The sequence below is a fragment of the Nocardiopsis sp. NPDC058631 genome, from assembly GCF_042716955.1.
Classification (GTDB): domain Bacteria; phylum Actinomycetota; class Actinomycetes; order Streptosporangiales; family Streptosporangiaceae; genus Nocardiopsis.
The window spans coordinates 1-57,671 of sequence record NZ_JBHXQY010000033.1 but is presented as its reverse complement, the minus strand read 5'-3'; the positions used below and the strand labels follow the sequence as shown (position 1 = coordinate 57,671).

Sequence of the window (57,671 nt, the reverse complement as noted above, 5' to 3'; positions counted from 1 at the left end):
CGTCGGTGGACAGAGCGGAGATGAAGGCCTCCTGGGGCACCTCGACCCGGCCGACCATCTTCATCCGCTTCTTGCCCTCCTTCTGCTTCTCCAGCAGCTTGCGCTTACGGCTGATGTCGCCGCCGTAGCACTTGGCGAGCACGTCCTTGCGGATGGCGCGGATGTTCTCACGCGCGATCACCCGCGCACCGATGGCCGCCTGGATGGGCACCTCGAACTGCTGCCGCGGGATCAGCTCGCGCAGCTTCTTGGTCATGTCCACGCCGTACGTGTAGGCCTTGTCCTTGTGCACGATCGCGGAGAACGCGTCGACGGCCTCGCCCTGGAGCAGGATGTCGACCTTGACCAGCTCGGCCTGCTGCTCACCGGTGGGCTCGTAGTCCAGGGACGCGTAGCCCTTGGTCCTCGACTTGAGGTGGTCGAAGAAGTCGAACACGATCTCGGCCATCGGCAGCGTGTAGCGCATCTCCACGCGGTCCTCGGACAGGTAGTCCATGCCCTGGAGGTCGCCGCGCCGCTCCTGGCACAGCTCCATGATCTGGCCGATGTGGTCGGAGGGGCTGAGCACCGTCGCCTTGACCATCGGCTCGTAGATCGCGGCGATCTTGCCGACCGGGAACTCGCTGGGGTTGGTCACGACGTGCTCAAGGCCGTCCTCCATCTCCACCCGGTAGACCACGTTGGGCGCCGTGGAGATGAGGTCGAGGTTGAACTCGCGCTCCAGGCGGGCCCGGGTGATCTCCAGGTGCAGCAGACCGAGGAACCCGCAGCGGAAGCCGAAGCCCAGCGCCGCGGAGGTCTCCGGCTCGAACGCCAGGGCGGCGTCGTTGAGCTGGAGCTTCTCCAGGGCGTCGCGCAGCACCGGGTAGTCGGTGCCCTCGATCGGGTACAGGCCCGAGAACACCATGGGTTTGGGTTCCTGGTAGCCGCCGAGCATCTCGGTCGCCGGTTTGTTCAGGGTGGTGATGGTGTCGCCGACCTTGGACTGGCGCACGTCCTTGACGCCGGTGATGATGTAACCGACCTCCCCCACACCCAGGCCGCCGGACTTGGTGGGCTCGGGCGAGCTGACGCCGATCTCCAGGATCTCGTGCGAGGCCCGGGTCGACATCATCTGGATGCGCTCGCGCGGGCTGAGCTTGCCGTCGATCACGCGGACGTAGGTGACGACGCCGCGGTAGGTGTCGTAGACCGAGTCGAAGATCATCGCGCGGGCGGGTGCGTCCGCGTCGCCGACGGGCGCGGGGATCTGGTTGACGATCTCGTTGAGGAGCTCCTCGACGCCCTGCCCCGTCTTCGCGCTGACCCTGAGCACGTCGGAGGGTTCGCAGCCGATGATGCCGGCGATCTCCTCCGCGTACTTCTCCGGCTGGGCGGCCGGGAGGTCGATCTTGTTGAGCACGGGGATGACGGTGAGGTCGTTCTCCATCGCCATGTACAGGTTGGCGAGGGTCTGCGCCTCGATGCCCTGTGCGGCGTCCACCAGCAGGACCGCGCCCTCGCAGGCGGCGAGCGAACGCGAGACCTCGTAGGTGAAGTCGACGTGCCCGGGGGTGTCGATGAGGTCCAGCGTGTACGTCTTGTCGTCGAGCGCCGTGAACGGGATCCGCACGGCCTGCGACTTGATGGTGATACCGCGCTCGCGCTCGATGTCCATGCGGTCGAGGTACTGGGCGCGCATCTGGCGGTCCTCGACGACTCCGGTGAGCTGGAGCATCCGGTCGGCCAGCGTCGACTTGCCATGGTCGATGTGCGCGATGATGCAGAAGTTGCGGATCAGCGCGGGATCGGTCCAGTTCGGCTGTGCCACCGTGCTCCGTTCACAGGTTAGGGTCCGGGTCGCGTGTGCGCCTGCGGCGTCACCGCCCCGCCGCGGCGTGGGCCCACGGCATCGTCAATCCTCCCACGGCGACGGGGTCGCCCTCCCCTGGACGACCGCCGTCCGTGCGGCAGTATGGGGTACGGGTGTGGGTCTCGTGTCCAGATTATGTGACCTGGCACCGGGAACGTGCCGTTCACGCACGGGCCACGGGCCCGGCCGGAGCGTGTGAGGAGCGATCGGGTGAAGTGGCTGTTGACACGGCTGTTCGCCGGGCTGGCCGCTGTCGCGGTGGTCCTGGTGGGCGCGGGGGCGCTGCTGGCCTACCAGTACTCGGGGAACCCTGCCCCGTGGGCGGCCTCCCAGGGCGCCGACGCCGCGTGGGTGGGCTCCTGGGAGGACACCGGGAACCTGGCGCGGGTGCTCGACACCGGCGGGGTGGACACGGTGTACGTGTACGCGGGCGACATCGACGCCGAGGGTTCGGTGGAGCGGGTCGAGGACACCGGGGCCCTGCTGTCGTGGCTGGGCGCGGAGTACCCGGACGTGCGGGCGCTGGCGTGGCTGCGCCACGAGGCGGACGGGTCGTCGCTGATCCGCGACCGGTTCGGCGCCGAGGCGCGTGAGGCCCTGGCCCCGGCCGTCGCCGAGGTGGCGGCCGACGGGTTCGCCGGGGCCCATCTGGACATCCGGCCGGTGACGGTCAACGACCCGTCGATGCCCGCTCTCATGGAGCTGGTGCGCGAGGAGCTGGGCGAGGACCCCGTGCTGTCGCTGCAGGCGCACCACGTGGAGCTGGTGCCCGGCGGCCGGGTCGCCTCGTTCGTCGCCGACGGCGGGGAGAAGTACTGGTCCAAGGGCTACCTGGACCGGATGTCCGAACACGCCGACGAGGTCGTGCTGCCGGGCGTGGGCGCGGAGATGCCCGCGGAGGCGATGTACGGAGGGTTCATGGTGCGGCAGGTGACCGAGTCGCTGGCCGCCCTGAGCACGCGCGAGGACGTGGCGGTGCGCTTCGGCCTGCCGACCTACAGCGGTGGGGAGTGGGGGCCGCGGGTCGGCAACGAGTCGGCCGCGACCGCGCTCGCCGGGGTCCGGCTCGGCCTGACACAGGCGGAGCCCGCGGAGGGGAGGACCCTCGGGGTGGCGTTCTACCTCGCGGACGAGACCGGCGAGGGGGACGTGGCAGCGTACACGGCCGGATGGCTGCTGTCGTAGGGCGCACGCTCCGGCGGAGGGGCTCGCCTGGGGCAGGTACGGGTCCCCGGCGGGGCAGGCGGATCCGGGGCGGCACGGACCGTCTGCGCGTGTACGGGACGGGACCTGCGTGCGCAAGTGGTGGCGGTGTGCTGCATAATGGAAGTCCGTGTCTCGGACTTCCACGTTCCAATACGAGCCCCGTGGACTCACACACCCGGCGTCGGCGCCCACCCTGGCCTCTCGCGGAACGGCTGCCCGCGAGTTGAGCCGCTTGTTCGACCGACGCGATCATCAGAGTAACTGGAGCACGTTTTCGCATGGCGAACATCAAGTCGCAGAAGAAGCGCATTCGGCAGAACGAGAAGGCCCGTGTCCGCAACCAGGCGGTGCGCTCCTCGCTGAAGACGGCCATCCGCAAGTTCCGTGAGGCTTCCGAGGCCGGGGACGTCGAGAAGGCCATCGTCGCGCAGCGCGGCGCCTCGCGCGCGCTGGACAAGGCCCAGAGCAAGGGCGTCATCCACAAGAACCAGGCCGCGAACCGCAAGAGCGCGATCGCCAAGCGCCTGCACGAGCTTCAGTCCGCCTAGGTCCTCTTCTCGCGCCCTTTCGGGCTCGCGTCCACCGGGCTGCCTCTCCCCGCGCCTTCGCGCTCGTGAGGCATCCCCGGACCGAACGCCGCGCACCGTCGTGCGAGAGATGGCCAGGACGGCCGCTCGCCGGCCCGAAAGCTTTCTGAGAAGCACTTCCAGGGCAGACCTGCTTGGACCGGCCCGGTGTCCGCACCGGGCCGGTTCTGTCGTTTCCGGGCCCCGCCCGCCGAGTTGTCCACAGGTGGAAACCGGCCGGTGACAGGGCGTTCGCGGCTTCCTAACGTTGTCGTATGACCGCTCAGCGCCACCCCCGGCGTCACAGTCCCGCGCCCGACCAGCAGACCCGGCTCCGGGCGCTCACCCTGGACTCCTCTCCCACAGCGCGAAGGCTGCGGGCGCGGATCCCACGACCTCCCCTCGATCCCCTGCCGACCGTGTCCTCGGCGCCCCCGCGCCCCGCGTTCTCCGGACGGGCCCCGGCTCCCGTGCCCGGGGCTCCCCCGCCTGGGGCGCCGCCCGCCGGCGGCCCGCCTCTGCCGAGTGCCCCCTACGCCGTGGGCGGGGCCGGTTCCGAGGTCCCGTACCGCCCGCGGGCTCCACTGCCGGAAGGCCCACCGGTGTACCGGCGAACCGCTCCTGGGGAGCCCTGGGACGCCTGGCCGGAGAGGGCCCCCGAGGACACACTGACCGTCGCCCCGGCGCCGCCGGCCCTGCCCGCCTGCGGGAGGGCGGCGCCGTCCGCGGACGGCGCTCGTGGCGGGCCCCGCTCCGCCCGGGCCGGGAATACGTCCCTGCCACGGGGAGGCCCCCCGCCGCGGTCGGCCGGGGCAGGCGCCGGTTCGGTTCGGACGTCCCCCTCCTCCGCCCCGGGCGGGAGCCGGGTACGGGCTGCGGACCCACCGCACCCCGGCCCTGGCGGGACCGGGGGGCCGGACCCGCTCCGCGGGGACCGAACCGGGAGGACCGGCCCGCTCCGGGAGGACGTTGCCGGGCCGTGGGCGGAGCCCGACGGCGAGCGGGGACGGCACCGGCGCGCGGAGCGTCCTCCCTCCGGGTACGCGGAGTTCGTCCCGGAGCCGCCGCACGCCTTCCTCGAACGCCTCTCACAGCGCTGGTCACCCCACGCGACCCTGTCCCGGCGTTCGGTACTCACCCTGATCGTGGTCGGTGTGCTGGCCGTCGCGGCGGTCCTGGTGCTGCACGGGCGGCCCACCACCGTGCCGGCGCCGGAGATGGTCGCCCAGGCCGCTTCCGCGCCCGGCGACCCCGCCGGGACCGACACCACCGGGACCGACCCCGCCGGGACCGACGCCACCGGTGCCGAGCTCTCGGGCGGTCCGGCGCCGGCCGACGGCGAGGCCGACCTGGTCGTGCACGTCGGCGGTGAGGTGGCGGAGCCGGGCCTGTACACGCTGCCGCCCGGGTCGCGTGTCGCCGACGCCGTGGAGGAGGCGGGCGGAGCCCTGCCGGAGGCCGATCTCGACCTGCTCAACCTGGCGCGTGCGCTGGCCGACGGCGAGCAGCTCCTGGTGGGCGTCCCCCTGCCCCCGGGAGCCTCCGGGACCGGCCCGCCGGGTGCCGCGGCGGCTGGGGGTGGGGCGGCACCGGTCGACGTCAACCGGGCCGATGCCGCGCTCCTGGAGACCCTGCCCGGGGTGGGGCCGGTGATCGCGGAGAACATCCTCGCCTACCGGGAGGCCCACGGGCCGTTCTCCAGCGTCGACGACCTGATCAACGTGGACAGGATCGGCGAGAAGGTGCTCGCCGACCTCGCCCCCCACGCGACGGTGGGGTGAGGACCGTGCCGGACCTGTCCTGTGTGCCCCGCGTCATCCCGGAGGTGCCTCGGCCATGGTGACGTGGCTCGGAACCGACGCCCTGGGGCTGGGACGGCCCCCCGACCTGCGACTGCTCGTGCCCGCGGTGGCGGCGTGGCTCGCCGCCCTGGGCGCTCTCGCGGCGCCCCCGTGGGCGGCGTGGGTGTGCGGCGGCATCGCCGGGTGCGCGGCGGTGGTGCTGTTCGCGGCGTCACGGCCTCCGTCCGAGGCCGCCGTACTCACCGCCGTGGCGGCTCTGGTCTGCGCGGCCACGGTGGCCGCGGTGACCGGTGTCCACGTGCACCGCGTGGCCGCGAGCGCGGCGGCGGAGGCCGCACGGCACGGACGCGAGGTGGAGTTCCAGGCGGTGGCGGCCGGCGACCCGGCATCGAGGGCCGGCACTCCCAGGCCGGGGCGGGCCGGGTGGGTGGTGCGCTCCCGCACCGCGTGGGTCCGGCTCGGGGCCGGGCCCCGGCCCTCACGGGCACCGGTGGTGGTCCTGGCCTCCGGAGAGGGCTGGGGCGACCTGCTGCCCGGGCAGGCCTTCCGTGCGCGAGGGGTCTTCCTCGGGGTGGAGGACGACCCCCTGACGGCGGCCCTGGTCCTGGTGCGCGGGCCCCCGGAGCACGTGGCCGCCCCGGGGCGGTTCCAGGCCTTCGCCGGACAGGTGAGGGAGGGGCTGCGGGACGCCTCTTCCGGGCTGCCGCAACCGGAGCGCGGGCTGCTTCCGGCACTGATCGTCGGTGACACCTCCCTGCTGCCTCCCGACACCGCCGAGGACTTCCGGGCCACCGGCATGACGCATCTCCTGACCGTGTCCGGCGCCAATCTGGCAATCCTCACCGGTTTCGTCCTGGCCGCGGCCGGGCTGCTCCGCGCTCCGCCCTGGTGCTCGGTGGCGGGCGGCGCGGTGGTGATCTGGGTGTTCGTCCTGGTGTGCCGCCCGGAGCCGAGCGTGGTGCGGGCGGCCTTCATGGGATCGCTGGGGCTGCTGGCGCTGGCGACCGGCCGCGCGCACGCGGGGCTCGGCGCTCTGAGCGCCACCGTGGTCGGGGTCCTGTTCGTCTCCCCGGGGTCGGCCGCCTCCTTCGGCTTCGCCCTCTCGGTCCTGGCCACCGCGGGCATCCTGCTGTTGGTGCCCGCGTGGGCGCGGGCGTGGTCGGAGCACATGCCGCCGCCGGTCGCGGAGGCGTTCGCCGTGGCCGTGGCCGCCCACGTCGCCGTCGCCCCCGTGCTGGTGGTGCTGTCGGGCGAGCTGTCGTGGGTGGCGGTCCCGGCGAACGTCCTGGCGGCGCCGGTGGTCGCCGCGGTCACCGTGGCGGGTTCGGCGGTGGCGGCCCTGGCCGCGGTGTGGCCCGGGGCGGCGGCGGTGGCGGTACACCTGCCCGCCCTGGGGGTGGCGTGGATCGCGGCGGTCGCCGAGGTCGGCGCCCGCGTCCCGTACGGGGCGCTGCCGTGGCGGTCCGACCTCGTGGGCGGGGTGTTCCTGGCGGTCGTCCTGGCGGCCCTCCTGCTGTCGCGCGGGCGGCTGCGCGCGCTGGTCGCGGCGGTCATGACGACCGTGCTGATCCTTGCCCTGGCCGCCAGGTGCGTTCCCGGCGGGTGGCCGCCGGCGGGGTGGGCGCTGGTCGCGTGCGACGTGGGACAGGGGACCGCGTTCGTGCTGTACGTGGCCCCCGGGTCGGCGGTGGTGGCCGACACCGGCGAGCACCCGGATGTGGTGGACGGCTGCCTGGACCGCCTCGGTGTGCGGGAGGTTCCGCTGCTGCTCCTCAGCCACGACCACGCCGACCACGTCGACGGGACTCCCGGTGTGCTGCGGCACAGGCGGGTGCACACGGCGATGGCGCCACCGGGGTTCGGGAGCACGCCCGTCGGGCGGCTGCTGACCGGGGCCGGCGTCGAACTGGCGGAGGCCGCGCCCGGGCGGGCGCTACGGGTCGGCCCGTGGCTGTTCCGGGTGCTGTGGCCCGACGCGGGGTTCTCGGGTTCGCTCAACGACACCTCGATGGTGGTGCGCGCGGACGGCACGGGACCGTCGTTGCTGTTGACCGGCGATGTCGAGGAGGTGGCCCAGCGCCGGCTGCTGGCGGGGCCGGACGCGAACCTGCTGGCGGTGACCGTGCTGGCCACGCCGCACCACGGTGCGGGAACGCAGGTCCCGGCGTTCCTGGAGGCCGCCGACCCGGTGGTGTCGGTGACGTCGGTGGGGGCCGACAACCCGTACGGGCACCCGGCTCCGTTCACGTGGGGCGTGCTGGAGCGGGTCGCGGAGGTGAACCTGCGTACGGACCGCGACGGCGACGTGGCGGTCCTGAACGGCCTCGGGACCGGTCCCGACATCGCGGTGGTCCGCGGCCCCGGCCCCTCGCGCTGAGCCGGGCGCGGGCGGCCCGGCGCCCCACCGCGGATGTGCCCCGCGGCGGGGTGCCCTCCGCCCGGCGCCGGGTCGCTCAGGCGTGGCGGCCGGTGACCGGTGACCGGGGCGTGCTCCACGGCGAAGGGGTCTGTTTGGCGGCGAAGTGGTCGCCCCCCTTGCGCTGGACGTCGTCCGTCCCCCAGTCCTCGTCCCTGCCGACCGTGCGCAGGTGGGGGATGTGCTTGCGGCAGTGGATGTAGGCCTCCTCGATGTGGACCATCGTCCACAGCATCGCCCGCTGCCCCGGCACCTCGGGCACGGGCAGACCGCGGACGTGGCCCCGCAGCTTGTCGTCCTCCAGGAGACGGGCCCGGCCGTTGACGTGCAGGCCGATCCGTTCGCGCTGGAAATCGAGGAACATCAGCCCGATGTGCGGATTCTCCATGATGTTCCCGGCACTGGCGAACACTCCGTTTCCGCGGTACTCGGGGTAGACCAGGGTCTGCTCGTCGACGACGTGGACGAACCCCGGCGGACCGGCCCGGAAACTGGAGTCGCACTCGCCGCTGCTGTCCGACGTGGCGATGAACAGCATCTCCTGCCGGGCGATGAACTCGCACATCCGGGGGTTGAGCCGGTCCAGCATCTGGTCCCGGTAGAAGCGGTCGGCCCGCTCTGTCGTGCCCGTCACCGTCTGGACGTAGCGCTCGCCCTCGGTGCCCGGTGTGCGGCTCTGGTCGGTCTCACTCATCACAATGGACTTTCGACGGGGTGCGGGGCGGGGATGGGGTGGGCCGGGGGCTCGAACGGGATCAGCGCGTGGGCTGGGAGGCGCCGTACGGGCCCTGGTTCTCGTACGGGTGCCGGTCACCGGACGGGCGCTGCTCTCCGGAGTGGCGCGGGGTCTCGTACGCATGCCTGGCGCCGGACGGGCGCTGCTCGCCCGATGGACGCGGGGTGTCGTACGAGTGCCTGGCGCCGGTCGGGCGTTGCTCTCCGGGCGCCCTGGTGCCGCCTGACGGGCGCTGCGCGCCGGACTCCCTGGCCATGGCGTCCGCAGCTCCGGCGAGCATGGTGGCGGTGATCCACTCGTAGACCAGCACCCACGCCGAGCTCATGGAGGACGACCAGGTCGGCGACACCTCGCTGACCGCGCGGACGAGGGCGCGGCCCACGAAGGGGTAGTGCTCGGGTTTGACGCCGAGCTCCCGGTAGTGCTGGGCTCCCAGTTCCCTGAGGAACTGGGCCACGTGGTCAGGTGCGTCGAGGTAGCGGACCACCTCCACGAGCGCTTCGGCCATGCGTTTCTGCTGGGGCCGGATGTCGTCCTGGAACATGGCCCGGACGTCGGGGGCCATGACGAAGAGGTTCGCGTAGAAGCACTCGGAGAGACGGGTCGATCCCGGGGGCAGGCTCGCGCACGACTCGCGGACCGCCTCGATGACCGAGGCACTGGGCAGAGGGACTTCGTTGATGCGGCGGGGTTGCAAGGGCGGTTCCAGGTGTTCGGGTGGTGGGGCGCGGCAGGACGGTGTCCCTCCCTCCGGACCGCGCTGTCGGCGCGGGGCGCGAAGGGGGCCAAGGCCTCGGGGATGCCTCGCTGCGGCCCGACCACGGTTCCGGGCGAACGCGGACCGATCGGTACTCACTTGTTCTGGTGGCGTGCCCCCGGGCACGGACGGATCAGGCGGGTCGTGGCCCGCCTTGTCACAGGAGCCGCACCGCGGCGGCACCGGAACGGATGGGTGGTCCCGGGACAGTGGACACGTGTACCGCCCCCGGCCGCACCACGGCGGTCCGTGGAGGGTGCCGGGGACCGACCGTTCGTACGGCCCCGGTACGGGGTGAGCGGACGCAACGGGTGTCCGACAGTATCGAGATTGTGCGATCCCTCAACGCTGCCTAACCATTTCCGGTCTCGGGTCTCCCCTGGGAGCCGGGGCGGTCCAGGAGACCATCTGTCGAGGGAGGCAAGGGGCGAATATTCGCATACCTAACCCTCTGTACTGGTATGTGTCGTGCACTGTAACAGACGTGCCCACACGCTACACAGTTACCAATGCGTACCTTACGTCCCCTCTTCTTCTGTGTCTCCTCCACACCGCGCAGGAACGCCCCGGCCCCGCGGGGGAAGCGGCGGCCGGGACGACGCCCCGGCCACCGCCCGGCGGGTCCGGAAAAGGGGGCGGGAACCGTCCCCGGGTCATGGCATCCTCGTTGTATGCCTGCACCCGCCCCGCTCACGATCATCGTCGGCGACGAGGAACTCCTCGTCGACCGGGCGGTCGCCGCCGTCGTGGCGGCGGCCCGCGAGAAAGACCCCGGCGTGGACGTCCACGACCTGGTGCCCTCCCAGGTGACCATGAACACGGTCGTGGAGGTCACCTCCCCCTCCCTGTTCGGCGACCGTCGGGTGGTGGTACTGCGCTCCTCCCAGGACCTCGTCAAGGACCTGGCGGCGACCGTGACCGACTATCTGAAGGACCCGGCCGACGACGTCGACCTCGTGCTCACGCACGCGGGCGGCAACAAGGGCAAGGCGTTGCTGCAGGCCGCGGCCAAGGCCGGCGCCCAGCGGGTGGACTGCAAGGGGCCGACGAAGGGCCCCGAGAGGGTGGCGTTCGTCAAGGGCGAGTTCGCCGCCGCAGGCCGTAAGATCACCCCGGACGCCGCCCAGGCCCTGGTGGACGCGGTGGGCACCGATCTGCGGGAGATCGCCGCTGCGTGCACCCAACTGGTGGCCGACACCGAGGGCAGGGTGGACGGGGCGGCCGTGGCCCGCTACCACTCCGGCAAGGCGGAGGCCTCGGGGTTCAGCGTGGCGGACCGTGCCGTCGAGGGGCGTTTGCCCGAGGCGTTGGAGCAGTTGCGCTGGTCGCTGGCGGTGGGCACCGCTCCGGTGCTGATCAACAGCGCCCTGGCCGGGGCGATACGCGGTATCGCCGTGGCCGCCCAGCCTCCGCGGGGGATGTCCGAGGCCGACCTGGCCAAGCGCGCCAAGGTGCCGCCCTGGAAGCTGCGCACCCTGCGCCAGCAGGCCCGCGGGTGGAGCGCCGCGGGAGTGACACGGGCGATGGCTGTGGTCGCCGAGACCGACGCGCTCATCAAGGGTGCCGGACGCGACCCGGAGTACGCGCTGGAGCGCGCCGTCATCGAGATCGCCCGTGCCCGGGGAGCACGCTGACCGGATCCGTCCGACGTGGCCGAGGACCGGCCCGGGCGGAGGCCGGACCGCGGCGACGGGGGTCCTCGCACGGAAGGGTCGGGGCGCTCGCCCGGAGGGCTGCGAACGTCAGTGGATGGTCTTTCCGCCCTGCCAGACGCGCAGGGTGTTCAACCCCATGGACCAGGCGAACGCGCCTTCGTGATCGGCGTCCCACTGGACCAGGTCGGCCAGGCTTCCCGGGGTGAGCATCCCCCGGTCGCTGAGCCCCAGGGAGTGGGCGCTGCCCACGGTGGCGGCGTGCAGCGCCTCGTGGACGGTCATCTCGAACATGGAGATGGCGAGGGAGATCACCAACGGCATCGACGTGGTCCCGGACAGGCCCGGGTTGTGGTCCGTGCCCAGGCCGATCGGCACTCCGTGGTCGAGCAGGGACCGTACCGGCGGGGTGCGGCGTTCGTGCAGGGACGTGGTCGGGCAGGCCACCACCGGGGTCCGGGTGGTGGCGAGCGCCAGGATGTCCCGGTCGTCGGTCTCGTGCAGCAGGTCCACCGACGAGCAGCCGAGCTCGGTGGCCATCCGCACCGCGCCGTGGCGGGGACGGGAACAGGCGTGCAGGGTGGTGCGCAGCCCCACGGACTGGCCCACGCCCAGCAGCATCCGGGCGTCCTCGGTGGTGAACTGCTGGTTGTCGCAGTACACGTCGACCCCGTCGGCACCGGCCAGTGCGGCGTCGCTGAGCCACGAGGCCGCGGTCGCCACGTAGTCCTTGGGTCGGCCGAAGAACTCGGGAGGCACCCCGTGCGCGGGGAAGAAGGTCACGTGCAGCCGCGGCATACCCGGTTCCTCCTCCAGGGAGCGCAGCAGGCGCACGTCGGCCAGTTCGCCGTCCCGGGTGAGGTGGTAGCCGGTCTTGGCCTCGACCGTGGTGCTGCCCGTCAGCACCCAGTGCCGGAGCCGTTCGCGGACCGCGTTGCACAGGGTCCACGGGTCGGTCCCGCGGGTGATGGTGACGGTGGTGGACACACCTCCGCCCGCCGCGAAGATGTCACCCTTGGAGGCGCCCTTGGCCCACATGTTGACCTCGGCGTAGCGGTCGCCCGCGTAGACCGGGTGGCAGTGGGCGTCGACCAGCCCGGGGGTGATGAGTCCGCCGCCGATGTTGATGACGTCGTCGACGTCGGTGAGGTCGTCCACCACGCCGGGGATGCGCTGGGGCAGTTCGGCGGCGGGCCCGACCCAGGCCACACGGTCCCCGTCCAGCAGGAGCGCGGCCTTGGTGAGCATCTCGTTCCCGGTCCACAGCCGACCGATGTTGCTGAGGAGTACTACCGTCATGGGGTTTTCCGCCCTCGCCGGTCAGTTCCGCCCACGCGGGTGCGCAACACGGTCGTGGAATGCACGGGCGAACATAACGACCTCGTATCTGGAACGATCCGACAGAGCCGGTGGGGGCGGCCGTGGGGCCGCCGCGGTGCCGTGGCAGTGGGAAGAAGTCGGCTGCCGGGGGGACAGCGGCCACTGGCGGCCAGTGCTCCAAAACCGTAGTCCATTCGCAGACTCCGTGTACACCTCTCCTGAAGGACGAATGCGAGCGTGGCGGAGCAGAACTCGCGAGTGGGCTTGCGCGACGAAGGCTCCCGGCCCGCCCTCCGGCCGGTTTCGCACGCCGGGACACGGCCCACGACAGACGAAACCGGGGCGCCCCCGGTCGGGGGTGCCCCGGTTTCGGCCGGTGAACCGGTGCGGCCCCCGGGGGCCGCACCGTACTCAGGCCCTGCTGGGCGCGTACTCGTTGAGCTTGGCCGCGAGCAGCTCGGGGACGAAGGCGTGGATCGCCGTGCCGTCTCCGGTGTGCTCCTCGCTGATGATGCGGCCTTCCTGGTGCACCTTGGCGATGAGGTCGCCCCGCGTGTACGGCACGAGCGCGTTGACCTCGTGCGCGAGTTCGGGCAGCGCCTCGGCGAGCGCCGCGACCAGTTCGGACACGCCCTCGCCGGTGCGGGCCGAGACCTCGACCATGTTCGGGTAGCGGGTACGCAGCACCTTGAGCACGTCCGGGTCGGCGGCGTCCACCTTGTTGACCACGATGAGCTCGGGCACCTCCCCGGCCTCGATGTCGGCGAACACCTCGTGAACCGCGCGGATCTGGCTCTCGGGGTCGGGGTGCGACCCGTCGATCACGTGCAGGATCAGGTCGGAGTCGGCGACCTCCTCCAGGGTGGAGCGGAACGCCTCCACCAGCTGGTGCGGCAGGTGCCGGACGAACCCGACGGTGTCGCTGAGGGTGAAGCCGCGGCCGTCGGGCGTGCGCGCCTGGCGGACGGTCGGGTCCAGGGTGGCGAACAGGGCGTTCTCCACCAGGACCCCGGCTCCCGTCAGCCGGTTGAGCAGGCTCGACTTGCCGGCGTTGGTGTAACCGGCGATGGCAACGGAGGGCACCTCCCGGGTGCGCCGGACGTCCCGCTTGACGTCGCGCGCGGTGCGCATGTGGGCGAGTTGACGGCGCAGCTTGGCCATCTTGTCGTTGATGCGCCGACGGTCGGTCTCGATCTTGGTCTCACCGGGACCACGCAGGCCCACGCCACCGCCGGCTCCGCCACCACCGGAGCCGCCGGCCTGCCGGGAGAGCGAGTCGCCCCAGCCGCGCAGTCGCGGCAGCAGGTAGCTGAGCTGCGCCAGTTCGACCTGGGCCTTGCCCTCGCTGCTGCTGGCGTGCTGGGCGAAGATGTCCAGGATCAGCGCGGTGCGGTCGACCACCTTGACCTTGACGACGTCCTCCAGCTGACGCAGCTGGCCGGGGGTGAGCTCACCGTCGCAGATGACGGTGTCGGCGCCGGTCGCCTCGACGATGTCGCGCAACTCGGCCGCCTTGCCCTTGCCGACGTAGGTCGCCGGGTCGGGCTTGGAGCGGCGCTGGGTGAGGCCTTCGAGGACGAGTGCCCCGGCGGTCTCGGACAGGGCCGCGAGTTCGGTGAGCGAGTTGTCGGCGTCGGTCTGGTTGCCGCTGGTCCACACGCCGATGAGCACGACGCGTTCCAGCCGCAGTGACCGGTACTCGACCTCGGTGATGTCGGTGAGTTCGGTGGAGAGCCCCTGCACGCGACGGAGCGCGTGGCGTTCGGCCAGTTCCATCTCCCCCTGGTCGGGGGCGTTCCTCGGGTCGTCGTGGCGGTCGCCGTCGGCCCTGCGGGTCGCGTCGGTTCCGTCGACCCCGTCCCCGATGGTGATCGCCTCGCGGAACGCGTCCTCGCCTGCGGCCTCGTGGCCGGGCTCGGAGCTTCCGCGGGTGTCAGCTGTATTCATATCCCTCCAGGTGGGTCAACGCGGCCGATCCCGTGATTCTTCCCGTGAGCGGCCTGCGGTGGGTGCCCTGCCGATGGTGGCACTTCGCCGCCACCGGGGCATCTCAATTATCGCAGGCCGGGTGAGACGCGACACTGCCCTTTTCGGGGCGTTGCGCAGTGGGGTGGTGACCCTCCGTCAATAATGGCTGAAGAAGTTCGAAACTTCCGAGCGGAAATTTTCGGAACCTTCACATGGCGGGAAACTTTCCGATCATGTGCCCAGGCAGCGGCGTTGACCGCACCGCGACGCTGACGGTAGCGTCGTTTTCCACATACCAAAAGCTTATTTCGTATTGCGGAAGGTTTCCATGGGCGCCACGCACGGGGTCGAGATCACCGGCCCCCTCCACGACCGGTTCGACGAGATCCTCACGGATGAGGCCCTCGCCCTCGTCGCCGAACTCCACCGCACCTTCGAGGAACGCCGCCAGGAGCTCCTCGTCGCGCGAAGGGCCCGCGAGGAGCAGGTCGCCGCGGGGACCGACCTCGACTTCCTCCCGGAGACCAAGCACATCCGCGAGGACGACAGCTGGCAGGTCGCCCCGCCGGCACCCGGCATCACCGACCGCCGGGTCGAGATCACCGGCCCCACCGACCGCAAGATGACCATCAACGCGCTCAACTCCGGCGCGAAGGTGTGGCTGGCCGACTTCGAGGACGCCAACACCCCGCTGTGGGAGAACATGATCGGCGGTCAGCTCAACCTGCGCGACGCCCTCGACCGCCAGATCGACTTCACCTCCCCGCAGGGAAAGACCTACGCCCTGAAGGAGGACGGCGAGCTCGCGACCATCGTGGTGCGCCCGCGCGGCTGGCACCTGGACGAGAAGCACATCCTCGTCGACGGACGGCGTGTGAGCGGCGGCATCGTCGACTTCGCGCTCTACTTCCTCCACAGCGCCGAGCGGCAGATCGCGAAGGGCAAGGGGCCGTACTTCTACCTGCCCAAGATGCAGAGCCACCTGGAGGCCCGCCTCTGGAACGACATCTTCGTCCTGGCCCAGGAGCGCCTGGGGATCCCGCGCGGCACCATCCGCGCCACCTGCCTGATCGAGACCATCCCGGCCGCGTTCGAGATGGAGGAGATCCTCTACGAGCTGCGCGAGCACTCCGCCGGACTCAACGCCGGCCGCTGGGACTACCTGTTCAGCATCATCAAGACGCACCGCACCCGGGGCCGCCGGTTCCTGCTACCCGAGCGCAACGCCGTGACCATGACCGCGCCGTTCATGCGCGCGTACACCGAACTGCTGGTCAAGACCTGCCACAAGCGCGGCGCCCACGCCATCGGCGGCATGGCCGCGTTCATCCCGTCCCGCAGGGACGCCGAGGTGAACAAGGTCGCCTTCGCCAAGGTCCGCGACGACAAGTCCCGCGAGTCCGGTGACGGGTTCGACGGTTCGTGGGTGGCCCACCCGGACCTGGTCCCGGTCGCCATGGAGATCTTCGACGGGGTCCTCGGCGAGCGTCCGCACCAGATCGACAAGAAGCGTCCCGAGGTCGAGGCGACCTCGGCGGACCTGCTCTCCGTCGACCGGACCCCGGGCGGCGTCACCCTCGCCGGCCTGAGCGGCAACATCAACGTCGCCCTCCAGTACCTGGCGGCCTGGATGGGCGGCAACGGGGCGGTGGCCATCCACAACCTGATGGAGGACGCGGCGACCGCCGAGATCTCCCGGTCCCAGATCTGGCAGTGGCTGCACAACGACGTCACCCTCGACGGCGGGGAGAAGGTCACCGCCGAGCTGGTCCGGCAGCTCATCGACCAGGAGCTCGCGAGCATCCGGGAATCCCACGGGGAGGCGTTCGACGAGGGCCTGTACCAGCAGGCCAAGGAGTTGTTCTCCGAGGTCGCCCTCGCCGACGACTACGTGGACTTCCTGACGCTGCCGGCCTACGAGCGCATGCCGTAGCCCGAGGTCGATTCCATAAAACGGAACAGTGTTTCCACTGCACCCCTTGCTCCGGCAGGGGGTGCGGTCGTACGTTCCCCTTGCGAGGCCGCAGCCGGGAAGGCGATCCCGGACCCACTTCTGTGGAACAGCCCGGGAGGCGCCATGCCCGAGACCGCACCCGCGACGCGGACCCCGGCGGCACTGGCCGCACTGGTCCCCCTCCTGCGGGAGATCTGCGGTGGGGACGGTGTCCTGACCGACACCTCCCGGCGCCGCACCTACGAGAGCGACGGTCTCACCCACCACCGGTCCGTTCCCGGTGTCGTCGTGCTGCCCACCACCGCCGAACAGGTCGCCGCCGTCGTCCGGCTCTGCGCCGACCACGGCGTCCCCTTCGTGCCCCGCGGGGCCGGCACCGGGCTCTCCGCGGGGGCGCTCCCCCACCCCGAGGGCGTCCTGGTCGTCACCTCGCGCATGCGCCGCATCATCGAGATCGACGTCGAGAACGAGTGCGCCGTCGTGGAGCCCGGGGTGGCCAACCTCGACGTCACCCGCGCCGCGGCCCCCCACGGGTACTACTACGCCCCCGACCCCTCCAGCCAGCAGGTGTGCTCGGTGGGCGGCAACGTCGCCGAGAACTCCGGCGGCGCCCACTGCCTCAAGTACGGGTTCACCGTCAACCACGTGCGGGGCCTCGACATCGTCACGCCCTCCGGCGAGCTCGTCAGCCTCGGCGGCCGCAGCCCCGACGCGCCCGGATACGACCTCATCGGCGCGTTCGTCGGCTCCGAGGGCACCCTCGGCATCGCCACCCGCATCACCGTCAACCTGACCCGCGCCCCGCAGAAGACCGTGACCCTGCTGTCCGCGTTCGCCTCGATGGACGCGGGCGGCCTGGCGGTCGGCTCCATCATCGCCGCCGGGGTGCTGCCCTCCGCCATCGAGATGATGGACGCGCTCGCCATCGAGGCCGCCGAACGTGCCGTGGCCTGCGGCTACCCCGAGGGCGCGGCCGCGGTACTGGTCGTGGAACTGGACGGCCCCGCCGAGGAGGTCGACGCCCAGCTCGTCGAGGTCACCCGGCTGTGCGGCGAGGCGGGCTCCTTCGAGACCCGGGCCGCCGACGACGCGGAGGAACGCGCCCGCATCTGGAAGGGCCGCAAGTCGGCGTTCGCCGCCGTGGGCAGGATCAGCCCCGCCTACATCGTCCAGGACGGCGTCGTCCCCCGCACCGCCCTGCCCGAGGTGCTGCGCCGCATCACCGAACTGTCGGAGTCCAGCGGCATCCGCGTCGCCAACGTCTTCCACGCCGGTGACGGCAACCTCCATCCCCTCGTCCTGTTCGACGACGCCGTGCCCGGCGCGGGGGACAGGGCGGAGGAGGTCTCCGGGGCCATCCTCGACCTGTGCATCGAACACGGCGGCTCCATCACCGGCGAACACGGTGTCGGCGTGGACAAGGCGTGCAAGATGCCGCGCATGTACGGGCCGGACGACCTCGCGACGTTCGACCTGTTCCGCCGGTCCTTCGACCCGGACGGCATCGCCAACCCGGACAAGCTGCTGCCCACGCCCCGCCTGTGCGGCGAACGGCCGGGGGTGCGCAGGGGCGTACACCCGCTCGTGGAGTCCGGGCGGGCCGAGCAGTTCTGAGGGGCGGCTCCGACGACGGGGGAGAGTACGTGACACGCGCCGAGATGCCGGACGTCGGGGGCTGTGCCCTGCGGAGGGGTTCCGCCGACGACGCGGTGGGGGCCGTCGTCCCCGGACACGTGGCACGGCCCGCCGACACCGACGCGCTCGGCCGGGTGATGGCGGAGTCCGAGAGGCACGGGCTGACCGTCCTCGCACGCGGCAACGGCACCGCCATGGACTGGGGCGGTGTCCCACGCGGCGCGGACCTGCTCGTGGACACCGCCGACCTGTCCTGGATCGACCACATCGCGGGCGACCTCGTCGTCGAGGCGGGCGCGGGCACCCCCGTCGCCGACCTCTTCGCCGTACTGGGAGCCGCCGGACAGCGCCTGTCCGTGGACCCCGTCCGCGAGGGCGGCACCGTCGGCGGCATGGTCGCCACGGGGGTGTGCGGCCCGCGGCGCCTGCTCACGGGCGCGCTGCGCGACCTGGTCATCGGCATGACCGTCGTACGGGCCGACGGGGTGGTGGCACGCAGCGGCGGCCGGGTGGTCAAGAACGTGGCCGGGTACGACCTGGCCAAGCTGCACACCGGCGGCCTCGGCACCCTCGGTGTGATCGCGTCGGTGGCCTTCCGCCTGCACCCTCTGCCGCCCGCCCTGCGACTGGTGTCCGCTTCCACGGCCTCCCGGGAGCACGCCGAGCGGATCGTGGCCGCCCTGCGCGCGACCACGGTCGTCCCCGCTGCGGTGGAACTCCACTGGCCCTCGGCCGACGGCTCCGGCGCGGACCGGCCCTCCCGTCCCCGCGGCCTCCGCGGCCCGCAGCTGCGCGTGGTGCTGGAGGGGACACCGGAGGGGTTGGACGTGCGGACCGCCACCGTGCTCGCGGTGCTCCGGGGGGCAGAACCGCGGAACGGCGCCGGCCCGAACGGGCCCCGGGTCGACCGGGACCTGCCGCCGGGGTGGGGGCTGCTCCCCGCCCGGGGCACGGTCGTCCGGGTGACCGTGCCACCGGCCGAGTCGGTGGCCGCCGCCGAGGCCCTGGTGGCCCCGGCCGCGACCGGGTACGGAACCGACACGCGGATCACCGGTTCGGTGCTGCGCGGGGCCCTCTTCGCCGCGTTCGCCCCGGGCACGCCCGCCGCGGCCGTGGCCGGGGCGGTGGCCGAGGTCCGTTCCCGTCCCGGCTGGTCGGCGACCCTGCTGCGCGCGGAACCGCACGTCCACGCAGCAGGCGTGGACCCGTGGGGCGAGATCCCCGGCCTGCCGCTGATGAGGGCCGTCAGGGACGCCTTCGACCCCGGCCGCCGCCTGGCCCCGGGGCGCTTCGCCGACGGCGACCGCACCGGTGGCCGCACCTTCCAGGACCCGGGGGAGAGCCCGTGACCGACCAGCCGACCGACGCCCCGCGCGGACGCGACCAGGTCTTCGGCGACCTGTTGGGCGAGTGCGTCCACTGCGGGTTCTGTCTGCCCACCTGCCCCACGCACGTGCTGTGGGGTCAGGAGATGGACTCCCCGCGCGGCCGCATCCACCTGATGTCCCAGATGCACACCGATGACGTCCTCACGCAGACGGCGGTCGGCCACTTCGACAACTGTCTGGGATGCTTGGCCTGCGTCTCGTCGTGCCCGTCCGGGGTGGCCTACGACGCTCTCATCGAGCACACACGGCACCGGGTCGAGGAGGAGCACGAACGGCCCCGGGGCGAGCGGGTGCTGCGGGGGGCGATCTTCTCCCTGTTCCCCTACCGGCGCAGGCTGCGCCTCATGCGGGGACCACTGCGTGCCTACCGGGCCACGGGGGTGTCCTCCCTCGTGCGCCGCTCGGGGCTGCTGGAGCGGATCTCCCCGGCCCTGGCCGCCATGGAGCGCATCTCACCGCCGCTGTCGCCTCCCCCTCCCCCGCTCCCCTCCCTCGTTCCCGCCGTCGGAAGGGCGCGGGCCCGGGTGGGCATGCTCGTCGGGTGCGTCCAGGGGGCGTTCTTCCCCGAGGTCAACACCGCGACCGCACGCGTGCTGGCGTTGGAGGGCTGTGACGTCGTGATCCCCCGTTCCCAGGGGTGCTGCGGGGCCCTCTCCGGGCACTCCGGGCGTCTGGAGGAGTCCGCCGGTTTCGCCCGGCGCCTCGTCGAGGTGTTCGAGCGGGCGCGCGTCGACCGGATCGTGGTCAACTCCGCCGGGTGCGGCTCCAGCATGAAGCACGTCGACCGCACCCTGGCCGAGGCGGGCGCGGACGACGTGGGGGTGCGGCGGGCGCGTGACCTGTCCGCGAAGGTCGTGGACCTCACCGAGTTCCTGGTGGACCTGGGCCCGCAGGCCGAACGCCATCCCCTCCCGCTGCACGTCGCCTACCACGACGCGTGCCACCTCTCCCACGGCCAGGGGATCACACGAGCGCCCCGCGCCCTCCTGTCGGGCGTGCCGGGCCTGCGCGTGTCCGACCTGCCCGACAAGGAGATCTGCTGCGGTTCCGCGGGCGTCTACAACCTGCTGGAGCCGGACGCCGCACGGGAGCTCGGCGACCGCAAGGGCGAGAACGTGGCCTCCACCGGGGCCGACGTGCTGGTGTCGGGCAACCCCGGATGCGCACTCCAGATCGCGTCCGCGATGGAGCGCGCCGGGAAACCGGTCGCTGTCACCCACACCGCCCAGGTCCTCGACGCGTCCCTGCGCGGGCTCACCGCCGACCAGCTGCTGGGGCGCTGACCGCGGCCGTCCACAGGTACGGGCCGGGGCTGCCCCCGCCGACCCTTCGTATGGTCTCCTGGAAGCAGGGGGGGGTCCCTCCCCCGCTCGCTCCGACGTGCCCAGGATCCGCCCCCGCCGCTGCCCGCCACCGCAGACCCCCACCGCTCCTCATGTGACTCACGCCATACGCATCCGCGCGGTTTCTTCCTCTCCCCCTCGAACAACGGCCGCCCTGCCGACACAAGGGGGTGACAGAGAGGAGTTGCCGATGGAGAGAGACCACGACGGCGACCCGTCCGCACACGCGGAGTTCAACGCGGTGTTCGAGAGGCACTATGACGCGGTGTACAACTACGCCCGTCGCAGGGTCGGCCCCGATCTGGCCGACGACGTCGCCTCCGAGGCGTTCGCCGTCGCCTGGCGGCGGCGGGACAGGGTGCCCGCGGACAGGGAACTCCCCTGGCTGTACGCCTGCGCCCGCCGCATCACCCTCGCCGCGCTGCGCGACATCCGCAAGCGGGGCGAGGTCCCCACTCCCCCGGACCAGCTCTGGCGGGACTCCCAGGACGACACCGAGCAGGTCATCCGGCGCCAGACCGCGCTCACCGCGCTGGCCGGGCTCTCCGACACCGACCGCGAGCTCGTGATGCTCGTGACCTGGGAGGGCTTGAGCAGCCGCGAGGCGGCCCGGGTGGTGGGCTGTGCCCCCGTGACCGCCCGGGGGCGCCTCCACCGAGCCCGCAGACGGCTCCAGGCGCTCCTGGACGACACCGCCCGGCCCGCCCCGGACACCCCTGACAGAGAGGACGCGTCGTGGACGACGTCACCGCGCTTCGCTCGATCCTGAAGGACACCGACCCCCGCGACGGGCGGACGACCGGTTTCTCCGGCCGCCAACGCGCACGCACGAAGGCCATCGCCATGCTCGACACCGCTCCCGCTCCGCGCCCCGTGTGGCGCCGGCTCCCCGTCCTCGCCGGCGCCGCAGGCCTCGTGGCCGCCACCACCGCCGCCGTCCTGGTGATCGGCACCGCGGGCGGCGGACCGGCGGGGATCCCCGCCGCGTACGCGGCACCGCCCGAACCCATCGACGTCGCCGCGGGCACACCCGAACCCGGCGCCGACCGGCTGCTCGCCCTCGCGGAGGCGGCCGAGAACGGGGACGACGCACCCGGCGACGGCGATGTCGCCCATGTCTCCTCGACCGGGCAGGAGCTGTTCGTCGTCACCAGCTTCGCCGGTGAGGAGCCCAGCGAGGACGACATGCGCAGCGCCGGCTTCATCCCCTACGACTGGCAGTACTGGCAGGGTCCCGGGGGCGGCGTCAGGGAGATCCGGGCGGCGGGAGAGGCGGAGGACACACAGGGCGACGTCGAGGAGCACCGGGAGTTCCTCGACAACCGGTCGGAGGACCACGAGGACACCCTGCACGAGAGCCTCGTGTTCCCGCGGGAGCTGCCCACCGGCACGGACTCCATGAGGCAGACCCTTCTCGACTGGGGACAGGACGACGTCCCGGCCGACAGCCCCGAAGCGGACGACGCCCTCGTCAACGCCCTGAACCACGTCTACGACCACCGTCCGCTCGACGGCGACGAGCTGGCCGCCACCCTGCGCGTCCTCGCCGGGTTCCCCGGCGTCCAGTACGCCGGCCCGACCCAGGACCCCATCGCCCGCGAGGGCGAACTCTTCCAGGTCAGGGTGGACCAGGGAACCCAGACCGACGAGTACCGGTACGTTCTCGACCCCGACACCGGTGCGGTGCTCTACCGTGACGTCACCCTGCTCGACGAGGAGCCCGCAGACTCCTCCCTCGACCAGCACGGGTTCGAACTCCCGGTGACCCTGTCCTACCGGACCTACCTCTGGTCCGGGTGGGTTGCGGAGATCGGTGACCGCCCCTGACCCGGGGCGCGACCGGGGCCGGCTCTCAGGCGACCAGGGAGGTCTCGCCCTCCGCCACGATGGCGGCGGGGCCGCTCAGCCTCGCTCCGTCGGAGTCCAGGAACACGGTGCACTCGCCACCGAGGACCCGTACACGCCAGGTGGCGCCCTCTCCGGCCGGGGTCGCCGCGGCCGCGGCTGCGACGATCCCGGTCCCGCAGGAGCGGGTCTCCCCGGAGCCGCGCTCGAAGACGCGCATCTCCAGGACACCGGGCTCGACCCTGGTGTACACCTCGACGTTGGCACCCGCGGGAAAGGCGTCGCGGTCCAGCAGGGGCGGCTCGGTCAGGTCCACGTCCGCGACGGATCCGGACACCTCGCAGGCCAGGTGCGGGTTGCCCACGGAGATCTGTGCCCCGTGCACCACCTGCCGGGCGAGCTTCGCCGACGACGTGCCCTGCCTCTCGACCCGGCCCATGTCGACGGTGATGCCGCCGTCGGCCTCGACCCGGGCCTCCTTGGCACCGTCCCTCGTCCCCACCTCGAAGACGTCTCCCTCGACCAGCCCGGCGTGCAGGAGGTAGCGGGCGAACACCCTCACCCCGTTGCCGCACATCTCCGCGACGGTCCCGTCGGAGTTGCGGTAGTCCATGAACCACTCCGCGCGTTCGGCGGTGCGTGCGGACGGCGCGAGCGCCTCGCCCAGGGCCCGTGTCCGCACCACGCGCAGGATCCCGTCACCGCCGATGCCCGCGCGGCGGTCACACAGCAGGCGGACGGCCTCCTCCGTGAGGTCGAGCTCCCCGTCGGGGTCGGGGAGGATCACGAAGTCGTTCTCTGTTCCGTGGCCCTTGGCGAATCGCATGCCGACCATCCTAGGCGCGGTCGCGGCGTGTCCCCGCCCCCGGATCCGGCGCCGGTGGCGGGCTCCACCGTACGGGTGCCGGTCCCGCGAACCGGACGAGGCAGGCCCCGGAATGACTACGCTGGAGGGATGATCAAGGTGATCGCGGTTGTGGGCCCGACCGCTGTGGGCAAGTCGGATCTCGCCGTCGAGGTGGCCCTGCGTCTCGAGGAACGCACGGGACGCCGGGGCGAGGTCATCAACGCCGACTCCATGCAGCTCTACCGCGGCATGGACATCGGCACCGCCAAGCTCGGTGAGGCCGAGAGACGCGATGTCCCCCACCACCTGCTGGACGTCTGGGAGGTCAGTGAACCCGCCGACGTGGCCAGTTACCAGGACATGGCCCGCGAACGCGTGGAGGACTGCGCCGACAGGGACGTCATCCCCGTCCTCGTGGGCGGTTCGGGGCTCTACGTCCGAGCGGTGCTGGACCACCTGGAGTTCCCCGGTACCGATCCCGACGTGCGGGCCCGCCTGGAGGCGGAGCTGGGCGACGTGGGACCGGGGGTGCTCCACGCACGGCTGGCGGAGGCCGACCCCGCGGCGGCGCGCACCATCCTGCCCGGGAACGGTCGGCGGATCGTGCGTGCGCTGGAGGTCATCGAGCTGACCGGGCAGCCGTTCACCGCGAACCTGCCGGACCACACGTCCTTCTACCCGTGCACGCAGATCGGCGTGGCCTCCCCCCGCCCCGAACTGGACGAGCGCATCGACGCCAGGGTGGAGCGCATGTGGGACCAGGGCCTCCTGGACGAGGTCCGCGCCCTGGACGAACAGGGTCTGCGCGAGGGCCGTACGGCGTCCCGCGCCCTCGGGTACGCCCAGGCCCTGGCCCAGCTCGACGGCGAGATGTCCGCGGAGGAGGCGAAGGCGGCCACCGCCCAGGCGACCCGGCGCTTCGCCCGCCGCCAGGAGTCGTGGTTCCGTCGCGACCCCCGGGTCCGCTGGCTGCCCTACGACGCTCCGGACCTGGTCGAGCGCACCCTGGCCCAGGTGGAGACGGCGCTGTCCGGCACCCCCGAGGAGCCGGGGGAGGCCCTGGTCGACGTGGCGACGCTGGTCCCGCACGCACAGCGCCACGGCGGATAGCCCCCAGGTACGACCCGCGGTCTCGAAGGACCGGACCCCGGCGGGGTCCGGTCCTCTTCGTCATGGACCCCTTGTCCCCGGGGCCTCCGTCGCCTACTTTGACCATGTGACCAGATTACAAAACGGGTCACAGAGTCAGGGAACGAGGTGGGGATATGGTCGTCGCGTCAACATGCGTGGTCAAGCCGTACCCCGCCCGTCCCGGACTCGCAGGAGCACACCGTGACCCCGTCGACCGACTCGCCTCCGAGCACCTTCACCGCACCCTCCCCCCTTGCCGCCGAGGCAGTCGGCACCGAACGGGAACTGCGTGCCGACCGCATCCTGGACGCGGCGGAGGAGCTGCTGGTGGCCTGGGGACGCCGCAAGATCACCATCGAGGACGTCGCCAGGAGGGCGAAGGTCGGCAAGGGCACCGTCTACCTCCACTTCGCCACCAAGGAGGCCCTGCTGCTCACGGTGGTCATGCGGGCACAGCTCGGCCTGATGCGACAGGTCCTCGACTTCGTCGGCCGCTCACCCGACAACGTGCGGCCCAGCGAGGTCGCCCGGTCCCTCTACCTGAGCCACCTCGACTCACCGCTGATGCGGGCCGTCTTCACGGGCGGCACCGAATCCCTCGGCCACCTCTCGCGCGACGCGTCCACCCTGGTCGGAGAGACCGTCCAGGAACGCCGGAGGGCCATGGCTGCCTACTGGGACGTGCTGCGCGACCTCGGGCTACTGCGCTCCGACCTGCCCGTCGACAACCAGTTGTACGCCTACAACGCGCTCGTCCTCGGTCACCTGGTCACCCCTCCGGTCCTGGAGGAGCAGGGGCTGCACGTGCCCGGCCACGGCGAGCGCGCCGACCTCATGGCGCAGAGCATCCGGCTGCTCCTGGAACAGGACGCCGCCCCCGAGAACACGCGCAAGGCCCAGACCAGGGCCCTGGAGGTCTTCTCCGACCTCGACAGGACCATGCGCTCGGAGATCGAACGGCTGAAACAGACACCGCGCACCACCTGACACCGCCCTAGGAGTGCCCATGCCGGCCACACCCCCGCCCGCCCGTGACGACCTCATCGACCTGCGCTCCCCCGAGTTCGCCGCCTCCCCCTTCCCGGTGATCGAGCGGGTCCGCGCGGCGGGCGGTTCGGCCCCCGCCCTGTTCGTCGACACCCTGGAGGCCGTCCTCTTCGTGCACGACGAGGACGTGCGCACCATCCTCGGCGACCGCCGGTTCGTCCTCGACCCCGCCAACATCAGGGGGGCGGCCGCCGCCACGCGCTCCGAGGCCCTCAACGGGCTGGGGATCCGCCCGGACCTGGTCACCTATCTGACCGAGTCCCTCCTCGACAAGGACGCCGAGGACCACACCCGGCTGCGCAAGCTCGTCTCGCGGACGTTCACCGTGCGCCGTGTCAACGCGATGCGGCCCCGGGTCCAGCAGATCACCGACGACCTGATCGCCCGGCTCCCCGACCTCACCGACGGGGACGGGGTCGTGGACCTCATGCCGCACCTCGCCTACCCGCTGCCCATCGCGGTCATCTGCGAACTGGTCGGGGTCCCGGCGGAGGAGCGCCCCGCGTGGCGGTCCTGGAGCGACCAGCTGTCCGCGTTCGACCCCGCCCGCCCCGAACTCATGAACAGCGCGCTCGGCGAGATGATCGAGCACATCAAGGGCATGCTCGCCGCACGGCGCGCGGAGCCGACCGACGACCTGCTCGGCGCCCTGGTACGGGCCCGCGACGAGGACGGCGCACACCTCAGTGAGACCGAGCTCATCACACTGGTGTTCACACTGGTCATCGGCGGTCACGAGACGACCGCGCACCTGCTCGGCAACGGCGTCCGCGCCCTGCTCGACCACCCGGCCCAGTGGGGGATGCTCCGCCAGGACCCGGGGCTGCTGACCCCGGCCGTGCACGAGATGCTCCGCCACGGCGGCACAGCGGTGATCGCCAAGGCCAGGTACGCCGTCGAGGACGTCGAACTGAGGGCCGGTCGCGTCGCCGCAGGACAGCGCGCCATCGCGGTCATCGGGGGTGCCAACCGCGACCCGGCCGTCCACCCGGACCCCGACCGGTTCGACATCACGCGCCACCACGGCAGGCCGGGAGAGGCCCACGTGGGCTTCGGCCACGGCATCCACTACTGCCTGGGTGCCGCGCTGGCCCGCCAGGAGGGGGAGGTGTGCGTCGGGTCGCTGGTCGCGGCCCACCCGGACCTGTCACTGGTCCCCGGGCGCGAGCCCCGACCGGCAGCGGCCCCCGGCGCCCTACGCCTGGACAGCCTCCCGGTCCGGCTCTGAAAGGAACCGCCGGGTCCTCTGGGGTGGGACATGCCGGGCCGGGCACGTTCGCGTCCCGGCCCGGCGTTCTCAGGCGTCGCAGCACCCGCCGGCGGCGGCGGGCTGCTCCGCCGGGACGCCGATCCGGGGCATCCCCAGCAGGACCTCGGGTTTGGCGGCCTCGACCGGCCGACCGTTCCGGGCCGCCCAGGCGTCACCCGAGCGGGTGCGGCGCAGCCCGCGGATCCCCGAGTCGGACACCAGGTGGTGCGGTGCCGCGTAGGTGACCTCGACGGTCACCACGTCCCCGGGGCGCGGCTCCTCGCCCCCGCCGACCGCGAAGTGGACCAGGCGGTTGTCGGGGGCGCGACCGGACAGGCGGCGGTGCTCGCCGTCCTTCTTGCCCTCGCCCTCGGAGACCAGCAGGTCGACCTCGCGGCCGACCAGCTTCTTGTTCTCCTCCCAGGAGATCTGGTCCTGCAGGTCGACGAGCCGCTGGTAGCGGTCCTTGACGACCTCGGGCGGGACCTGGTCGTCCATGGTGGCGGCCGGGGTCCCGGGGCGCTTGGAGTACTGGAAGGTGTACGCCATCGAGAAGCGGGCCTCGCGGACCACGTGGAGGGTCTGCTCGAAGTCCTCCTCCGTCTCCCCGGGGAAGCCCACGATGATGTCCGTGGTGATCGCGGCGTGCGGCATGGCGGCGCGCACCTTCTCCACGATGCCGAGGAAGCGCTCCTGGCGGTAGGAGCGGCGCATGTCCTTGAGGACCTTGCTGGACCCCGACTGCAACGGCATGTGCAGCTGCGGCATGACGTTGGGGGTCTGGGCCATGGCCTCGATGACGTCGTCGGTGAAGTCACGCGGGTGCGGGGAGGTGAAGCGCACGCGCTCCAGCCCCTCGACCTCGCCGCAGGCGCGCAGCAGTTTGGAGAAGGCCTGGCGGTCGCCGAAGCCGCTGCCGTAGGCGTTGACGTTCTGACCGAGCAGGGTGATCTCGCTGACGCCCTCGTCGACGAGGGCGCGCACCTCGGCGAGCACGTCTCCGGGTCGGCGGTCCTGCTCCTTGCCGCGCAGGGCGGGCACGATGCAGAAGGTGCACGTGTTGTTGCACCCGACGGAGATCGACACCCACGCGGCGTACGCGGACTCGCGGCGGCTGGGGAGTGTGGAGGGGAAGTGCTCCAGGGACTCGGCGATCTCCACCTGCGCCTCGCGCTGCACGCGGGCGCGCTCCAACAGCGTGGGCAGCGAACCGATGTTGTGGGTGCCGAACACGACGTCGACCCAGGGCGCGCGGCGCACGATCTCGCCGCGGTCCTTCTGGGCCAGGCAGCCGCCGACGGCGATCTGCATCCCGGGGTTGGCGTCCTTGACCGGGCGCAGGTGCCCGAGGTTGCCGTAGAGGCGGTTGTCGGCGTTCTCCCGGACCGCACAGGTGTTGAAGACGACGATGTCTGCGGCGGTGTCCTCGGCTGCACGCGCGTACCCAGCGTCCTCCAGCAGACCGGAGAGGCGCTCGGAGTCGTGGACGTTCATCTGGCAGCCGTAGGTCCGCACTTGGTAGGTACGACTCTGGCTCACGGATCCAGGCTATCCCGTGCGGCGCACCGCACGGGGCCCCCGCCCGCCCGCTCCCGGACACGCAGCGTCACCTCAGCCTCCACCGAGGTCCCGCCCGACGCATATCGCCACGGAACGGAAGCGGTTTCCGGGGTGACCGATAGTCGGCGTCCTGCATCGGAGATGCCACAGAGCGAACACTCAGAGTGGCAAAATCAAACCGAACGACGTTCACTGGTAACGTTTCCAGTCGTGAGTCTGTAACAAGTACGCCACCGCCAATTCGGGTGGCGTTTTCGGGGTGACAGTGCTCGTCGAACCCACTAAGTTCCCCACATGACATCAACTCCTCTCGTCGTGCTGGAGAACGTCAACAAGCACTTCGGCGACCTTCACGTGCTCCAAGACATCAATCTGACGGTTAACTCCGGCGAGGTGGTAGTCGTCATCGGACCGTCCGGGTCCGGAAAGTCGACTCTGTGCCGGGCGATCAACCGTCTGGAGACCATCGACTCCGGGGTGATCACCCTGGACGGGGAGCCCCTTCCGGCAGAGGGGCGCGGCCTCGCCAAGCTCCGCAGCGACGTCGGCATGGTGTTCCAGTCCTTCAACTTGTTCGCGCACAAGACCGTGCTACAGAACGTGACGCTGGGCCCCACCAAGGTCCTGCGCCAGTCCAAGGCCGACGCCGACAAGCGCGGCATGGAGCTTCTGGACAGGGTCCAGATCGGCAACCAGGCGAACAAGTACCCCGCCCAGCTCTCCGGCGGGCAGCAGCAGCGTGTGGCCATCGCGCGTGCCCTGGCGATGAACCCCAAGGTGCTCCTCTTCGACGAGCCCACATCCGCGCTCGACCCGGAGATGGTCCAGGAGGTCCTGGACGTCATGACCGACCTCGCGACCGAGGGCATGACCATGGTCGTCGTCACCCATGAGATGGGCTTCGCCCGTCGCGCCGCCAACCGCGTGGTGTTCATGGCCGACGGCCAGATCGTCGAGGAGAACACGCCGGACGAGTTCTTCACGAATCCCCGGTCCGAACGGGCCCAGGACTTCCTGTCCAAGATCCTGTCCCACTAGGTCTCCCCTTTTTCCTCCCCATTCCCCTGTCTCCTGACGAACTCAAGGAAGAGGTCCCGACATGCGAGTCGGACGAATCAGTAGCATCCTGGGCGGCGCCGCGGCCCTGTCCTTCGCCCTCACCGCCTGTGGCACCGCCGACGTCGGCGGCGGCGGCGACGAAGGCGAGAGCGAGGGCGGTGGCGAGACCATCACCATCGGTGTCAAGTACGACCAGCCCGGCCTCGGCCTCCTGGAGGGCGACGCCCCCGTCGGCTTCGACGTCGACGTGGCCACCTACATCGCCGGCGAGCTCGGCTACTCCCCCGAGCAGATCAACTGGGAGGAGGCGGCCTCCGCGAACCGCGAGTCCTTCCTCCAGCAGGGCACCGTCGACATGGTGATCGCCACCTACTCGATCACCGACGAGCGCCGCGACGTCGTCGACTTCGCGGGCCCGTACTACGTCGCCCAGCAGGACATCCTGGTGGCCGCCGACAACACCGAGATCGAGGGCCCGGAGGACCTGGAGGGCCAGGTGCTGTGCTCGGCCTCCGGCTCCCGCTCGGCCAACAACATCGTCGACGACATGGGCATCGACGCCGAACTGCGCGAGGCCGGCAACTACTCCGAGTGCCTGGAGCTCCTCGGTAACGGCACCGTCGACGCGGTGACCACCGACAACACCATCCTCGCGGGCTTCGCCGCGCAGAACCCCGACACCTACCGGATGGTCAACAACCCGTTCGGCGAGGAGAAGTACGGCGTGGGCCTGCCCGCCGGCTCCACGGAGCGCTGCGAGGAGGTCAACGCGGCCATCACCAAGATGTGGGAGGAGGGCGCCACGACCGACGCCCTGGAGACCGCCTTCGGCGCCACCGACTTCGCCTTCGAAGAGGAAGTTCCCGCGATCGAGGACTGCGCCTAAGTCCACCCCGTACTGACCGCGTGCCCGCGGCGGGGCCGGATTCCAGACCCGCCGCGCGGCCCTTGACCAGCTGGGACCCATGGAAGCCTTTCTCAGCAATATCGACAGGGTTGTCGACGGTTTCTCATGGACCGTCCGGCTCACCCTCCTCAGCGCCCTCTTCTCCTTCGTCCTGGGCATCCTGCTCACCGCGATGCGGGTCTCCCCCGTACCGCTCCTGCGCGCCCTCTCCACGGCCTATGTGGAGGGCGTCCGGAACACCCCCCTGACCCTGGTTCTCCTGTTCTGCGGGCTGGGCCTCAACAGCGCCCTCGGGCTGAGCCTGTCCGGCACGGTCGCGATGGACGTGTTCTGGTGGGCGGTCATCGGGCTCTCCGCCTACACCGCCTGCTTCGTCTCCGAGTCGCTGCGCTCGGGCATCAACACCATCCCCCTCGGTCAGGTGGAGGCGGCCCGCTCCCTGGGTCTGACCTTCACCCAGAACCTGCGGCTGATCGTCATTCCGCAGGCTCTGCGCACCGTCGTCGGCCCGCTGGGCAGTGTGCTCATCGCGCTGACAAAGAACACGACCGTCGCCTCCGTCGCGGGGCTGGGCGTTCAGGAGGCGTCCAGGGAGATGAAGCTCATGTTCGACCAGGGCATCGCGCCGGTCCTGCCGACCTTCGCCGGCTTCGCGATCGGTTTCCTGATCCTGACCCTGCCGACGGGCTACCTCTTCGGCTGGCTCTCCAAGCGCCTGGCGGTGGTTCGATGAGCACGCAGAGTGTCCTCTTCGACGCCCCCGGGCCCAAGGCCCGTGCGCGCAACGTGCTCTACACGGTCGGCACGCTGATCCTGTTCGCGATCGGCCTGGCGATCCTGTACCTGGGCTTCAACCGCACCCTCACGGAGCGGGAGACGGGCCTGTTCGACCCGGCGACCTGGGCGGTCAACCCGACCGGGCAGTGGACGGCCGACAAGTGGGAGCCGTTCCTGCGGCCCGCCACCTGGACCGACTACGTCATCCCGGGTCTGCAGAACACCCTGACCGCCGCCCTGACCGCCGCGGTGCTGGCCATCGCGTTCGGTCTGGTGTTCGGCATCGGCCGCATGTCGGACCACTGGTGGATCCGCATCCCGTCCGGGGCGATCGTGGAGTTCTTCCGCGGCATCCCGCTACTGATGCTGATCTTCTTCACGATGGCGCTGCCCATCGTGGCGTACCAGGTGTTCGACATCCCCACCGGCACGTTCCAGGTGACGGCGCTGGTCGCCGTCGTCGCAGGTCTGACCCTGTACAACGGGTCGGTGCTGGCGGAGGTGTTCCGCGCGGGTGTGCTGGCAGTCCCCAAGGGGCAGTCCGAGGCCGCGCAGGCCGTCGGTATGACGAAGAGCCAGAACATGTGGCTCATCCTCATCCCGCAGGCCATCACCTCGATGATGCCGGCGATCGTCGCGCAGCTGGTGGTCCTGCTCAAGGACTCCGCGCTGGGCTACATCGTCGCCTTCCCGGAACTGCTGCGCAGCTTCACGCTGGTGGCGACCCGGGAGAGCAACGTGATCCCCGCGGCGATCATCTGCGCGATCATCTACATCGTCATCAACCTGTCCCTGAGCCGGTTCGCGATCTGGCTGGAGCGCCGCAACTCGCGTCGCGGCAGGCCCTCCGCCAAGCCCACGGCCGCCGGTGGCGCGCCCGTGACGGTCAAGACCGAACCCGAACCCGGACCCGGCGCCCAGGCCGCGCCGGGCGAAGGGGCCGGCAAGGACGACGGCCCAAAGGACCGGCGGGACTGACCCCCGCCCCAGGCCGCCACGGCCCCGTACACGCCCCCGCGGCGTGTGCGGGGCCGCCGTCTTTCACACTCCGGACACGGCGCCCGCCGGGACTGCACAGGAACCCTTGTGAGGACTAAGGTCGACATGTCATCTGATCGAACCCACGACCCATCCTGAGCGGGACATGTCTGAACTGTCGAGCCCCTACGGCTCCTGGCCATCGCCCATCAGCGCCGGCGACGTCGCCCGAGGAGTGCGCCGGATGGCGTTCCCCTCCGTCGTGGGCGGCGAGGTCTGGTGGGAGGAGGGCCGTCAGGAGGAGGCGCGGACCACCCTCATGCGGCGTGACGCCGACGGGACGGTGACCGACCTGCTGTCCGCGCCCTGGAGCGCGGGCACGAGGGTCCACGAGTACGGGGGGCGCGCCTTCCTACCCGTCCCACGACGTGACGACAAGGCCACCGCCCGCGTGGGTGTCGTGTTCTCCCAGTCCTCAGATCAGCGTCTCTACCTCCTGGAGCGCGATGCGAGAGAGCCGGTCCCCCTGACCCCCGAGCCCGGGGAGCCCGCGGCGCTGCGCTACGCCGACCCCGCGCTGAGCCCGGACGGTCGCAGTGTGCTGTGCGTGCGCGAGGAGCACGCGGCCGGCGGGGTGCGCCGGTCGATCGTCGCGGTGCCGCTGTCCGGTCGGGGCGCCCAGGACCCGTCCGCGGTACGCGAACTGGTGTCCGGGGCGGACTTCTACGCCTCCCCCACGCCCTCGCCGGGCGGCGGCCGCCTGGCGTACGTCCGCTGGAACCACCCGCGTATGCCCTGGGACGGCAGCGAGCTGCGCGTGGGCGCGCTGGGCGAGTCGGGTCTGTCCGCCGAGTACACGATCAAGGGCGGCACGGACGAGTCCGTGGTGTCCCCCGCCTGGGTGGACGACACGGCCCTGTACGTGGCGTCGGACTGGCCCGGCTGGTGGAACCTGTACCAGGCGGGCACGACCGGGCAGCCGATCGCCCTGTACCCCGCGGAGGAGGAGTTCCACGCGTCGCCGGGGCGGCTGGGCAACCGCTCGTTCTGCGTGTTGGAGTCCGGGAAGGTCGTGGCCCTGCACGGGCACGCCGACCCGGCACCGAGCGTGTACGACCCGGACACCCTCGACCTGACACCGGTCGGGACCGACCTGACCACCTGGGGGATGCTGGACACGGACGGGCACTCGGTGGTGGCGGTCGCCTCCTCCCCGACCGAGCCCCCGTGCCTGGTCCGGCTCGACCCGGTCTCCGGCCTGGTGGAGGTGCTGCGCCGGTCCTGCGAGGAGTCGCCCGACCCCGCCTACCTCCCCGTGCCGAGGCAGGAGCGGCTCCCCGGGCGCTACGGAGCGTCCGTACACGCCAACGTGTACCCGCCGACCAACCCCGGTGCCGGGGCCCAGGGACCCGCGCCGTACGTGGTGTGGGCGCACGGCGGCCCGGTGTCGGTGAGCACGTTGGAGTTCGACCTGGCCAAGGCGTACTTCACCAGCCGCGGGATCGGCGTGGTGGACGTCAACTACGGAGGGTCCACCGGGTACGGACGCTCATACCGCAAGCGCCTGCACAAGGAGTGGGGCGTGGTGGACGTGGAGGACTGCGCCGCAGCCGCGCGGGCCCTCGTGGACCAGGGGATCGCCGACCCGGAGCGGCTGGCGATCCGGGGCCCGAGCGCGGGCGGGTACACGGCGCTGATGGCGCTGACCGGGGACACCTTCGCGTGCGGGGTGTCGCTGTTCGGGGTCACCGACCTCCTGGGGTTCACGGAGAGCACCCACGACTTCGAGTCCCGTTTCCTCGACTCCCTGGTCGGCACGCTCCCGGGGTTCGTGGAACGGTACCGGGAGCGGTCGCCGGTCAACCGGGCCGGGGAGATCGGTGCGCCGGTCCTGCTGCTGCAGGGACTCGACGACCCCGTTGTCACACCGGACCAGGCCTTCTCGATGGCGACGGCGCTGGGGCGCAACGGGACCCCGTACGCCCTGTTGGAGTTCGAGGGGGAGGCGCACGGGTTCACGTCGGAGGACGTCCGTGTCCGGGCCCTGGAGGCGGAGCTGGCCCTCTACGCGCGGGTGTTCGGTTTCTCCGCGGACGTCGCCCCGCTGGAGCTGGTGACCACCCCGCCGGAGCCTCGCCCCGTACCGGAGCCGGAGGACACCGACCCCTCGGGAGCCGGTGCGGAGGCGGGACCGGAGGACACCGCGGACGGGTCGGCCGAGGGCGGGGGCTCCCCGCGGGGAGCCTCGGACGCCGAGGGTCGAGACGGTGCCGGGGAGCAGGCGGCGCACCCCGCGGGAACGGCAGGTCCCCCCACCTCCGGGTGAGCGGGCGGGACGGGCGTCACCCTCGGGTACGGGGCTCCCCCCGGTACGTGGTGGCGCGGAGCGGGACACCGCCCGGCCGACCGGGGCACCGGCGGATCAGGGATCGGGGTCGTACAGGTCGGCTTCGAGGCCCTCGCGTTCGAGCTCCTCACGGACGACCCGGTAGGCGAGCCCCGAGGCGTAACCCTTGCGGGCGAGGACGCCCAGGGCCCGGCGGATACGGACCTCCCGGTCCTTGCCCCGGGTCGTGGCGAGACGGCGGCGGGCCAGGTCGCGGGCGGCCTCCTCCTCGTCCTCATCGCTCAGTTCCGCGACCGCCTCCTTGACGGTGTCCTCCTCCACGCCCCGGGTGCGCAGCTCCTGGGCCAGGGCTCGCCGGGACAGCCTCCTGCCGTGGTGGCGGGAGGACACCCAGGCGTGGGAGAAGGCGACGTCGTCGATCAGCCCGGCGTCGCCGAACGCGCCCAGGACGGCGTCGACGACCTCCTCAGGGAACTCCCTGCGGTGCAGCGCCCGTTCGAGCTGGGCGCGGGTGCGCGGGGAGTGGGTGAGCATGCGCAGGCACAGGGCGCGGGCCTGTGCCTCGGGATCGTCCCCGGGCGGGTTCGTCCCGCCCGGGGAGGTGCCTTCGGAGAGGTCCTCGGAGCGCCCGCCCTCGGACGGGCCCCTCCCCCCGGACCTGCTCCGGTCACGCATCGGGCGCTGGCGCCTTGGCGGTCTTGGCCGGGGCGCGCTTGGCTGGGGCCTTGGCCGCGGCGTCCGCAGACTCCTTGGTGGACTCGGCCGCGGTGCCGGAGGCGCTGTCGTCACCCTTCACGGGCACGCCCAGCTTCTCCTTGATCTTCTTCTCGATCTCGTTGGCCAGGTCGACGTTCTCGCGCATGAACGTGCGCGCGTTCTCCTTGCCCTGGCCCAGTTGGGTGCCCTCGTACGTGTACCAGGCACCGGACTTGCGCACGATGCCGTGCTCCACGCCCAGGTCGATGAGGCTGCCCTCGCGGGAGACGCCGACACCGTAGATGATGTCGAACTCGGCCTGCTTGAAGGGCGGCGCGATCTTGTTCTTGACCACCTTGACGCGGGTGCGGTTGCCGACCGCGTCCGTGCCGTCCTTGAGCGTCTCGATGCGGCGCACGTCCAGGCGGACCGACGCGTAGAACTTGAGCGCCTTGCCGCCGGTGGTGGTCTCCGGAGACCCGAACATCACGCCGATCTTCTCGCGCAGCTGGTTGATGAAGATCGCGGTGGTGCCCGTCTGGTGCAGGACACCGGCCATCTTGCGCAGCGCCTGAGACATCAGGCGGGCCTGGAGGCCGACGTGGCTGTCGCCCATCTCGCCCTCGATCTCGGCCCGGGGGACCAGAGCGGCCACCGAGTCGATCACGACGATGGAGACCGCGCCGGAGCGCACCAGCATGTCGACGATCTCCAGGGCCTGCTCACCGGTGTCCGGCTGGGAGAGCAGGAGGTTGTCGGTGTCGACGCCGATCTTCTTGGCGTACTCGGGGTCGAGCGCGTGCTCGGCGTCGACGAAGGCGGCGATGCCGCCCAGCTTCTGTGCACTGGCCACCGCGTGCAGGGCGACGGTGGTCTTACCGCTCGACTCGGGGCCGTAGATCTCGATGATCCGCCCCCGGGGCAGACCGCCGATGCCGAGCGCCACGTCGAGGGCGATCGCCCCGGTGGGGATCGACTCGATCGGCGGGCGATCGTCGTCGCCCAGGCGCATGATGGAGCCCTTGCCGAACTGCCGCTCGATCTGCGCGAGCGCTGTGTCGAGAGCTTTGTCTCGGTCTCCAGATGCCACGGGATACCCCTGTTGTTGGGTGGGTGCCTTCTTCTTCATGATGCGCACGACGCTACGCGGTCGATACGACAATCGCGACGTCCGACGTTCGTCTGTGGACAACCCACACTACCCGAACCTCTGTTCGATTTTGTGTGTGGCTTGCGTGCGGACCGACACTGTGGCGCGCAGCCGGCCCGCACCGTCAACGCACGGAGAACGGAAGGTCGAACGCGTCACACACCGCCCGCCACACCTCCTTCGGGCTCGCCCCGTCGGCGAGCGCCTGCTGGACCGTCCTGGAGCCGAGCCCCTCGACGACGTAGTCCTTGGCCAGGCTCTGCGCGTACGCCTCGCCGAACTGCTGGTTCATGTTGTTCCAGAAAGCAGTGAGTCTCATCGGGCCCAGTATCAGGGATCGGCGCGCCCACCGCGCACCCTTCACGGTTCTGTCCCCGGCGGCGGGCACACTGGCGGGATGAGCCGTGTGTCGCACCCCCTCGAACGCTTCGGACCGGCCACGCGGACCTGGTTCGACCAGGCCTTCCCCGCCGGTCCCACCACCGCGCAGGCGGGTGCCTGGGAGTCCGTCTCCGAGGGGCGCAACACGCTCGTCGTGGCCCCGACGGGTTCGGGCAAGACCCTGTCCGCGTTCCTGTGGTCGCTGGACCGGCTGCTCGCGGCCCCCGCGCCCGAGGACCGGTCCCGGCGGTGCCGCGTGCTCTACGTGTCCCCGCTCAAGGCGCTCGCCGTGGACGTGGAGCGCAACCTGCGCGTCCCCCTGGCGGGGATCGCGGCCGCCGCCGACGCCGCCGGACAGGAGCTGTCCCGGGTCACCGTGGGCGTGCGCACCGGCGACACACCCGCCGACGAGCGGCGCAGGCTCGCCACACGCCCGCCGGACATCCTCATCACGACGCCCGAGTCGCTGTTCCTCGTGCTCACCTCGCGCGCCCGCGAAGGCCTGGCCGGGGTGGAGACGGTGATCGTGGACGAGGTGCACGCCCTCGCGGGCACCAAGCGCGGCGCCCACCTGGCGCTGAGCCTGGAACGGCTGGGAGCCCTGCTGGAGCGGCCCGCGCAGCGGATCGGCCTGTCCGCCACCGTGCGCCCGCCCGAGCTCGTGGCCGGGTTCCTCGGCGGCGCCGCGATCGTGTCCCCGCCCGACGCACCCGGTCTGGACCTGCGCGTGGTGGTACCCGTCCCCGACATGGAGGAACCCGACGCCCCGGAGCGTGCGGTCCTTCCACCCGAGGCCCCGGAGGAGACGGGCGCGGAGGAGACGGGCGCGGAGATCGAACCGCCCTCCGGGGGCGCGCACCCGGAGGTGACCCGCGGGAGCGCGTTCCCAGGCCGCCCCGGACCGCCGGCGCCCCGGACCGTCGCCGATCGCCCGGACGCGCACGGCGGCACCCGGCGGGGAGGGTCCCTCTGGCCGCACGTCGAACGCCGGGTCCTGGACCTCGTCGAGTCCCACCGCTCCACGATCGTGTTCACCAACGGGCGCCGTACCGCGGAGAAGCTGTGTGCCCGGGTCAACGACCTGTACGCCGAGCGGCACGGGTCCGAGTTGGCGGCGGAGGAGCCGGCGGCCCAGGTCATCGGCCAGTCCGGACAGAGCCGGGGCGCGGAGGCGGTGGTGGCGCGCGCCCACCACGGTTCGATGTCCAAGTCGGAGCGGGCGATCATCGAGGACGACCTCAAGGCGGGCCGCCTGCGCTGTGTGGTGGCCACCTCCAGCCTGGAGCTGGGCGTGGACATGGGCGCGGTCGACCTCGTGGTCCAGGTGGCGTCGCCGCCGTCGGTGGCCAGCGGTCTGCAGCGGGTCGGACGGGCCGGACACCAGGTCGGCGAGACCTCGCGCGGAGTGTTCCTGCCCCAGTTCCGCGGCGACCTGCTGGCCACGGCCGTGGTGGCCGAACGCATGCGCGCGGGCGGCATCGAGCGTCTGGAGATGCCGGTCAACCCGCTGGACGTGCTGTCCCAGCACATCGTGGCGATGGTGGCGATGGACGACTGGACGGTGGCCGGTCTCGCCGCGCTGGTGCGGCGGGCCGCCCCGTTCGCCGACCTGGCCGACTCCGTGCTGGAGTCGGTCCTGGACATGCTGTCGGGCCGCTATCCCTCGGACGAGTTCGCCGAGCTGCGCCCGCGCGTGGTGTGGGACCGCGAGGCGGACGTCCTGCGCGCCCGGCCGGGCGCGCAGCGGCTGGCCGTGATCAGCGGCGGCACCATCCCGGACCGCGGCCTGTACGGGGTGCACCTGGCCGCGGGGCCGGACGGCGGCCGGGGCGGCCGGGCGCCCACCCGGGTCGGCGAGCTGGACGAGGAGATGGTCTACGAGTCGCGCGTGGGCGACGTGTTCGTGCTGGGCTCCACGTCATGGCGGATCGAGACGATCACCGCCGACCGGGTCCTGGTCTCCCCGGCGCCCGGCAGGCCGGGCCGGATGCCGTTCTGGAAGGCCGACGCCCAGGGGCGCCCGGTGGAGCTCGGCCGCGCGATCGGCGCCATGGCCAGGGAGCTCGCCGACGCCGAGCCGGAGGAGGCGCTGTCCCTAGCCGAGGAGGCGGGGCTGGACCGGTGGGCGGCCCAGAACCTGGTGGCCTACGTCGCCGACCAGCGGCGGGCCACCGGTCAGGTGCCGGACGAGCGGACGGTCGTGGTCGAGCGCTTCCGCGACCAGGTCGGCGACTGGCGCGCGGTGGTCCACTCCCCGCTTGGGGCGCGGGTCCACGCGCCGTGGGCGCTGGCGATCGCCGCCCGGGTGCGGGAGCGGTTCGGGGCGGACGCCCAGGTGGTGCACGGGGACGACGGGATGGTCCTGCGGCTGCCCGACACCGACGGCCTCGACCGCGCGGGCGGTCTGGCCGACCTGGTGGCCCTGGACCCCGAGACGGTGGAGGCGGTCGTCACCGACGAGCTGACCGGTTCGGCGCTGTTCGCCGCGCGGTTCCGTGAGTGCGCGGCGCGGGCCCTGCTGCTGCCCCGCCAGCGCCCGGACCGGCGGATGCCGCTGTGGCAGCAGCGGCTGCGTGCCTCACATCTGCTGTCGGTGGCGGGGCGGTACGGGTCGTTCCCGATCGTGCTGGAGACGGTGCGCGAGTGCCTGCAGGACGTGTTCGACGTGCCGGCGCTGGTGGAGGTGCTCGGCGACCTCCGTGCCCGGCGGACGCGGGTGGTGGAGGTACGCACGGAGCGCGCGTCGCCGTTCGCCCAGTCGCTGCTGATGGAGTACACGGCGGCGTTCCTGTACGAGGGGGACGCCCCGGCCGCCGAGATGCGCGCGCAGGCACTCACCCTGGACCCCTCCCTGCTGGCCGACCTGCTGGGGCACGCGGACCTGCGCGATCTTCTCGACCCGGACATGGTGGAGCACGTCGGGGCCCTGTTGCAGCGGACGGCCGCCCCGGTTCGGGACGCCGAGGGCGCGGCGGACCTGCTGCGCGAGGTGGGCCCGCTGACCACGGAGGAGGCGTCCGCACGTGGCGTCGCGGCCCCGTGGCTGGAGGGGCTGGAGGACCAGGGGCGGGTCGTGCGGATGCGCCTCCCGGGGTCCCCGTCCGGGGCGGAGAGGTGGTGCGCCGTGGAGGACGTGGCACGACTGCGCGACGCCCTGGGAGCCGAGCCCCCACCGGGGGTGCCCGCTGCCCTGCTGGCACCGGTGCGGGCCCCCGGACGCGACCTGGTGTCCCGGTACGCGCGCACGCACGGTCCGTTCACCTCCGCCGAGGCCGCGGCCCGGTTGGGCCTGTCCGAGGAGGAGGTGCGGGGAGTGCTGCGGGTCCTGGCGCGTGAGGGCCGCGTGTCGCAGGGCGGATTCCGTCCCGCCGGAAGGGTGCCGCAGGAGTCCGCCGGAGACGGTGGAGGGGGCGGGGCGGGGGGATCGGCCACCGAGTGGTGCGACGCCGACGTGCTCCGACGGCTGCGGCGCGGGTCGATCGCGCGCCTGCGCCGGGAGGTGGAACCGGTGGACCCGGCCGTCCTGGCCCGGTTCGCGCCGCTGTGGCAGCGGGCGACGCCCTCGGAGCGGTGGCGCGGGCCGGACGCGGTGTTCGAGGCGGTGGAGTCGTTGCGGGGCGTGCCGGTGGCGGCCTCCTCCCTGGAGTCGCTGGTGCTGCCCGCCCGGGTCGAGGGGTACGCGCCGAACCGCCTGGACGAGCTGACCCAGGCGGGCGAGGTGGTCTGGGCCGGGGTCGGGACCCTGCCGGGCGAGGACGGTTGGCTGGCGCTGGTCCCCGCGGACGAGGCTGCGGTGCTGCTCCCCGACCCTTTGCCGCCGGACGAGGGGACCCTGCCGCACACCGTGCTGGGGGTGCTGCGGGAGGGCGGAGCGCTGTTCTTCCGGGACGTGGCCGACCGGACGGCCCGCGCCCTGGGTACCGCGGCTGTCACCGACGGGGACCTGGTGGACGCGCTGTGGGCATTGGTGTGGGACGGGTCGGTCACCAACGACACGCTCGCGCCGCTGCGCGCCCGGCTGGGGGCGGGGGCCGCGCCTCGCAGGGCTCCCTCACGCGCGGGGCGGGTGCGCCGGCCGGTGCTGCCGACCCGGTCGGGGCCGCCCTCGGCGGCGGGCCGCTGGTGGGTGCTGCCCGAGCGCGAACCGGACCCCACCCGGCGGACGCTGGCCCGGGTGGAGGCCCGGTTGGAGCGGGCGGGCCTGCTTGTCAGGGGGTGGCAGGGGCGCAGCGTCTCCCAGGAGGAGTACCGGGTACTGCGGTCCATGGAGGAGTCCGGGCGTGCGCGCCGCGGCTACTTCGTCGAGGGTCTGGGCGGGGCCCAGTTCGCGCTGGCGGGGGCGGTGGACCGGTTGCGGGCGCTGTCGGGGGACGCGCCCGGTGGCGGGCTCGCTCCGGTGGTCCTGGCGGCGACCGACCCGGCCAACCCGTTCGGCACGGACCTGCCGTGGCCGAGGGGGGCCGAGGAGGTGGCGCCGGTGGCGCGGCCGGGGCGCAACCCGGGCGCGGTGGTGGTGGTCGACGGGGGCCGGCTGACCCTCTACGTGGGGCGGGGCGGGCGCTCCGTGCTCACGTTCGGGTCGCCCCCGGCTCTGGTGGAGCGGGCCGCCCGGGCCCTGGCCGGGGTGGTGCGGGAGGGAGCCGTGGGCACGCTGACCGTGGAGCGCGCGGACGGGGCGGAGGTGTTCGGAACCCCGGTGGACACCGCCCTGGTCGCGGCGGGGTTCCACGTCACCCCCAAGGGGCTGCGTCTGCGGCCCTGACCGGCGCGAAACACGTTGCCGGGCGGCGGGGTCGGCGTCAGACTGGCCTTCGGTCGGTCGGGGCGGCCCGGCCGAAGACGGAGGAGGACGTCCGTGGACCTGGAGATCCGGCCGATGCGGCCCGGGGACGAGCCGCGCGTGGTGGAGGTGTCCCTGGCCGCGGACACGGTGTTCTCCGATGCCGGCGTCGTGCTCCCGCCGGACGACCCGCGGGAGATGCTCGCACACGTGGAACGGGTTTTGGTGGCCTGCGGACCGCGGGGTGGTCCGATGCTCGGCCTGGCCGCGACCGCGACCGTCGGCGAGGGCCCCCACCTGGAGCAGCTGGCCGTCCACCCCGCCCACGGTCGGCGCGGCGCCGGCTCGGCGCTCCTGGAGGCGGTGTGCGCCGAGGCAGCGGCCTCCGGCCACACGCGCCTCACCCTCACCACGTTCCGCGACCTGCCGTGGAACGGCCCCTGGTACTCGGCCCGAGGGTTCTCGGTCCTGCCCCGTGCCGCCTGGGGCCCCGGGCTGGAGCGCGTGTGGGACGCGGAGGAGCGGGCCGGGATCGGCGTCCTGCCGCGCGTGGTGATGGAGCGCCCCCTCTCCCCGGCCCCCGGAGCGGATCCGGCCGGTACCGGCCGACGGCGCCGTGACGCCTCGTCCCCGGGCTAGGCCGTGTTCCGCGGATCATTCCGGGCTCGCAACCGCCAGGCTGCCTCTCGCTGCGCCGACCACGCTTGGACAGCCAGACCCGGGCTGACCTGCGCTACTCGTCTTGCGAGAGATTGCCTGGAGGCCGCTCGCGGCGATCGGCGCAAGCGCCGAATCAACCGAAAGCATCCACGGAACACGCCCTAGGCTCGGCTTTTTCGCATCCCCTTTGCACCGGAGGTCCCGTGCCGACTCCCAACGCCGTTCCTTCTCCCCTCCCGGCACCGGCTGTCGGCTCGGCCCCACCGCTCCCACCGGCACCCGGTTCCCGGACGCGGGGTGTGGTGGTGATCGGTATCGCTCTCGCGGCCGTCACGGCGGTCGCCGCCTCCCTGCTCGCGTTCGGGCCGGGGGCTCCCCTCGCACAGGAGTCGGCCCCGCCCGTGGGCGGTTCCCCCTCCCCCGGTCCGGTGGCGGAGGGCCCCGCCCTCGTCGATCTCGACGGGGAACACGTGTCCCTCAGGTACCCCGAGGGGTGGACGGTTGCAGGGCCCGGCACCGACTCCTCGGCGGAGGTCGGGGAGGCCCCCGTCTTCCGGACGATCACGGCGCCCGGGGGCGAGCACAGGTTCTGCTTCTCCGTGGACGGGACCGACGGCGGCGGGGTCACCTCCCGTGAGCAGCAGGAGGAGTGGGAAGCGGGCCTCCCCGACGTGAGCGGCCTCTCCGACGTGCGCAGAATCGCCCTGGAGGAGGACGGGGCGGCTCCGCCCGGTCAGGACACGACCCGCCTGGAGCTGACCTACACCAACACCCGCTGGGACGAACCCGAGCGGTGGGTCGTCTGGCAGTACACCGTCATCGAGGAGGAGGGCCGCGGGTACCTCGTACAGGCCGACATCCCCGCAGCGGACCTGGACGCGTACGAGGAGGTCGTGAACGCGGTGCTGGACTCGTTCGAGCCGGTGCTCTGATCCCGGTTCCCGGTTCCCGGCCGACCCCCGGCGCACGTCGGCCGCCGTGCCCCGACGGGTGAGGGGGCCGGGGGCGGGCGGCCGACGCTGCGCCGCAGGTCAGACGGTGGAGGAGAACACCTCGTCGCGGGCGTGTTCGAGGGCGTGCAGGAGGGCGCCGCGCACCACCGGACTGCCCTCGACCAGGCCCAGCCCGACCTCGGTGGCGTTGGGGGCGATGCGGGCGGTGGCCGTCTGGACCCTCTCGGCCAGCTTGGCCCCTCCGACCCGGGCGACGTCGCCGCCCAGGACCACGAGCCCCGGGTCGAGGATGACGCTGACCGCCGCCACACCGCGTGCCAGGCGCTCCGCGAAGGCGTCCAGGAACGCGTCGCCCTCGGGCGACCCGGCCTCCGACGCCTTCTCCACCACGTCCACGACGTCGGTGCCGTCGATCCCGCACTCCGCGGCGAGCCGGACCACCTGTCCCGCCTTGACCAGTGCCTGGAACCCGTGGGGAAGCTCACGGGAGGAGCCGCCCCGCAGGGACTCGTAGCCGCCGGACAGCCCGACGTCGACCGGCATCGGAGCGCCGGGGACCGGCAGGTAGCCGATCTCGCCCGCGCCGCCCGACCGCCCCCGGTGGATGCGGCCGTCGATCATGGTGGACATGCCCACGCCGCCCGCGGCGCTGAGCCAGATGAGAACGAACTCGGCGACCCCCACTGCGGCGCCCTCGGCGTGTTCGGCCAGGGCCGCCAGGTTGACGTCGTTCTCGATCATGACCGAGCGCTTGAGGTCGGCCCGGAGGGCCTCCAGGATGCCCTCGTGCCAGGACATCAGGTCGAAGGAGAAGCGGATGTCGCCGGTGCGCGGGTCGACGACGCCCGGGGTGCCGATGACGCACGCCCGCACCTTGTCGAGGGGCACCCCGGCGGTGTCCGCCAGCCGCATGACGGCGGTGTGGACGAGGGAGACCGGGTCGTCTGAGGCGCTCGGGTCGACGGTGACCTCGCTCATCACGCGGCCGGTGATGTCGGCGATCGTCGCGGTCACGCGGTGCGCGCTCACGTCCAGAGCCGCCACGTAGGCGCTCTCCGGCACCACCGCGTACAGGGCGGCGTTGGGGCCCCGTCCCCCCGCCTGACTACCCACGACGCGTACCAGGTCCCGTTCCTCCAGCCGCGCGAGCAGCTGGGAGGCGGTCACCTTGGACAGGCCGGTCCTCGTCCCCAACTGCGTCCTGGTCAACGGTCCCGCGGAGAGCAGTAGCTCCAGTGCCGCGCGATCGTTGAGCTGGCGTAGCAGCCGGGGAGTCCCCGGACGTTGAGACATAACCGTGACACCTCACCCTGTTTTTATTAGGAAAGTTTCCTGTTAATTTAGCTCACAACCTCACAGGAGGTCACGTCCTGGCAGGTCCGCGTTAATTTCGGGCCCTCCGGTACCCGCGCCGGGAGGCCGACGTGCTGTCCCAGCACAACCCCCCACAGAGACGTCGAGTCGGTGGGTGATCGTTCCATCATCCCAGCCCGGCTCGAGCACAGGCGTCGAACCCCCGGCGCGTGGTGCGAAGGGAGAATAGGTACACATGAGGTTCCCCAAGATCGCAGCGGCCACGGCCGTGGTCCTTCTGGCAGCCGCTTGCGGCAATGGTTCCGACGGCTCCGGCGGCGGTGAGGCCGAGAGCCTCACCGTCTGGGTCATGGGCACCTCCCAGGACCCCCTCGTCGAGTACTTCGACGACGCCGAGGCCCGCTTCCAGGAGACCCACCCCGGCGTCGAGGTCGACGTCGAGTTCATCCCCTGGCCCGACGCCCAGGAGTCCATCACCAACGCCCTGGCCGGCGGTGACGCCCCCGACGTCCTGGAGGTCGGCAACGACCAGGTCGCCGGGTGGGCCTCGCAGGGCGCCCTCCTCGACATCAGCGAGCAGGTCGGCGGCTGGGACGCCGCTGCGGGCATCGACGAGAACGCCCTGGAGTACGGCACCTACGAGGGCGTCCAGTACGGCGTCCCGTGGTTCTCGGGCGTCCGCACCCTCTACTACCGGGCCGACTGGCTGCGGGAGCTCGGGCACGAGCCCCCCACGACCTGGGACGAGCTGGTCGAGGTCTCCGAGGCCATCCAGGACGAGTACGACGTCCCCGGCTTCGCGGCTCCGACCGACTTCACCAACGGCATCGCCAGCTTCATCTGGAGCAACGGCGGTGAGATCGCGACCCAGGACGGCGACGAGTGGCAGGGCAACCTGACCGACCCCGCCACCGTCGAGGCCGTCGAGTTCTACGCGAGCCTGACCACCGACGGCATCTCCCCGCAGGGCTACGTCGGTGAGAACGAGCTCGTCGCCCTGGCCGACATGGCCAACAGCGAGCTGGGCATGTACATCGACGGCGGCTGGGCCCTGGGCTCCATGGAGGAGCAGGCCGAGGACCCGGCGGTCCTGGAGGACATCGCCTCGGCCCCGATCCCCGGGGCCGACGGCATCGCCCCGGTCTTCGCGGGCGGTTCCGCCCTGACGGTGTTCACCACCACCGAGCACCCCGCCGAGGCCTTCGAGCTCCTCACCGTCCTCGGTGACGAGGAGGGCGGCAAGGCCTACGCCGACGTCGCGGGCTTCTTCCCGGCCTACCCGGCCCTCCTGGAGACCCCCGAGTACCAGGAGGACCCGGAGCGCGCGGCGGCGGCCACGCAGATGCAGAACACCCGCTTCTTCCCGACCACCCCGCGCTGGACCGCGGCCGACCAGGACAGCAAGATCCTGCCCGGCGCCGTCCTGGACATCGTCCGCGGCGGTGACGCCGAGGAGGTGCTGGGCGCTGCCGACGAGGAGCTGACCTCGATCCTCAACGAGCCGGTCGAGTAGTCCTCTCCACCCCACTGTGTAGAGCCGTGCGCGGGCGGGGTCCCTCCCGGACCCCGCCCGCCGCGGTCGGCCCACACCTCGATTGAGAAGACCATGGCACAAACCGTCGAACCAGCGGACGCGCGCGCAGACGAGAAGGCCGCCGTACAGGCCGCCGAGTCCGCGCCCCACCGCCGCAGAATCCCCACCCCGTACCTGCTCATCACCCCGGCGCTGATCCTTCTCGCGGTCGTGCTGCTCTGGCCGATCGTGCAGATGGTGTGGTATTCGCTCACCAGCTTCACCACGCGCAACCTCCTGCCGAACCAGCCCGGCCCGGAGTGGAACGGCTTCGCCCACTACCGGCAGCTGCTGACCGACCCCGCGTTCTGGACGATCCTGCGCAACACGGTCGTGGTCTGCGTACTGATGGTCGGCATCACGATGGTGTTGGGCACCCTCGTGGGACTGATGCTGCACAAGCTGCCCAAGTGGTTCGCCGGGTTCGTGTCCATCGGCATGATGCTCGCCTGGGCCACCCCGGCTCTGAGCGCCTCGCTGGTCTTTCGCTGGCTGTTCCTGCCCGAGCGCGGCCTGGTCAACGTCCTCCTGGACCGCATGCCGGACTGGCTGGTCGGCGACGGGTGGCTGGAGTACAACTGGTTCCTCGAAGCGGGTTCGCTGTTCTCGGTCCTGATCATGGTGATCGTCTGGCAGTCCTTCCCGTTCGTGGCCGTCTCCGTCCTCGCCGGGCTCAAGAGCATCCCGAACGAGCTGTACGAGGCCGCGAGGATGGACGGCGCAAGCGCCTGGAAGGCGTTCTGGAACGTCACGTTCCCGATGCTGCGCCCCCTGTTCGCCCTGCTGCTCGTCCTCCAGATCATCTGGGACCTGCGGGTGTTCACCCAGCTCTACATCCTGGCGAACAGCTTCCAGAACAAGGACGTCTACCTGCTCTCGTACTACATCTACCAGCAGGGCTTCAGCGCCAGCCCGGCCAACTACGGCATGGGCTCGGCGATCGCGGTGGTCATGACCCTGATGATCCTCGGAGTCACCGCGTACTACCTGCGCATCATGATCCGCCAGGGGGAGACCCGATGACCGCGATCGACAACACCACCGGCCCCGCCGCCACCGCGAAACCCGCCACCGCCACCGGAGGCTCCGGAACGGGGACCGGGCGGGGCGGCAAGCGCTCCTACCGCCGCAGCCCAATGCGCCGCCTGCGCTCCCTGCCGCTGTACCTGGCCGGGCTGGCGGTGTTCCTCTTCTCGGTCTTCCCCGTGTACTGGATGGTCGTCACGGCCTTCAAACCGGTGGGGGAGATCTTCACCCGCGACCAGACCCTCTTCCCGAGCGCGCCGACCCTGGAGCACTTCGACCGGGTCGTCAACGGCCAGCTGATCCCGGGTGTGAACTTCTGGCAGTTCCTGGGCAACAGCCTCATGGTCACCCTCTTCGCCGTGACCATGGGAGCGTTCCTGTCGCTGCTCGCGGCGGTGGCCGTCGCCCGCTTCAGGTTCAAGCTGCGCACCGCGTTCATCATCCTGCTGATGATCATCCAGATGGTGCCGATGGAAGCGATGATCATCTCGATCTTCCTCAACTTCCGCCAGCTGTCCGACGCCAGCGGCGTGCAACTGCTCGGCAACCTGTCCGGCCTGCTCATCGTCTACACGGCCGTGTCCCTGCCGATCACGATCATGATGCTGCGCGGGTTCGTGGCGGCGGTGCCCAAGGAGCTGGAGGAGGCCGCGGCCATCGACGGTGCCGGAGCCTGGACGATCTTCTGGCGCATCCTGATGCCGCTGGTCGCGCCGGGCCTGGTCGCGGCGAGCATCTTCGCGTTCATCACCGCCTGGAACGAGTTCATCGTCGCCCTGACGTTCCTGGGCCGCAGCACGGACCACTACACGCTGCCGCTGACCCTGTCGTACTACTTCGGCCGGTTCGGCACCGAGTGGGGGCCGATCATGGCGGCCTCCACCCTGCTGACCATCCCCGTGATGATCTTCTTCCTGTTCGTCCAGCGGCGCATGGTCTCCGGTCTGACCATGGGAGCCGTCAAGGGCTGACACGGCCGTTCCCCGGGGCCGGTCCGCGACCGACGACGCGGTCCCGCCCCGGGCACGCCCCGCCACACCGTTCCCACCCGTGTTCCCGCCACCCGTCTGCCCGCACGTCGCCCTCCACCACCCCCACGGGGAGCCCCCGGCTCCAGTGGTGACCTCCCGGGCACCCCTATGCTCACCGAACGGAGCTCCTCATGCCGTACGACCCGACCCTGGCGCGCCTGGCCAACGCCACGCTGCTGGTGCCCTTCGAGTCCTACCACGCCCCTCGCTGGGTCCTGGAGGGTCTGGCGGACGGCATTTCCGGCGTCTGCCTGTTCCACAACAACCTGGACACCCCCGAACAGGTGACCGCGTTGAACGCGGCCCTGTCCGAGGCCGCGGACACCCCGCTGATCTCGCTGGACGAGGAGGGCGGCGACGTCACCCGTATCGGCCAGGCGCGCGGCAGCGACTATCCGGGCAACGCGGCCCTGGGCGCCGTGGACGACCCGGACCTGACCCGCGACACCCACCGATCGATGGGCGACCGCCTCGCCGAACTGGGCTTCAACCTCGACCTGGCGCCGTCGGTGGACGTCAACGTCGCCGACGACAACCCCGTGATCGGTACCCGCTCCTTCGGGTCCGACCCCGAACTGGTGGCCCGCCACGCGGCGGCCGCCGTGCTCGGGCTCCAGTCCGCCGGGGTGGCCGCGTGCGCCAAGCACTTCCCGGGCCACGGCGCCACCTCACAGGACTCCCACCACACGCTTCCCCGCGTCGAGGCCGACGCCGACCTCCTGCACCGCCGTGAGCTGCTGCCGTTCCGGGCCGCGGTGGAGGCCGGCGTGCAGTCGATCCTGACCGCGCACATCGAGCTTCCCGGGCTGGGCGGCGAGGGCCCGGCCACGCTCGCGCCGCACATCCTCAACGACCTGCTCCGCGGCGAGCTGGGCTTCCGGGGCACCGTGGTCAGCGACGCCATGGACATGGAGGGCGTCAGCGGCCGGATCGGGATTCCGGAGGCGAGTGTGCTCGCGGTGGCGGCCGGGGTGGACCTGCTGTGCCTCGGCCGTCGGGTGTACGCGGACCAGATCGAGCCGATCCGCGCGGCACTCGTCGGGGCGGTCCGCGAGGGCCGCCTCCCGGGGCAGCGCCTGGAGGAGGCCGCCGAGCGCAACGCGCGCCTGCGCACCTGGATCCGCGAGTCGGCCGCCCGGCGGGTGGCGGCCCCGTCCGGCGGCCCCGTGGGCCTGGCCGGGGCCCGCCGGGCCGTGCGCGTGGACGGGGTCCTGCCTCCGCTGAACGACCCGTTCGTGGTCGAGGTGGACGCACCCGCCGGCATGGCCGTGGGCGAGGTCCCCTGGGGCCTGGGGCCCTGGTTCCCCGGCTCCGAGCGCGTCGCCCCCGACCCGGTCCACGCCGACCGGTTGGTCGCCGGGGCCCGGGGACGCGACCTGGTGGTCGTGGTCAGGGACGCGCACCGCTACCCGGAGGCCCGTGCGCTCGTGAGCCGCCTGCTCGACGCCCATCCCAAGGCCGTGCTGGTGGAGATGGGTCTGCCCATCTGGCGTCCCGACTGCGGCGCCTACGTGAGCACGTACGGGGCCGCGCACGTGAACGGTCTGAGCGCGGCCGAGCTGCTGGGGGGCGCGGTGGCTGCCCCTGCCCCCGGCAGGAGCTGATCCCCCGCCGGCCGGGCCCGTGCCGTACGACGGAGCCCGGCCGGGCCCGTGCCGTTCACCCCGTACCGGAGAAGGACCTCACCGGTGTCCCCGAAACCCGGTAGGAGAAGTACCCTTGGCCTGTAGCATTCCGGTCCGTCGGCACATCCGCCGGTGACCGGTGCCCCATTCGCCCTTCTAACCACGGCATAATCACAGCATGCGCCTTTCAGCCCGGGTCGATTACGCGCTTCGTGCGGCAGCGGAACTCGCTGTCGCCGGCGACGGGCCGGTGACGGCCGAGCAGCTAGCACGTGCGCAGGCCATCCCCGGAAAATTCCTAGAGAACATCCTCACCCAGCTACGCCGTGCCGGGCTGGTGCGCAGCCAACGCGGACCTGTCGGCGGTTACTGGCTGGCCCGACCAGCGGCGGAGATCTCTCTCGCCGACATCATCCGAGCGGTCGACGGGCCGCTCGCCAACGTGCGCGGGGAACGACCCGAGCACGTGGACTACGACGGCGCGGCCCGCAGCCTGCAACAGGTGTGGATCGCCCTGCGCGCCAGCGAACGCTCCATCCTGGAGGGGGTCAACCTCCAGCACCTGGTGACGAACGAGCTGCCCGACGCGGTGCGGGTGCTGGCGGAGGACCCCGAGGCCTGGGTGAACCACACCCACCGCTGATCGCGGCGGTACCGGGCAACGCCCTCCCGTCCCCGACGTGAAGGAGCCGACCACCCGAGGGTGGTCGGCTCCTTCACGTCGTCAGGATGCGGCTGGACGGACTGTTCCGGGTCGGGGTCAGACCCCGACCATGTCGGCGACCTGGGGAACGCGATCCGGAACCGGCTCGATGCCGAGGTCCTGGGCGGGGACGGGGTCGGTCGTGACCGCGTCGCCCAGCAGAGCGGCCTCCTGCAGCTCCGCGAGGGCGAGCTGGTCCGAGACCTCCCGCAGAACCTGCGAAAGCGGGACCCCCAGGGCCCCGCAGATCGAGGAGAGCAGCTCGGAAGAGGCTTCCTTCTGTCCCCGCTCGACCTCGGACAGGTATCCGAGGGACACACGCGCATCGGCCGACACCTCGCGGAGGGTGCGGCCCTGGCGCTGCCGCAGCCGCCTGAGCACGTCACCCAGTAGGTGACGAAGCAGGACCATCATTCGCGCTCCCTCCCACCGGTAGCGACCTTCATATACAACACCGTACCTGCCCCACGCCCGATTCGGGCACCTCTTGCCGTCCTGTTCGCTGGAGGGGGAACCTCGCCCGGGGGTGGTTTTGTTCCCAAGTGACAAGAGAGGAGAAGCGTCCGAAAAGTTCAGGTTCGAGTATTTCCCGCCGTGCTCCCACGAACAGCCGAGTCCAGGAGCAGGAGCGCACCCTCGACCGTGCGGTATCGGATACCCGAACGGTCTCCGGTGAAACGGAACTGGTGGACACGAGTCCGGTCGTCCCTGGTGGCGACGGCCACATGGACGGTGCCGACGGGCTGTCCGTCCTGCGGCTCGGGCCCGGCGACGCCGGTGACCGCGACCCCGTGGTCGGCCCCCAGCAGGCGCCTGACCCCTCGCGCCATATGGGCGGCCACCTCGGGGTGCACCGCGCCGTGCTCGGCCAGGAGGTCCTCGGGGACTCCCAGCACACCGGCCTTGGTGTCGGTGGCGTAGGTCACCACTCCGCCGCGGTAGGTGCGGGAGGAGCCGGGGACGGCGGTCAGGTGGGCGCCGATGAGCCCGCCGGTCAGGGACTCGGCGGTGGCGCAGGTCTCACCCCGCTCCAGCAGGGCCCGGTGGACGGCCCCTGCCGCGGTCATCGCCTCGACGGGGAACTCCAGCCCCTCCGAGTCCAGACCCACGCGATCCTCCTCCGGGCTCATCCCTCGGCCTTCCTCCTGGTGCGGACCGCGCGCGCGGCGTCCAGCACGTAGGCCGCACCGGTCCACAGGGTCACGAGCAGGGCCGCGCCCATGACGATGTGCGCGCACCAGATGAAGAGGCCGCTGAACGGCAGGACCTGGAGCGGGAAGAGGTAGATGCTGATCGCGACGATCTGGAGGACCGTCTTGAGCTTGCCGCCCTTGCTCGCGGGCATGACCACGTAGCGCAGGACCGCGAAGCGCAGGGCGGTGACACCCCATTCGCGGACCAGGATGGCGATGGTCACCCACCACCACAGGTCGCCCTGGAGGGACAGCACGACGAGCGCGGCCCCGGTGAGCGCCTTGTCCGCGATGGGATCGACGATCTTGCCGAAGTCGGTGACCAGGTTGTGGCGCCGGGCGAGCTCGCCGTCGATGTGGTCGGTGATGGCGGCGAGCACGAAGACGGCGAAGGCGGCGAAGCGCCACCATGAGCCGTCCAGGAACATGAACCACACGAAGATCGGGACCATGACCAGCCGGCTCATGGTGAGGATGTTCGCGATGTTCCACAGCGGAACGTGGGGGGCGGGCGTCGCCGGGTCGTTGGTGCTCATCTGTCTCCGGCTTCCCCGTCCGGCCCGCTCTCGTCCTGCTCGGCGACGAGGTCGGCCCCGGCCGACTGGATGACGGTGGCGCGCACCAGGTCGCCGACCGCGAGGCCCTCGCCGTACAGGATGGTGCTGCCGTCCACCTCGGGGGCCTGGTGCTCGGCACGGCCCTCGTAGGCGCCGTCCTCCAGCACGGTCTCCACCAGGACGGTCACCTCGGAGCCGATCCGCTCCTCCGCGCGCTGCACCATCAGCTCCTCGGAGAGCCGGTTGAGCCGGTCCACACGTTCCTGGACGACCTCGGCGGAGAGCTTGCCCTCGTGGGCGAGGGCCTCGGTGCCGTCCTCGTCCGAGTAGCCGAAGATACCGATGGCGTCGAGGCGGGCCTCGGAGAGGAAGGAGACCAGGTCCTCGAACTCGGCCTCGGTCTCACCGGGGAAGCCCACGATGAAGTTGGAGCGCGCGCCGGCCTCGGGGGTCCGCTTGCGCACGGTGTCCAGCAGTTCCAGGAAGCGCTCGCGGTCGCCGAAGCGGCGCATACGGCGCAACAGGGTGCCGCTGGCGTGCTGGAAGGACAGGTCGAAGTAGGGGACGACGCCGGGGGTGCCGGTGAGGACGTCCACCAGGCCGGGCCGCACCTCGGCGGGCTGGAGGTAGCTCACCCGGACGCGTTCCAGGCCCTCGACGGCGGCCAGGCGGGGCAGCAGCTTCTCCAGCGCGCGCACGTCGCCCAGGTCCTTGCCGTAGGACGTGGAGTTCTCACTGACCAGGAAGACCTCGCGGACGCCCTCGCCCGCCAGCCACTCGGCCTCGCGCACGATCTCGTCGGGGTGCCTGGAGATGTAGGCGCCGCGGAAGGTCGGGATGGCGCAGAACGTGCAGCGGCGGTCGCAGCCGGAGGCGATCTTGAGGTTGGCGACCGGCCCGCCGGAGAGGCGGCGGCGCGGGACGGCCGCGCGGTAGGGCAGCTCGGTGCCGTCGGCCCCGGGCGCCTCGGCGAAGCCCGCGTGGCCGGGGACGTGCACCTGGGAGGCGTTCCGGTCGGCGGGGCTGATCGGCAGGAGTGTGCGCCGGTCACGGGGGTCGTGCGGGACCAGGGTGCGGCCCGCCACGACGTCGTCGAGCCGGTCGGTGATGGCCGAGTAGTCGTCGAACCCGATGACCTGGGCCTCGGGGAGGGCGTCGGCCAGCTCCGAGCCGTACCGTTCCGCCATGCACCCCGCGGCGACGACCTTGCCACCGTTCTCGGCCGCTTCGAGGAGGGTCTCGATGGAGTCCTGTTTGGCGGCGTCGATGAAACCGCAGGTGTTGACGACGGTGACGTCGGCCTTGGTGTCGCCGTCGACGAGGTCCCAGCCGCCCGCGGACAGACGTCCGGCCAGCTCTTCGGAGTCGACCTCGTTACGCGCACACCCCAGGGTGACGAGAGAGACAGTACGGCGCGATGACATGGCTTCCAAGCGTGTGGGAGAGCTTCGAGTGTGATGCGGGGGCCGGGGCGGACCGCTCGGACCGCGCGCACGACACGGCGCCGGTCGGCGCCGCCCGCGGCCCCCCACATTACCTTGGTCGGCTCACCCGCCCGTACCCCGGTCCGTCTTCTCCCAGGCAGCGGGCGGGGTCGTCACTGGTCGAAGCCGTCGGGGCCGATGGCGACCTCCTTGACCTCACCGCTCTCCCCTGCCGGCCCGAGGTCCTTGCCGTCGACGGAGACCTCGACCGCCCCGGCGTTGCCGACCCACAGGCTGACGCCCTCCTCGGCCGCGAACTCCTGCTCCTCGCCCTCCAGGAGGAAGCCGGTGAACAGGTCGTCGCCGTCTGCACCGGTGAGCTTGATCCAGCTGCGCTGGGCGGACACCAGACCGAGGGTGAACTCGGCGGGCCCCTCGGCGGCCTGCTTCGCCGCGGGGCCGGCCGCCGCGCCCTCCGCGCTCGCCCGCTCCTCGTCCGGCAGGAGGGCGGAGTCCACGGTCCCGCCGTCTCCGTTGGACTCGACGGCGGTGCGCAGCGGATTGTCCCCCTCCCAGTCCTGCCAGGTGCGGACACCGACGATCACGCCCAGGAGGATGATGACGCCGACCACGGCCCAGGGCCAGTGGCGGCGGACCGCCTCGCCCCGCCGGGGGCTCGTGGACGTGACGGGGGGACGCGGTGCGGGCCGTGTGTCCCCGGGGCCGGTGCCGGTGCCGTGCTCGCTTCTGGCCCGGGGTATGCCCCTGGTCCCCCGGCGGCGCTCGGGTGAGCGCGGCTCGGGGACGGAGGCCTCCGCCTCCTCGCGGGGACGGCCCCTGCGCGGCCCGCCGTGCAGGTTCTGACTGCGCTCGAAGTGGCCCCACTGCTCGGAGTTGGAGCCGGGGTCGCCGTCGTCGCCGAAGCGCGGGATCGGTCCGGCCATCTGCTCCTCCTCGCCGACCGTCTCCGTTCCGTTCCGGGACGCCGCCACCGCGGCCCTGACCGCGGCGGGCGAGGCCGCGGGGTGGCGCGGCAGGGGAACGAACGTCGGCGCGTCCGAGGACGCGTGCTCGCGGTCGTACTCCGCAAGCAGCGGCGCCGGGTCCAGGCCGAGCGCCCTGCTGAGGCCGCGGATGTGGCCGCGTGCGTAGAAGTCCCCGCCGCAGGGGACGAAGTCCTCCTCCTCGATACCTTCGAGAACGGATTCCCGCACCCGTGTACGGGCGCTGAGGTCCGCAACCGTGAAGCCCGCTGCGAGGCGGGCGGCGGACAGGGTCTGACCGATCGTCGCCATGAGCACTCTCCCGGCAACTCTGTGTGATTGACGTGTCCCACTCTGCCGCCCGGGGCGCTCTGATGCAGGTCACCACGCCCCGCGAAGTCTCAAGAACACGCCAAATCGGTCACGGGCACACAGAATGCCGCTGTCTTCCCGCTCGCCCCGCCCGGGACCGGGGACGCGTGACCACCGCTCCCGGCCGCACGCCTCAGCCCCCGCGGATCTCCGTCAGGACTCCGGGGAGCTCGTCCGGCGTGACGAGGACGTCGCGGGCCTTGGAGCCCTCGCTGGGGCCGACCACGTCGCGGCTCTCCATCAGGTCCATCAGTCGGCCCGCCTTGGCGAAGCCGACCCGCAGCTTGCGCTGGAGCATGGACGTCGACCCGAACTGGGTGGTGACCACCAGTTCCACGGCCTGGAGGAGGAGGTCCAGGTCGTCGCCGATGTCCTCGTCGATCTCCTTCTTCTTGCCCTCGGGGGCCGCGACGTCCTCCCGGTAGCTGGGCTCGGACTGCTTCTTGCAGTGCTCGACGATCGCCCGGATCTCCTTCTCCGACACCCAGGCGTTCTGGAGGCGGATGGACTTTCCCGCGCCCATCGGGAGGAAGAGCGAGTCGCCCTTGCCGACCAGCTTCTCGGCGCCGGGCTGGTCGAGGATGACGCGGCTGTCGGCGAGGCTGGAGGTCGCGAAGGCCAGGCGGGAGGGCACGTTGGCCTTGATCAGGCCGGTGACGACGTCGACGCTGGGGCGCTGGGTGGCGAGCACCAGGTGGATGCCCGCCGCACGGGCCAGCTGCGTGATGCGCACGACCGAGTCCTCGACGTCGCGGGGGGCGACCATCATCAGGTCGGCCAGCTCGTCGACGATGACCAGCAGGTAGGGGTAGGGCTCGTACACGCGCTCGCTGCCGAGCGGCGCGGTCACCTCCCCGGTGCGCACGGCGGCGTTGAAGTCGTCCACGTGCCGGTAGCCGGAGGCCGCCAGGTCGTCGTAGCGGCGGTCCATCTCCCCCACCACCCACTGCAGGGCCTCGGCGGCCCGCTTGGGGTTGGTGATGATGGGCGTGATCAGGTGCGGGATGCCCTCGTACATGGTCAGTTCGACCCGTTTGGGGTCGACCAGGATCATCCGCACCTCGTCGGGGGTGGCGCGCATCATCAGCGAGGTGATCAGCCCGTTGATACAGGTGGACTTGCCCGCGCCGGTCGCACCGGCGACCAGCACGTGCGGCATCTTCGCCAGGTTCGCGACCACGTTGACGCCCTCGACGTCCTTGCCCAGGCCCACCAGCATGGGGTGGTCGTCCGAGGTCGCGGCCGAGGAGCCCAGGACGTCGCCCAGACTCACTATGTCCTTGTCGGTGTTGGGGATCTCGATACCGATCGCGGACTTGCCGGGGATGGGCGACTGGATCCGGACGTCGGCGCTCTTGACCGCCAGGGAGATGTTCTTGGCCAGGGCGGTGACCTTCTCCACCTTGACCGCCGGGCCCAGCTCGATCTCGTAGCGGGTGACGGTCGGGCCGCGGGTGAACCCGGTGACCTCTGCGTCGATGCCGAACTGGGTGAGCACACCGCTCAGCGCGGCGACGACGTCGTCGTTGGCCTTGGTGCGCGGCTTGACCGGGCTGCCCGGCTTGAGCATGGCCGGCGAGGGGAGTTCGTAGTCGCCCTCGACCACCCGGGAGGGGATGGCCAGCTGCTCGGTGGCCGCGGGGGGCGGCGTGGGGTCGGGGACGTCGACCTTCTTGCGTCCGGGCTTCTTCCTCGCGGCCCCGGCCGCCGGGGCCGCCCCCTCGTCGGTGAGGGCGGGCGCGAGCGGCTCGGCGGCCAGCACCGGGCTGTCGTAGGGGCGCTCGTGGTCGCCCGCGACCGTCTCGCCCTCCGCTTCCGGGTCCTTCTTCGGCTTGCGCTTGCGGGGCCTGGCCTTGGGCGGTGCGGGGTCCGCGCCCAGGATGCCGATACCGGAGTCGGGTCCGGTGTCGCGCTCCATGAGTGCGCCGAACAGTGTCTGGAGGCGTTCGGGGATGCGCCGGATGGGCGTGGCGGTGACCACCAGGATGCCGAAGACCAGGATGAGGACGAGCAGGACACCGGTCAGCCACGGGGTGACGACGGCGCTGAGGGGGCCCGCGGCGACGAAGCCGATGAGGCCGCCCGAGTCCTGGAGCGCCTCCAGCCCGTCGGAGGGTTCCGGGAGGCCGTTCGCGATGTGGATCAGCCCGAGCAGCCCCAGCATGATCGAGGCGGAGCCGATGAACAGCCGCCCTCCGTCGCCCTCCCGGCCCGAACCGGGGGTGCGCATGAGCTTGACCGCGACGGGCAGGAACAGCAGCGGCAGGATCGGCGAGAACGTGCCGAAGCCGCCGACCACGACCATACGGGTGTACTCCAGCAGCGGTCCCTCGCTCCGCCACCACACCGCGGCGGCGACGAGGACCCCCGAGGCCAGCAGGATCAAGCCGACCCCGTCGCGGCGCAGGTCGGGGTCGAGGTCGCGCGCACTGCGGCCGACCGCGCGCGCCGCACCGCCGACCGTGTGCGCGATCAGCTTCCACAGCACGAGCAGGAACTGCCCGAACATGGTGAAGGCGAAGGCGATGGGCCCGTCCGGCATGCGCTTCTTCGGGGCGGGTCTGCGGGCGGCGGGCTTCTTGCGTCCGGAACCACCGGAGGAGGCGCGCGTGGCCATCGGGGTCACCTCCACGGGGGACGGGGTAGGTCGGGTGGTCGGGCAGAACGGCCCGCCACGGCGGGCAGCCTACTGGGGCGTCCACACCGTTCGCCCGCACCGGCACGGCGTGTCGCCCGAATCGCGCGGACGGGCGCGTCGCAGAAGGGCTCCCCCGGCCCCGTGTGTGCGCTGTCCGCGGGGCGGACAGGCCCTCTACCGGGACGGCCCGGGGGGCGGCGGAGCGCGCGCCCCGCCGGGGCGGTGGGCGGGTGCGGGGGGGTGCCGGGGGGGGGGGGGGGGAACGCGACC

At 72.0% G+C, this 57,671-nt stretch carries 44 protein-coding genes (1 of these 44 running past the window's edge); 27 read left to right on the top strand and 17 right to left on the bottom strand.

What is annotated here, in order from left to right:
- Positions 1-1,810 carry the 5' portion of a translation elongation factor 4 gene (gene lepA / locus ACFWTE_RS13610; protein ID WP_378779666.1) on the bottom strand. The gene continues 32 nt to the left of window position 1, outside the view, so the window shows 1,810 of its 1,842 coding nt (coding positions 1-1,810); it begins with the start codon at positions 1,808-1,810; its stop codon lies beyond the left edge, outside the window.
- Positions 1,811-2,062: 252 nt separating this feature from the next.
- Here lepA and ACFWTE_RS13605 point away from each other — a divergent pair, with 252 nt between their 5' ends.
- The 4 genes from ACFWTE_RS13605 to ACFWTE_RS13590 all read left to right on the top strand — a co-directional run bounded on the left by ACFWTE_RS13605 (position 2,063) and on the right by ACFWTE_RS13590 (position 7,803).
- Positions 2,063-3,037: a hypothetical protein gene (locus ACFWTE_RS13605; RefSeq protein WP_378779665.1), complete on the top strand. Its 975-nt coding sequence runs from the start codon at positions 2,063-2,065 to the stop codon at positions 3,035-3,037.
- A 299-nt stretch (positions 3,038-3,336) separates the two neighbouring features.
- A complete protein-coding gene (gene rpsT / locus ACFWTE_RS13600; protein ID WP_378779664.1) occupies positions 3,337-3,606 on the top strand; it encodes a 30S ribosomal protein S20 in 270 nt (89 codons plus the stop codon).
- Positions 3,607-4,769: 1,163 nt separating this feature from the next.
- Positions 4,770-5,405: a helix-hairpin-helix domain-containing protein gene (locus ACFWTE_RS13595; protein WP_378779663.1), complete on the top strand. Its 636-nt coding sequence runs from the start codon at positions 4,770-4,772 to the stop codon at positions 5,403-5,405.
- 55 nt (positions 5,406-5,460) lie between these two features.
- Entirely contained in the window at positions 5,461-7,803 is a 2,343-nt protein-coding gene (locus ACFWTE_RS13590) for a ComEC/Rec2 family competence protein (protein WP_378779662.1), read from the top strand.
- Positions 7,804-7,879: 76 nt separating this feature from the next.
- Here the strand turns inward: ACFWTE_RS13590 and ACFWTE_RS13585 are convergent, their stop codons facing one another.
- Together ACFWTE_RS13585 and ACFWTE_RS13580 are read right to left on the bottom strand one after the other, a co-directional pair.
- On the bottom strand, positions 7,880-8,536 hold the full coding sequence (locus ACFWTE_RS13585; RefSeq protein ID WP_378779661.1) for a pyridoxamine 5'-phosphate oxidase family protein: 657 nt from the start codon (positions 8,534-8,536) through the stop codon (positions 7,880-7,882).
- A gap of 61 nt (positions 8,537-8,597) precedes the next feature.
- Positions 8,598-9,275, bottom strand: a complete 678-nt coding sequence (locus ACFWTE_RS13580; RefSeq protein WP_378779660.1) for a globin domain-containing protein — start codon at positions 9,273-9,275, stop codon at positions 8,598-8,600.
- Between the two features lie 731 nt (positions 9,276-10,006).
- Here ACFWTE_RS13580 and holA point away from each other — a divergent pair.
- A complete protein-coding gene (holA, locus tag ACFWTE_RS13575; protein WP_378779659.1) occupies positions 10,007-10,969 on the top strand; it encodes a DNA polymerase III subunit delta in 963 nt (320 codons plus the stop codon).
- Between the two features lie 108 nt (positions 10,970-11,077).
- On the opposite strand, the gene ACFWTE_RS13570 is transcribed toward holA, so the two are convergent.
- Together ACFWTE_RS13570 and hflX are read right to left on the bottom strand one after the other, a co-directional pair.
- Positions 11,078-12,286 carry an amidohydrolase family protein gene (locus tag ACFWTE_RS13570; RefSeq protein ID WP_378779658.1) on the bottom strand — a complete coding sequence of 403 codons (1,209 nt, stop codon included), beginning with the start codon at positions 12,284-12,286 and terminating at the stop codon, positions 11,078-11,080.
- Between the two features lie 432 nt (positions 12,287-12,718).
- Positions 12,719-14,254: a GTPase HflX gene (hflX, locus tag ACFWTE_RS13565; RefSeq protein ID WP_378779657.1), complete on the bottom strand. Its 1,536-nt coding sequence runs from the start codon at positions 14,252-14,254 to the stop codon at positions 12,719-12,721.
- 349 nt (positions 14,255-14,603) lie between these two features.
- Between hflX and aceB the strand changes: the two genes are divergently transcribed.
- The 6 genes from aceB (at position 14,604) to ACFWTE_RS13535 (ending at position 22,422) form a co-directional block, all read left to right on the top strand.
- Positions 14,604-16,208 (top strand): malate synthase A, encoded by a 1,605-nt coding sequence (aceB, locus tag ACFWTE_RS13560; RefSeq protein ID WP_378779656.1) that lies wholly within the window; start codon positions 14,604-14,606, stop codon positions 16,206-16,208.
- A 144-nt stretch (positions 16,209-16,352) separates the two neighbouring features.
- Entirely contained in the window at positions 16,353-17,843 is a 1,491-nt protein-coding gene (locus ACFWTE_RS13555; protein WP_378779655.1) for an FAD-linked oxidase C-terminal domain-containing protein, read from the top strand.
- A gap of 29 nt (positions 17,844-17,872) precedes the next feature.
- Positions 17,873-19,213 (top strand): FAD-binding oxidoreductase, encoded by a 1,341-nt coding sequence (locus tag ACFWTE_RS13550; protein ID WP_378779654.1) that lies wholly within the window; start codon positions 17,873-17,875, stop codon positions 19,211-19,213.
- Entirely contained in the window at positions 19,210-20,535 is a 1,326-nt protein-coding gene (locus ACFWTE_RS13545) for a (Fe-S)-binding protein (RefSeq protein ID WP_378779653.1), read from the top strand. The genes ACFWTE_RS13550 and ACFWTE_RS13545 overlap by 4 nt, the downstream gene beginning before the upstream one ends.
- A gap of 250 nt (positions 20,536-20,785) precedes the next feature.
- Complete coding sequence (locus ACFWTE_RS13540) at positions 20,786-21,364, top strand: RNA polymerase sigma factor (protein WP_378779652.1); 579 nt, start codon at positions 20,786-20,788, stop codon at positions 21,362-21,364.
- Entirely contained in the window at positions 21,331-22,422 is a 1,092-nt protein-coding gene (locus ACFWTE_RS13535) for a CU044_5270 family protein (protein WP_378779651.1), read from the top strand. The genes ACFWTE_RS13540 and ACFWTE_RS13535 overlap by 34 nt, the downstream gene beginning before the upstream one ends.
- Positions 22,423-22,447: 25 nt before the next feature.
- Here ACFWTE_RS13535 and dapF read toward each other — a convergent pair whose 3' ends face one another.
- On the bottom strand, positions 22,448-23,275 hold the full coding sequence (dapF, locus tag ACFWTE_RS13530; protein WP_378779650.1) for a diaminopimelate epimerase: 828 nt from the start codon (positions 23,273-23,275) through the stop codon (positions 22,448-22,450).
- Positions 23,276-23,395: 120 nt separating this feature from the next.
- On the opposite strand from dapF, the gene miaA reads away from it, so the two are divergent.
- From miaA to ACFWTE_RS13515, 3 genes are all read left to right on the top strand, one after another.
- Positions 23,396-24,397, top strand: coding sequence for a tRNA (adenosine(37)-N6)-dimethylallyltransferase MiaA (gene miaA, locus ACFWTE_RS13525; protein WP_378779649.1), 1,002 nt, complete (start codon positions 23,396-23,398; stop codon positions 24,395-24,397).
- A gap of 222 nt (positions 24,398-24,619) precedes the next feature.
- Positions 24,620-25,405, top strand: coding sequence for a TetR/AcrR family transcriptional regulator (locus ACFWTE_RS13520; RefSeq protein ID WP_378779648.1), 786 nt, complete (start codon positions 24,620-24,622; stop codon positions 25,403-25,405).
- A 19-nt stretch (positions 25,406-25,424) separates the two neighbouring features.
- Positions 25,425-26,693 (top strand): cytochrome P450, encoded by a 1,269-nt coding sequence (locus ACFWTE_RS13515; protein ID WP_378779647.1) that lies wholly within the window; start codon positions 25,425-25,427, stop codon positions 26,691-26,693.
- 69 nt (positions 26,694-26,762) lie between these two features.
- On the opposite strand, the gene miaB is transcribed toward ACFWTE_RS13515, so the two are convergent.
- Entirely contained in the window at positions 26,763-28,229 is a 1,467-nt protein-coding gene (miaB, locus tag ACFWTE_RS13510) for a tRNA (N6-isopentenyl adenosine(37)-C2)-methylthiotransferase MiaB (protein ID WP_378779668.1), read from the bottom strand.
- Between the two features lie 339 nt (positions 28,230-28,568).
- Between miaB and ACFWTE_RS13505 the strand changes: the two genes are divergently transcribed.
- The 5 genes from ACFWTE_RS13505 (at position 28,569) to ACFWTE_RS13485 (ending at position 34,321) form a co-directional block, all read left to right on the top strand.
- Positions 28,569-29,312, top strand: coding sequence for an amino acid ABC transporter ATP-binding protein (locus ACFWTE_RS13505; RefSeq protein ID WP_378779646.1), 744 nt, complete (start codon positions 28,569-28,571; stop codon positions 29,310-29,312).
- A gap of 61 nt (positions 29,313-29,373) precedes the next feature.
- Positions 29,374-30,219: a glutamate ABC transporter substrate-binding protein gene (locus ACFWTE_RS13500; RefSeq protein WP_378779645.1), complete on the top strand. Its 846-nt coding sequence runs from the start codon at positions 29,374-29,376 to the stop codon at positions 30,217-30,219.
- Between the two features lie 79 nt (positions 30,220-30,298).
- A complete protein-coding gene (locus ACFWTE_RS13495; RefSeq protein ID WP_378779644.1) occupies positions 30,299-30,973 on the top strand; it encodes an amino acid ABC transporter permease in 675 nt (224 codons plus the stop codon).
- Entirely contained in the window at positions 30,970-31,995 is a 1,026-nt protein-coding gene (locus ACFWTE_RS13490; protein ID WP_378779643.1) for an amino acid ABC transporter permease, read from the top strand. The genes ACFWTE_RS13495 and ACFWTE_RS13490 overlap by 4 nt, the downstream gene beginning before the upstream one ends.
- Before the next feature lie 166 nt (positions 31,996-32,161).
- Entirely contained in the window at positions 32,162-34,321 is a 2,160-nt protein-coding gene (locus ACFWTE_RS13485; RefSeq protein ID WP_378779642.1) for a S9 family peptidase, read from the top strand.
- A gap of 96 nt (positions 34,322-34,417) precedes the next feature.
- On the opposite strand, the gene recX is transcribed toward ACFWTE_RS13485, so the two are convergent.
- From recX to ACFWTE_RS13470, 3 genes are all read right to left on the bottom strand, one after another.
- Positions 34,418-35,017 carry a recombination regulator RecX gene (gene recX / locus ACFWTE_RS13480; RefSeq protein WP_378779641.1) on the bottom strand — a complete coding sequence of 200 codons (600 nt, stop codon included), beginning with the start codon at positions 35,015-35,017 and terminating at the stop codon, positions 34,418-34,420.
- A complete protein-coding gene (recA, locus tag ACFWTE_RS13475; protein ID WP_378779640.1) occupies positions 35,010-36,128 on the bottom strand; it encodes a recombinase RecA in 1,119 nt (372 codons plus the stop codon). Before recA ends, recX begins: the two co-directional genes overlap by 8 nt.
- Before the next feature lie 184 nt (positions 36,129-36,312).
- On the bottom strand, positions 36,313-36,507 hold the full coding sequence (locus ACFWTE_RS13470; protein ID WP_378779639.1) for a DUF3046 domain-containing protein: 195 nt from the start codon (positions 36,505-36,507) through the stop codon (positions 36,313-36,315).
- A 78-nt stretch (positions 36,508-36,585) separates the two neighbouring features.
- Between ACFWTE_RS13470 and ACFWTE_RS13465 the strand changes: the two genes are divergently transcribed.
- From ACFWTE_RS13465 to ACFWTE_RS13455, 3 genes are all read left to right on the top strand, one after another.
- On the top strand, positions 36,586-41,331 hold the full coding sequence (locus ACFWTE_RS13465) for a DEAD/DEAH box helicase (RefSeq protein WP_378779638.1): 4,746 nt from the start codon (positions 36,586-36,588) through the stop codon (positions 41,329-41,331).
- 114 nt (positions 41,332-41,445) lie between these two features.
- Complete coding sequence (locus tag ACFWTE_RS13460) at positions 41,446-41,988, top strand: GNAT family N-acetyltransferase (RefSeq protein WP_378779667.1); 543 nt, start codon at positions 41,446-41,448, stop codon at positions 41,986-41,988.
- A gap of 326 nt (positions 41,989-42,314) precedes the next feature.
- Entirely contained in the window at positions 42,315-42,941 is a 627-nt protein-coding gene (locus tag ACFWTE_RS13455; protein WP_378779637.1) for a hypothetical protein, read from the top strand.
- A gap of 99 nt (positions 42,942-43,040) precedes the next feature.
- Here ACFWTE_RS13455 and ACFWTE_RS13450 read toward each other — a convergent pair whose 3' ends face one another.
- Positions 43,041-44,255: an ROK family transcriptional regulator gene (locus ACFWTE_RS13450; protein WP_378779636.1), complete on the bottom strand. Its 1,215-nt coding sequence runs from the start codon at positions 44,253-44,255 to the stop codon at positions 43,041-43,043.
- Positions 44,256-44,511: 256 nt separating this feature from the next.
- Here ACFWTE_RS13450 and ACFWTE_RS13445 point away from each other — a divergent pair, with 256 nt between their 5' ends.
- From ACFWTE_RS13445 to ACFWTE_RS13425, 5 genes are all read left to right on the top strand, one after another.
- Positions 44,512-45,789 (top strand): extracellular solute-binding protein, encoded by a 1,278-nt coding sequence (locus ACFWTE_RS13445; protein WP_378779635.1) that lies wholly within the window; start codon positions 44,512-44,514, stop codon positions 45,787-45,789.
- Positions 45,790-45,882: 93 nt separating this feature from the next.
- Positions 45,883-46,872 (top strand): carbohydrate ABC transporter permease, encoded by a 990-nt coding sequence (locus ACFWTE_RS13440; RefSeq protein WP_378779634.1) that lies wholly within the window; start codon positions 45,883-45,885, stop codon positions 46,870-46,872.
- Positions 46,869-47,846 (top strand): carbohydrate ABC transporter permease, encoded by a 978-nt coding sequence (locus ACFWTE_RS13435; protein WP_378779633.1) that lies wholly within the window; start codon positions 46,869-46,871, stop codon positions 47,844-47,846. Before ACFWTE_RS13440 ends, ACFWTE_RS13435 begins: the two co-directional genes overlap by 4 nt.
- A 191-nt stretch (positions 47,847-48,037) precedes the next feature.
- Positions 48,038-49,510 carry a glycoside hydrolase family 3 protein gene (locus ACFWTE_RS13430; protein ID WP_378779632.1) on the top strand — a complete coding sequence of 491 codons (1,473 nt, stop codon included), beginning with the start codon at positions 48,038-48,040 and terminating at the stop codon, positions 49,508-49,510.
- 199 nt (positions 49,511-49,709) lie between these two features.
- Positions 49,710-50,174 carry an RrF2 family transcriptional regulator gene (locus ACFWTE_RS13425; RefSeq protein WP_378779631.1) on the top strand — a complete coding sequence of 155 codons (465 nt, stop codon included), beginning with the start codon at positions 49,710-49,712 and terminating at the stop codon, positions 50,172-50,174.
- A gap of 117 nt (positions 50,175-50,291) precedes the next feature.
- On the opposite strand, the gene ACFWTE_RS13420 is transcribed toward ACFWTE_RS13425, so the two are convergent.
- The 6 genes from ACFWTE_RS13420 to ACFWTE_RS13395 form a co-directional block, all read right to left on the bottom strand.
- Entirely contained in the window at positions 50,292-50,648 is a 357-nt protein-coding gene (locus tag ACFWTE_RS13420; RefSeq protein WP_330160277.1) for a helix-turn-helix transcriptional regulator, read from the bottom strand.
- 158 nt (positions 50,649-50,806) lie between these two features.
- On the bottom strand, positions 50,807-51,364 hold the full coding sequence (locus tag ACFWTE_RS13415; protein WP_378779630.1) for a CinA family protein: 558 nt from the start codon (positions 51,362-51,364) through the stop codon (positions 50,807-50,809).
- Positions 51,361-51,963 carry a CDP-diacylglycerol--glycerol-3-phosphate 3-phosphatidyltransferase gene (gene pgsA, locus ACFWTE_RS13410; protein ID WP_378779629.1) on the bottom strand — a complete coding sequence of 201 codons (603 nt, stop codon included), beginning with the start codon at positions 51,961-51,963 and terminating at the stop codon, positions 51,361-51,363. Before pgsA ends, ACFWTE_RS13415 begins: the two co-directional genes overlap by 4 nt.
- The gene (rimO, locus tag ACFWTE_RS13405; RefSeq protein ID WP_378779628.1) at positions 51,960-53,408 is read right to left on the bottom strand and encodes a 30S ribosomal protein S12 methylthiotransferase RimO; all 1,449 of its coding nucleotides are present in this window, start codon (positions 53,406-53,408) and stop codon (positions 51,960-51,962) included. The genes pgsA and rimO overlap by 4 nt, the downstream gene beginning before the upstream one ends.
- A 173-nt stretch (positions 53,409-53,581) precedes the next feature.
- Positions 53,582-54,703 (bottom strand): helix-turn-helix domain-containing protein, encoded by a 1,122-nt coding sequence (locus ACFWTE_RS13400; protein ID WP_378779627.1) that lies wholly within the window; start codon positions 54,701-54,703, stop codon positions 53,582-53,584.
- Between the two features lie 193 nt (positions 54,704-54,896).
- A complete protein-coding gene (locus tag ACFWTE_RS13395) occupies positions 54,897-57,380 on the bottom strand; it encodes a DNA translocase FtsK (RefSeq protein ID WP_378779626.1) in 2,484 nt (827 codons plus the stop codon).
- Positions 57,381-57,671 lie beyond the last annotated feature (291 nt).

Coding starts and splice junctions, on each gene's coding strand:
- ACFWTE_RS13505 (WP_378779646.1), top strand. CDS start 28,569: ATGACATCAACTCCTCTCGTCGTGCTGGAGAACGTCAACAAGCACTTC.
- rpsT (WP_378779664.1), top strand. CDS start 3,337: ATGGCGAACATCAAGTCGCAGAAGAAGCGCATTCGGCAGAACGAGAAG.
- ACFWTE_RS13500 (WP_378779645.1), top strand. CDS start 29,374: ATGCGAGTCGGACGAATCAGTAGCATCCTGGGCGGCGCCGCGGCCCTG.
- ACFWTE_RS13450 (WP_378779636.1), bottom strand. CDS start 44,255: ATGTCTCAACGTCCGGGGACTCCCCGGCTGCTACGCCAGCTCAACGAT.
- ACFWTE_RS13425 (WP_378779631.1), top strand. CDS start 49,710: ATGCGCCTTTCAGCCCGGGTCGATTACGCGCTTCGTGCGGCAGCGGAA.
- ACFWTE_RS13590 (WP_378779662.1), top strand. CDS start 5,461: ATGGTGACGTGGCTCGGAACCGACGCCCTGGGGCTGGGACGGCCCCCC.
- ACFWTE_RS13415 (WP_378779630.1), bottom strand. CDS start 51,364: ATGAGCCCGGAGGAGGATCGCGTGGGTCTGGACTCGGAGGGGCTGGAG.
- dapF (WP_378779650.1), bottom strand. CDS start 23,275: ATGGTCGGCATGCGATTCGCCAAGGGCCACGGAACAGAGAACGACTTC.
- ACFWTE_RS13440 (WP_378779634.1), top strand. CDS start 45,883: ATGGCACAAACCGTCGAACCAGCGGACGCGCGCGCAGACGAGAAGGCC.
- aceB (WP_378779656.1), top strand. CDS start 14,604: ATGGGCGCCACGCACGGGGTCGAGATCACCGGCCCCCTCCACGACCGG.
- ACFWTE_RS13515 (WP_378779647.1), top strand. CDS start 25,425: ATGCCGGCCACACCCCCGCCCGCCCGTGACGACCTCATCGACCTGCGC.
- ACFWTE_RS13465 (WP_378779638.1), top strand. CDS start 36,586: ATGAGCCGTGTGTCGCACCCCCTCGAACGCTTCGGACCGGCCACGCGG.
- ACFWTE_RS13540 (WP_378779652.1), top strand. CDS start 20,786: ATGGAGAGAGACCACGACGGCGACCCGTCCGCACACGCGGAGTTCAAC.
- ACFWTE_RS13555 (WP_378779655.1), top strand. CDS start 16,353: ATGCCCGAGACCGCACCCGCGACGCGGACCCCGGCGGCACTGGCCGCA.
- ACFWTE_RS13430 (WP_378779632.1), top strand. CDS start 48,038: ATGCCGTACGACCCGACCCTGGCGCGCCTGGCCAACGCCACGCTGCTG.
- ACFWTE_RS13435 (WP_378779633.1), top strand. CDS start 46,869: ATGACCGCGATCGACAACACCACCGGCCCCGCCGCCACCGCGAAACCC.
- rimO (WP_378779628.1), bottom strand. CDS start 53,408: ATGTCATCGCGCCGTACTGTCTCTCTCGTCACCCTGGGGTGTGCGCGT.
- miaA (WP_378779649.1), top strand. CDS start 23,396: ATGATCAAGGTGATCGCGGTTGTGGGCCCGACCGCTGTGGGCAAGTCG.
- holA (WP_378779659.1), top strand. CDS start 10,007: ATGCCTGCACCCGCCCCGCTCACGATCATCGTCGGCGACGAGGAACTC.
- ACFWTE_RS13460 (WP_378779667.1), top strand. CDS start 41,446: ATGCGGCCCGGGGACGAGCCGCGCGTGGTGGAGGTGTCCCTGGCCGCG.
- ACFWTE_RS13400 (WP_378779627.1), bottom strand. CDS start 54,703: ATGGCGACGATCGGTCAGACCCTGTCCGCCGCCCGCCTCGCAGCGGGC.
- ACFWTE_RS13490 (WP_378779643.1), top strand. CDS start 30,970: ATGAGCACGCAGAGTGTCCTCTTCGACGCCCCCGGGCCCAAGGCCCGT.
- ACFWTE_RS13470 (WP_378779639.1), bottom strand. CDS start 36,507: ATGAGACTCACTGCTTTCTGGAACAACATGAACCAGCAGTTCGGCGAG.
- ACFWTE_RS13585 (WP_378779661.1), bottom strand. CDS start 8,536: ATGAGTGAGACCGACCAGAGCCGCACACCGGGCACCGAGGGCGAGCGC.
- recX (WP_378779641.1), bottom strand. CDS start 35,017: ATGCGTGACCGGAGCAGGTCCGGGGGGAGGGGCCCGTCCGAGGGCGGG.
- ACFWTE_RS13485 (WP_378779642.1), top strand. CDS start 32,162: ATGTCTGAACTGTCGAGCCCCTACGGCTCCTGGCCATCGCCCATCAGC.
- ACFWTE_RS13420 (WP_330160277.1), bottom strand. CDS start 50,648: ATGATGGTCCTGCTTCGTCACCTACTGGGTGACGTGCTCAGGCGGCTG.
- ACFWTE_RS13395 (WP_378779626.1), bottom strand. CDS start 57,380: ATGGCCACGCGCGCCTCCTCCGGTGGTTCCGGACGCAAGAAGCCCGCC.
- hflX (WP_378779657.1), bottom strand. CDS start 14,254: ATGAATACAGCTGACACCCGCGGAAGCTCCGAGCCCGGCCACGAGGCC.
- ACFWTE_RS13570 (WP_378779658.1), bottom strand. CDS start 12,286: ATGACGGTAGTACTCCTCAGCAACATCGGTCGGCTGTGGACCGGGAAC.
- ACFWTE_RS13445 (WP_378779635.1), top strand. CDS start 44,512: ATGAGGTTCCCCAAGATCGCAGCGGCCACGGCCGTGGTCCTTCTGGCA.
- pgsA (WP_378779629.1), bottom strand. CDS start 51,963: ATGAGCACCAACGACCCGGCGACGCCCGCCCCCCACGTTCCGCTGTGG.
- ACFWTE_RS13495 (WP_378779644.1), top strand. CDS start 30,299: ATGGAAGCCTTTCTCAGCAATATCGACAGGGTTGTCGACGGTTTCTCA.